The 57,671-nt window shown below is 46.8% G+C and carries 53 protein-coding genes (2 of these 53 running past the window's edge); 41 read left to right on the top strand and 12 right to left on the bottom strand.

What is annotated here, in order from left to right:
* Nucleotides 1-175 carry the end of a hypothetical protein gene (locus tag BW42_RS11525; protein WP_052019126.1) on the top strand. It extends 680 nt beyond the left edge of the window, so 175 of the gene's 855 nt are visible here — the last part of the coding sequence; the start codon falls outside the window, past its left edge; its stop codon occupies nt 173-175.
* Nucleotides 176-209: 34 nt separating this feature from the next.
* Here BW42_RS11525 and BW42_RS11520 read toward each other — a convergent pair whose 3' ends face one another.
* Both BW42_RS11520 and BW42_RS11515 read right to left on the bottom strand, forming a co-directional pair.
* Complete coding sequence (locus tag BW42_RS11520; protein ID WP_035411203.1) at nt 210-845, bottom strand: DUF3885 domain-containing protein; 636 nt, start codon at nt 843-845, stop codon at nt 210-212.
* A gap of 88 nt (nt 846-933) precedes the next feature.
* Nucleotides 934-1,356 (bottom strand): VOC family protein, encoded by a 423-nt coding sequence (locus BW42_RS11515; protein WP_035411200.1) that lies wholly within the window; start codon nt 1,354-1,356, stop codon nt 934-936.
* Between the two features lie 207 nt (nt 1,357-1,563).
* Here BW42_RS11515 and BW42_RS11510 point away from each other — a divergent pair, with 207 nt between their 5' ends.
* From BW42_RS11510 to BW42_RS11465, 10 genes are all read left to right on the top strand, one after another.
* Nucleotides 1,564-2,577 carry a LacI family DNA-binding transcriptional regulator gene (locus BW42_RS11510; protein WP_035411197.1) on the top strand — a complete coding sequence of 338 codons (1,014 nt, stop codon included), beginning with the start codon at nt 1,564-1,566 and terminating at the stop codon, nt 2,575-2,577.
* 189 nt (nt 2,578-2,766) lie between these two features.
* Nucleotides 2,767-4,074, top strand: a complete 1,308-nt coding sequence (locus BW42_RS11505) for an ABC transporter substrate-binding protein (RefSeq protein WP_035411194.1) — start codon at nt 2,767-2,769, stop codon at nt 4,072-4,074.
* A gap of 58 nt (nt 4,075-4,132) precedes the next feature.
* Nucleotides 4,133-5,029, top strand: coding sequence for a carbohydrate ABC transporter permease (locus BW42_RS11500; RefSeq protein ID WP_035411191.1), 897 nt, complete (start codon nt 4,133-4,135; stop codon nt 5,027-5,029).
* 3 nt (nt 5,030-5,032) lie between these two features.
* Nucleotides 5,033-5,956 carry a carbohydrate ABC transporter permease gene (locus tag BW42_RS11495; protein ID WP_081780419.1) on the top strand — a complete coding sequence of 308 codons (924 nt, stop codon included), beginning with the start codon at nt 5,033-5,035 and terminating at the stop codon, nt 5,954-5,956.
* 22 nt (nt 5,957-5,978) lie between these two features.
* Complete coding sequence (locus BW42_RS11490) at nt 5,979-7,325, top strand: GH1 family beta-glucosidase (RefSeq protein ID WP_035411188.1); 1,347 nt, start codon at nt 5,979-5,981, stop codon at nt 7,323-7,325.
* 167 nt (nt 7,326-7,492) lie between these two features.
* Entirely contained in the window at nt 7,493-7,966 is a 474-nt protein-coding gene (locus BW42_RS11485; protein ID WP_035411185.1) for a hypothetical protein, read from the top strand.
* A 114-nt stretch (nt 7,967-8,080) separates the two neighbouring features.
* Complete coding sequence (locus BW42_RS11480) at nt 8,081-8,599, top strand: RNA polymerase sigma factor (protein ID WP_035411182.1); 519 nt, start codon at nt 8,081-8,083, stop codon at nt 8,597-8,599.
* Nucleotides 8,583-9,437, top strand: coding sequence for an RsiV family protein (locus BW42_RS11475; RefSeq protein WP_035411179.1), 855 nt, complete (start codon nt 8,583-8,585; stop codon nt 9,435-9,437). The genes BW42_RS11480 and BW42_RS11475 overlap by 17 nt, the downstream gene beginning before the upstream one ends.
* Before the next feature lie 114 nt (nt 9,438-9,551).
* Nucleotides 9,552-9,848 carry an excalibur calcium-binding domain-containing protein gene (locus BW42_RS11470; protein ID WP_035411177.1) on the top strand — a complete coding sequence of 99 codons (297 nt, stop codon included), beginning with the start codon at nt 9,552-9,554 and terminating at the stop codon, nt 9,846-9,848.
* A 154-nt stretch (nt 9,849-10,002) separates the two neighbouring features.
* Nucleotides 10,003-10,182 carry a hypothetical protein gene (locus BW42_RS11465; protein WP_035411175.1) on the top strand — a complete coding sequence of 60 codons (180 nt, stop codon included), beginning with the start codon at nt 10,003-10,005 and terminating at the stop codon, nt 10,180-10,182.
* A 77-nt stretch (nt 10,183-10,259) separates the two neighbouring features.
* Here the strand turns inward: BW42_RS11465 and BW42_RS11460 are convergent, their stop codons facing one another.
* Nucleotides 10,260-10,583, bottom strand: a complete 324-nt coding sequence (locus BW42_RS11460) for a thioredoxin family protein (RefSeq protein WP_023466923.1) — start codon at nt 10,581-10,583, stop codon at nt 10,260-10,262.
* Nucleotides 10,584-10,881: 298 nt separating this feature from the next.
* Between BW42_RS11460 and BW42_RS11455 the strand changes: the two genes are divergently transcribed.
* Nucleotides 10,882-11,751 (top strand): cation diffusion facilitator family transporter, encoded by an 870-nt coding sequence (locus tag BW42_RS11455; protein WP_035411174.1) that lies wholly within the window; start codon nt 10,882-10,884, stop codon nt 11,749-11,751.
* Nucleotides 11,752-11,795: 44 nt separating this feature from the next.
* On the opposite strand, the gene BW42_RS11450 is transcribed toward BW42_RS11455, so the two are convergent.
* Nucleotides 11,796-12,137: an ASCH domain-containing protein gene (locus BW42_RS11450; RefSeq protein ID WP_035411172.1), complete on the bottom strand. Its 342-nt coding sequence runs from the start codon at nt 12,135-12,137 to the stop codon at nt 11,796-11,798.
* A gap of 155 nt (nt 12,138-12,292) precedes the next feature.
* Here BW42_RS11450 and BW42_RS11445 point away from each other — a divergent pair, with 155 nt between their 5' ends.
* The 6 genes from BW42_RS11445 to BW42_RS16040 all read left to right on the top strand — a co-directional run bounded on the left by BW42_RS11445 (nt 12,293) and on the right by BW42_RS16040 (nt 20,862).
* Nucleotides 12,293-12,778 (top strand): MarR family winged helix-turn-helix transcriptional regulator, encoded by a 486-nt coding sequence (locus BW42_RS11445; protein WP_035411169.1) that lies wholly within the window; start codon nt 12,293-12,295, stop codon nt 12,776-12,778.
* On the top strand, nt 12,771-14,495 hold the full coding sequence (locus BW42_RS11440; RefSeq protein ID WP_035411167.1) for an ABC transporter ATP-binding protein: 1,725 nt from the start codon (nt 12,771-12,773) through the stop codon (nt 14,493-14,495). Before BW42_RS11445 ends, BW42_RS11440 begins: the two co-directional genes overlap by 8 nt.
* On the top strand, nt 14,492-16,348 hold the full coding sequence (locus BW42_RS11435; RefSeq protein WP_035411164.1) for an ABC transporter ATP-binding protein: 1,857 nt from the start codon (nt 14,492-14,494) through the stop codon (nt 16,346-16,348). Before BW42_RS11440 ends, BW42_RS11435 begins: the two co-directional genes overlap by 4 nt.
* Before the next feature lie 217 nt (nt 16,349-16,565).
* Nucleotides 16,566-18,389: a mechanosensitive ion channel gene (locus BW42_RS11430; RefSeq protein WP_035411161.1), complete on the top strand. Its 1,824-nt coding sequence runs from the start codon at nt 16,566-16,568 to the stop codon at nt 18,387-18,389.
* Between the two features lie 217 nt (nt 18,390-18,606).
* Nucleotides 18,607-19,992, top strand: coding sequence for an amino acid permease (locus BW42_RS11425; RefSeq protein WP_035411158.1), 1,386 nt, complete (start codon nt 18,607-18,609; stop codon nt 19,990-19,992).
* Between the two features lie 90 nt (nt 19,993-20,082).
* Entirely contained in the window at nt 20,083-20,862 is a 780-nt protein-coding gene (locus tag BW42_RS16040) for a GNAT family N-acetyltransferase (RefSeq protein WP_052019125.1), read from the top strand.
* Between the two features lie 18 nt (nt 20,863-20,880).
* Here BW42_RS16040 and BW42_RS11415 read toward each other — a convergent pair whose 3' ends face one another.
* Both BW42_RS11415 and BW42_RS11410 read right to left on the bottom strand, forming a co-directional pair.
* On the bottom strand, nt 20,881-21,327 hold the full coding sequence (locus BW42_RS11415) for an NUDIX hydrolase (protein ID WP_035411156.1): 447 nt from the start codon (nt 21,325-21,327) through the stop codon (nt 20,881-20,883).
* Complete coding sequence (locus BW42_RS11410) at nt 21,324-22,418, bottom strand: nitric oxide synthase oxygenase (RefSeq protein ID WP_052019124.1); 1,095 nt, start codon at nt 22,416-22,418, stop codon at nt 21,324-21,326. Before BW42_RS11410 ends, BW42_RS11415 begins: the two co-directional genes overlap by 4 nt.
* Nucleotides 22,419-22,605: 187 nt before the next feature.
* Between BW42_RS11410 and BW42_RS11405 the strand changes: the two genes are divergently transcribed.
* The 5 genes from BW42_RS11405 to BW42_RS11385 all read left to right on the top strand — a co-directional run bounded on the left by BW42_RS11405 (nt 22,606) and on the right by BW42_RS11385 (nt 32,268).
* A complete protein-coding gene (locus tag BW42_RS11405; protein ID WP_035411153.1) occupies nt 22,606-23,463 on the top strand; it encodes a YihY/virulence factor BrkB family protein in 858 nt (285 codons plus the stop codon).
* A 207-nt stretch (nt 23,464-23,670) separates the two neighbouring features.
* Nucleotides 23,671-24,771, top strand: coding sequence for a peptide-methionine (R)-S-oxide reductase MsrB (gene msrB / locus BW42_RS11400; protein ID WP_035411150.1), 1,101 nt, complete (start codon nt 23,671-23,673; stop codon nt 24,769-24,771).
* Nucleotides 24,772-24,914: 143 nt separating this feature from the next.
* Nucleotides 24,915-27,815, top strand: a complete 2,901-nt coding sequence (locus tag BW42_RS11395) for a S8 family serine peptidase (protein WP_035411147.1) — start codon at nt 24,915-24,917, stop codon at nt 27,813-27,815.
* A 145-nt stretch (nt 27,816-27,960) separates the two neighbouring features.
* A complete protein-coding gene (locus tag BW42_RS11390; RefSeq protein WP_052019123.1) occupies nt 27,961-30,531 on the top strand; it encodes an ATP-binding protein in 2,571 nt (856 codons plus the stop codon).
* Nucleotides 30,532-30,729: 198 nt separating this feature from the next.
* Entirely contained in the window at nt 30,730-32,268 is a 1,539-nt protein-coding gene (locus BW42_RS11385) for a GGDEF domain-containing protein (RefSeq protein ID WP_035411144.1), read from the top strand.
* A gap of 76 nt (nt 32,269-32,344) precedes the next feature.
* Here the strand turns inward: BW42_RS11385 and BW42_RS11380 are convergent, their stop codons facing one another.
* A complete protein-coding gene (locus BW42_RS11380; protein ID WP_035411141.1) occupies nt 32,345-32,983 on the bottom strand; it encodes a FusB/FusC family EF-G-binding protein in 639 nt (212 codons plus the stop codon).
* A 123-nt stretch (nt 32,984-33,106) separates the two neighbouring features.
* Between BW42_RS11380 and BW42_RS11375 the strand changes: the two genes are divergently transcribed.
* The 3 genes from BW42_RS11375 to BW42_RS11365 all read left to right on the top strand — a co-directional run bounded on the left by BW42_RS11375 (nt 33,107) and on the right by BW42_RS11365 (nt 34,833).
* Nucleotides 33,107-33,841, top strand: coding sequence for a hypothetical protein (locus tag BW42_RS11375; RefSeq protein ID WP_035411138.1), 735 nt, complete (start codon nt 33,107-33,109; stop codon nt 33,839-33,841).
* Between the two features lie 64 nt (nt 33,842-33,905).
* Nucleotides 33,906-34,355, top strand: coding sequence for a general stress protein (locus BW42_RS11370; RefSeq protein WP_035411135.1), 450 nt, complete (start codon nt 33,906-33,908; stop codon nt 34,353-34,355).
* Nucleotides 34,356-34,383: 28 nt separating this feature from the next.
* Nucleotides 34,384-34,833 carry a universal stress protein gene (locus BW42_RS11365; RefSeq protein WP_035411132.1) on the top strand — a complete coding sequence of 150 codons (450 nt, stop codon included), beginning with the start codon at nt 34,384-34,386 and terminating at the stop codon, nt 34,831-34,833.
* 40 nt (nt 34,834-34,873) lie between these two features.
* On the opposite strand, the gene BW42_RS11360 is transcribed toward BW42_RS11365, so the two are convergent.
* Nucleotides 34,874-35,065, bottom strand: a complete 192-nt coding sequence (locus BW42_RS11360; RefSeq protein WP_035411129.1) for a hypothetical protein — start codon at nt 35,063-35,065, stop codon at nt 34,874-34,876.
* Nucleotides 35,066-35,199: 134 nt separating this feature from the next.
* On the opposite strand from BW42_RS11360, the gene BW42_RS11355 reads away from it, so the two are divergent.
* The 15 genes from BW42_RS11355 (at nt 35,200) to BW42_RS11285 (ending at nt 54,295) form a co-directional block, all read left to right on the top strand.
* Nucleotides 35,200-35,643, top strand: a complete 444-nt coding sequence (locus tag BW42_RS11355) for a MarR family winged helix-turn-helix transcriptional regulator (protein WP_035411126.1) — start codon at nt 35,200-35,202, stop codon at nt 35,641-35,643.
* Nucleotides 35,644-35,674: 31 nt separating this feature from the next.
* Entirely contained in the window at nt 35,675-38,341 is a 2,667-nt protein-coding gene (locus BW42_RS11350) for an MMPL family transporter (protein WP_035411123.1), read from the top strand.
* 84 nt (nt 38,342-38,425) lie between these two features.
* Entirely contained in the window at nt 38,426-39,274 is an 849-nt protein-coding gene (locus tag BW42_RS11345; protein ID WP_035411120.1) for an MBL fold metallo-hydrolase, read from the top strand.
* A gap of 313 nt (nt 39,275-39,587) precedes the next feature.
* Nucleotides 39,588-40,292 (top strand): hypothetical protein, encoded by a 705-nt coding sequence (locus tag BW42_RS11340; protein WP_035411117.1) that lies wholly within the window; start codon nt 39,588-39,590, stop codon nt 40,290-40,292.
* A 110-nt stretch (nt 40,293-40,402) separates the two neighbouring features.
* Entirely contained in the window at nt 40,403-41,563 is a 1,161-nt protein-coding gene (locus tag BW42_RS11335; protein ID WP_035411114.1) for an ROK family transcriptional regulator, read from the top strand.
* Nucleotides 41,564-41,785: 222 nt separating this feature from the next.
* Nucleotides 41,786-42,268, top strand: a complete 483-nt coding sequence (locus BW42_RS11330) for a hypothetical protein (RefSeq protein WP_035411111.1) — start codon at nt 41,786-41,788, stop codon at nt 42,266-42,268.
* 29 nt (nt 42,269-42,297) lie between these two features.
* Nucleotides 42,298-43,608, top strand: coding sequence for an ABC transporter substrate-binding protein (locus tag BW42_RS11325; protein ID WP_035411107.1), 1,311 nt, complete (start codon nt 42,298-42,300; stop codon nt 43,606-43,608).
* A 72-nt stretch (nt 43,609-43,680) separates the two neighbouring features.
* Nucleotides 43,681-44,643 carry a carbohydrate ABC transporter permease gene (locus tag BW42_RS11320; protein ID WP_035411105.1) on the top strand — a complete coding sequence of 321 codons (963 nt, stop codon included), beginning with the start codon at nt 43,681-43,683 and terminating at the stop codon, nt 44,641-44,643.
* A 13-nt stretch (nt 44,644-44,656) separates the two neighbouring features.
* Nucleotides 44,657-45,442: a carbohydrate ABC transporter permease gene (locus BW42_RS11315; RefSeq protein WP_035411101.1), complete on the top strand. Its 786-nt coding sequence runs from the start codon at nt 44,657-44,659 to the stop codon at nt 45,440-45,442.
* A 25-nt stretch (nt 45,443-45,467) separates the two neighbouring features.
* Nucleotides 45,468-47,462, top strand: coding sequence for a beta-galactosidase (locus BW42_RS11310; RefSeq protein ID WP_035411097.1), 1,995 nt, complete (start codon nt 45,468-45,470; stop codon nt 47,460-47,462).
* A gap of 14 nt (nt 47,463-47,476) precedes the next feature.
* Complete coding sequence (locus tag BW42_RS11305) at nt 47,477-49,600, top strand: alpha-galactosidase (protein WP_035411094.1); 2,124 nt, start codon at nt 47,477-47,479, stop codon at nt 49,598-49,600.
* Nucleotides 49,597-50,769, top strand: coding sequence for a galactokinase (locus tag BW42_RS11300; protein WP_035411090.1), 1,173 nt, complete (start codon nt 49,597-49,599; stop codon nt 50,767-50,769). Before BW42_RS11305 ends, BW42_RS11300 begins: the two co-directional genes overlap by 4 nt.
* Nucleotides 50,770-51,768, top strand: coding sequence for a UDP-glucose 4-epimerase GalE (gene galE / locus BW42_RS11295; RefSeq protein WP_035411088.1), 999 nt, complete (start codon nt 50,770-50,772; stop codon nt 51,766-51,768).
* A 29-nt stretch (nt 51,769-51,797) separates the two neighbouring features.
* Nucleotides 51,798-53,294 (top strand): UDP-glucose--hexose-1-phosphate uridylyltransferase, encoded by a 1,497-nt coding sequence (locus tag BW42_RS11290; protein ID WP_035411085.1) that lies wholly within the window; start codon nt 51,798-51,800, stop codon nt 53,292-53,294.
* Nucleotides 53,291-54,295, top strand: a complete 1,005-nt coding sequence (locus BW42_RS11285; protein ID WP_035411082.1) for an aldose epimerase family protein — start codon at nt 53,291-53,293, stop codon at nt 54,293-54,295. The genes BW42_RS11290 and BW42_RS11285 overlap by 4 nt, the downstream gene beginning before the upstream one ends.
* 80 nt (nt 54,296-54,375) lie before the next feature.
* Here the strand turns inward: BW42_RS11285 and BW42_RS11280 are convergent, their stop codons facing one another.
* The 4 genes from BW42_RS11280 to BW42_RS11265 form a co-directional block, all read right to left on the bottom strand.
* Entirely contained in the window at nt 54,376-54,876 is a 501-nt protein-coding gene (locus BW42_RS11280) for a methylated-DNA--[protein]-cysteine S-methyltransferase (RefSeq protein WP_052019122.1), read from the bottom strand.
* A 78-nt stretch (nt 54,877-54,954) separates the two neighbouring features.
* Entirely contained in the window at nt 54,955-56,352 is a 1,398-nt protein-coding gene (locus BW42_RS11275; RefSeq protein WP_035411077.1) for an NAD(P)/FAD-dependent oxidoreductase, read from the bottom strand.
* Nucleotide 56,353: 1 nt separating this feature from the next.
* Nucleotides 56,354-57,574, bottom strand: a complete 1,221-nt coding sequence (locus BW42_RS11270; protein WP_197026240.1) for a dihydrolipoamide acetyltransferase family protein — start codon at nt 57,572-57,574, stop codon at nt 56,354-56,356.
* 13 nt (nt 57,575-57,587) lie between these two features.
* Nucleotides 57,588-57,671: the 3' end of an alpha-ketoacid dehydrogenase subunit beta gene (locus tag BW42_RS11265; RefSeq protein WP_035411072.1), read on the bottom strand. The gene runs 915 nt beyond the window's last position; only the last 84 of its 999 coding nucleotides appear in the window; its start codon lies beyond the right edge, outside the window; it ends in the stop codon at nt 57,588-57,590.

Genomic DNA, 57,671 nt, shown 5'->3' with positions numbered 1-57,671 from the left:
TGGGACGATTTCAATTTTACAGGCGCGCCAAGCACTGGAGCGTCAGTTGTTAAAAACGCTTCCCTTTAGAATAGAGGTATTTGGAAATGAAGACTTTTCAACAGATGTGAGACAAAAATGGTTAAAGCAGTTGATTCAGTCAACTGTGCGTTCGACTTCTTTAAGCGAGAGCTAATTAAAAGGCGATTCTAAGTCAAAGAATCGCCTCTTTATAGTGAGAATGTCTGATCAATAGTGTTTTTATCATGGTTCAATATCCAATGCTTATAATCATCGTAGAGATCACGGATAGCGTCAGGTGTTTCGCCGATCAGGTCACAGCCTCGGTCATCATAGATGTGAAACAGACTCTTTCGTCTCGGATTAAAGAAAAAGGTACGATGGATAAAAGAAGGGCGAGAAGTGACATCATGACTGCAAATATCACGGATCAAAGCTGGATAATGAATCTCTTGCCGTGTACAGGTCAAAGACAATGTGTATGTAGCATAGGGATGCTCTTCCACATATTGCGGTGTACGATCGCACCGCAGGCGATAGCGGAAAGAAGGGGACTTCAAGTACTTCACAAATCCACTATGCACGACCGGTTTCCAACCGCTTGTTCTTTTGTAGGGACTGACCTGCACGATCCATGTGATAAGATCAGATGGAGCATGAATGGCTTCGAATAAGGTTAGGGCTTTTCGATAGGCGGACTCTAGATAATTCGGATCATCTAGACCAACGTTTTTGAGCAATGTTGAATCGCCTAGCTCAAAGCGGATTCCGTTCGCATTGTGATAAAATAAGTTCGGATATAAGACGAGCTGGGGAAAGATCGTATACAGCTCTTGGTGATTCAATAGGAACCCCTCCCTTCAATGTATGATGCGCTACACTTGTTTCTTGAATGAATAATGATCCGGCTTCTAAAAGCCGGATCATCATTCATTAGCCCATACTCGTTTCATGATTAACCTGCCATTGTACGCCAAACGCATCTTCGACAATACCGTAGGCTTCACTCCAAAACGTCTTTTGAATCGGCATGATGATCTTGCCGCCTTCAGCGAGCCGCGCGAACGTTTCGTGCAATAGCTCCACATCGGCTAAGTGAAGGGCTAGCGTAATGTTTTGTCCGAACGTCACAGGGTTTTGTGGCATCGCGTCTGAGAACATGAGACGTGTGCCATGGACGATGAGCTGCGCATGTAAAATCAGTGTCTGGTGCTCCGGTGGATACGGTTGACCATCCGGTCCAGGACCTGGTCCGAACTCCATGATTTCCGGCATTTCTTCCTGAAACACCTCCGTGTAGAACGTCAATGCTTCACGGGTATTTCCATTAAAGACAAGATACGGATTAATCGGCATGGGAAAGCTCCTTTCAAAAGGAAGAATGTGTTTCTTTTAGTATACCAAACATTTGTTCGTATAAAAAGAGTGGGTTGCTGATTTATTTAGTATAAATGATAACGGTTTCAATTTATCTGATTTTTATAAAAAATAGGTTGCAAGTTCCAGAAAGACTTCGTATACTAAATTTATCGAAAGCGCTTTCGGTGAAATGGAGTGAGTAGTATGGGAACAATTTATGATTTAGCGAAGATGACCGGATTTTCGATCACAACGGTCTCGAAAGCCTTAAATAATTATTCAGATGTCAGTGAAAAGACGAAAGCGAAGATCGTCCAGGCAGCAGCTGAGATGGGATACTTGCCGAATGCACATGCTCAATCGCTCTCGACGAAACGTTCGTGGACGATTGGTGTCATGTTTTCAGAAGCACATGGTGTCGGCATGATGCATCCGTTCTTTAATGCGATCATTGAAAGCTTCCGGAAAGCAACAGAGCAACAAGGTTATGATCTGATTTTTGCATCACGAAATTTACGTAATCGGGACATGAGTTACTTGGAGCACTTTCGGCACCGAGCGGTTGATGGCATTGTCGTCATCTGTTCGGACCAGTTGGATCTGCACGTTCAAGAATTGATTCAAAGTACGATTCCGATCGTTGTCGTTGATATGTACAGTCCGGATTGTAGCGTCGTCTATTCCGACAATATTACGGGTGGGCGACTAGCCGTCGAGCATCTATATGAATTAGGTCATCGCCGGATTGCGCATATCGCTGGCGACACGACGACGGATGCTGGTGCAGCAAGGATCGAAGGTTATAAACAAGCAATGACCCAGTTCGGCCTATCGATTCCAGACGGCTATATTGCAAACGGTGGGTTGTTTTCCGGAGAAGAAGGAAAACGGGCGATGCAAGAGTTGCTGGTGCTACCGGATCGACCGACTGCTGTCTTTGCGGCAGGGGACCAAATGGCAATCGGCGCTATTGAAGCGATTCATGAAGCTGGCTTACAGATTCCAACAGATATCTCACTCGTAGGCTACGATGATATCGAGATGGCGAAGTATATCACACCGAAGCTGACGACTGTCCGGCAAGATACGGAAACGATTGGTCAGCATGCGGCTTCAGTCTTGATCGAACAAATTGTCGATAAACAGCGGATGACGACACAAGACGTCATTCCCGTCGAGTTGATCGTTCGTCATTCGACAGGTCCTGTACCTGTGTGACGTGCGACGATTTCGGAATCGCTCTCGCTGGTTGTCAGGGAGAAAACGCGAGAGCGATTCCGAAATTATTTTTACGGCAGTTCCGAAAGGGCTTTCGATTATTCTCTTGTCATTTTCGAAAGCGCTTTCGAATTAAACGATTAAATTGAAACCGCTTACTTAAAAACTATTAAAAAAGGATGGGATGAAATGAAAAAGGCGTTCATTAGTGCAATGACGATTGGTGCCATGACGGCAACTGTCTTAGCGGGATGTACGGGAGGTGGTGAAGACACTACGAGTGGTGGCAAAGAGGTCTTAAAGATCTGGTCGTTTACGGATGAATTAAAAAAACCAATCAAAAAATTTGAAGAAAAGAATGGCGTCAAAGTCGAATTGACGATCGTGCCGATGGCCGACTATCCGACGAAGTTGAAACCAGCTCTTGAAAGTGGCGTCGGGGCACCAGATATCTTCACGGGTGAAATCGCCTTCTTGAAGCAATGGGTCGACGCTGGCTACTGGGCCAATTTATCCGAAAAGCCGTTTAATGCAGATGACGCCGCAAAAGACTATATTCCGTATGTATTTGACATGGGGAAAGATAAAGAAGGAAACGTGCGTGCGCTCTCTTGGCAAACGACGCCAGGAGGCATTTACTACAAACGAAGCATTGCGAAAAAAGTACTCGGAACAGATGACCCGAAAAAAATCGGCGGCATGATGAATTCAATGGATGGGGTATTTGAAGTCGCCGATAAAATGAAGCAAAAAGGCTATAAAATGTTCCCGGATGAAGGATCGATTCGCTGGTTCGTGCAAGGCAATGATCCACAACCATGGGTCAACGACAAGCAGGAGCTCGTCTTGACCGATGCGCGAAAAGAATATATGGACTACGCAAAAGAACTCCGTACGAAACAATATACGGCCCTTGCACCGGAATGGTCACCATCGTGGTACGCCGGCATGGATAAACCAGTCAAAGTCAAAGAGAATGGCAAGGAAATTCAGACAGAGGTCTTCTCGTATGTGTTACCGACTTGGGGACTGCATAGCGTCTTGAAGGAAAACGTGAAAAAATCCGCAGGAGACTGGGCTGTCACGAGCGGACCGAGTCCTTACTTCTGGGGCGGAACATGGTTAGGCGTCTACAAAGATTCGAAAAAACAAAAACTCGCCTATGATTTCGTCAAAATGATGACGCAGGACGAAGAATTCTTGACAGACTGGGCAAAGGAAACGGGTGACGTCTTAGCATTCAAGCCAGTCACGGATAAAATCAAGACTAACTTTAAAGAAGATTTCTTGGATGGTCAGAACAACTACGAATTTTTCTTAAAGCAAGCAGACCAAATCAAACCAGGCATTGTTACGAAGTATGATCAACAACTTGACACGCTCTATGGAGCTGCCGTAACAGAGTATGTTCGCGGAAAAAAATCGAAGGATGAAGCTCTAACGGAATTCTATAAAAAAGTCAAAAACGCATATCCTGATGTAAAAGTACCCGAATAACGAGCAGGTGGGGCGCATCCTGCCTCACCTTTTCTCATGGAAGAAAGGAGCTTAACCTGTGAAAAAAATCGATCGCACTGGGTATCTCTTCATCGCACCGTTTTGGATCGTCTTCCTGATCTTCAGTATTTATCCGGTCGCCCTGACATTCTATTATAGCTTTACGAACTACACGGGAGCTGAAGGGGAACAAGTCGTTGGTCTTGCGAACTATACTCGGCTACTGAGTGACAGTTACTTCATCGAAGCGTTCTTTAACACGATCAAGATTTGGGCTGTCAACTTTACCTTACAAATTGGCGGGGCATTGTTGCTTGCATTGCTGTTCTCCGACCTCCAATTGAAATTGAAGGGGCTTGCGTTCTTCCGAGCGACCTTTTATCTGCCGAACTTGATTACGATCAGCTCCGTGGCGTTACTGTTTGGAATCTTGCTCGACTGGCAACATGGCTCGCTCAACATGATGTTGATGAAGATCGGTATCATTTCAGAGCCAATCAACTGGTTGACGCAACCTGTCACGGCACAAGTATCTGTCTCGCTCATCCTGACATGGATGTGGCTCGGTCACTCGTTCATCGTCGTCATGGCAGGCGTGTCTGGCATCTCGAAAGATTATTTTGAAGCGGCCTTGATTGACGGAGCGACCCGATGGCAAATTTTTTCTCGAATCACTTTGCCGCTGCTCAAGCCAATCTTATTGTATATCATGATCACCTCACTGATCGGTGGTTTGCAATTGTTCGACCTGCCGATGCTGATCACAGATGGAATCGGGGCGCCGGACGGGGCACTGAATACGATGGTGCTGTATCTCTATAACCAGGCATTCAAATACAACAACTATGGCTATGCTGCAGCTGTCGCTTATGGGTTGTTTGCCATCACCCTTGTTTTTTCAATCATCGTCTTCAAAGGGATGTTCCGAAAAGAACGTTCACCGAAAGGAGCCTGACCGATGGAACGAAATGCAGAAGCACGCCGGCTCGTGCCACAAACGGAAGAACAACCAGAACGCTCGGAGCATCCGCTTCGATTGACGCCGCCTCCAAAACGGAAAAAACCATGGCTTGGAAAAACGATCATTTACCTCGCATTGATTGCCTTGACGATTGCCTGCATCATTCCATTCTTGATGATGATCGTCAACGCAACCCGGTCAAATGAAGAAGTCCTGTCCGGTTTTTCTTTGATCCCGGGCAACTCGCTTGCTGACAACTACGCGGCGTTGAGTTCGTACGTCAATATCTGGTCCGGCTTTAAAAACAGCTTGATCATTGCTGTACTCGTGACCGTCTTGTCGGGATACTTTTCCGCCCTGACCGCATTCGGTTTTGCATTCTATCAATTTAAAGGAAAAAATGTCTTGTTCGTGTTCATGCTGATCATGATGATGATTCCAGGACAGCTCGGGTTGATCGGTTTTTATGAGCTCAGCAAAAACTTAGGATTGCTCGATAGCTTCATTCCGCTCATCGTACCGGCTATTGCTAGTCCGTTCACCGTGTTCTTCATCCGGCAGTACGTCCAGACGGTCCTCCATCCGAGTTTGATTGAAGCAGCGCGTATCGATGGAGCAAGCGAATGGCGGATTTTCCATACGATCGCTTTGCCGATGATGATGCCCGCGATCGCGACGATGTCGATCTTCACCTTCATCGGTTCTTGGAATAACTACATCATGCCGCTCGTCTTACTCTTCTCGCCAGAAAAGTATACGCTCCCGGTCTTGATGGGATTCTTAAAAGGTTCACAAGTCGCAGAGAACTTAGGGTCACTGTATCTCGGCATCGCGATTTCCGTCGTGCCGATCATGATCGCTTTCTTGTTCCTCTCGAAGTATATCGTTAGCAGTATCTCGGCTGGTGCCGTCAAAGAATAATTCGTCAAAGGAGATGACATACATGAAATTTGCACCAAACTTTGTATTCGGAACAGCCACATCGTCGTATCAAATCGAGGGCGCTTACAACGAAGACGGACGGACGCCTTCCATCTGGGATGCGTTTTGCGCAGAAGATGGCAAGGTCTTCAACTGGCAAAACGGTAACGTCGCTTGTGATCATTACCATCGTTATGAAGAGGACATCGCCCATATTAAGAAGCTTGGCGTCGATACGTATCGCTTCTCGATTGCCTGGCCACGGATTTTTCCGCAAAAAGGAATTTATAATCCTGAAGGCATGGCGTTTTATAAGCAGCTTGCAACACGCTTGCGCGAAGAGGGCATTAAGCCGGCTGTCACACTGTATCATTGGGATTTGCCACTCTGGGCATACGAAGAAGGCGGCTGGGTCAACCGAGAATCGGTCGACTGGTTCCTTGATTTTGCACGGGCATGTTTTACGGAGCTTGACGAAGTCGTCGACTCTTGGATTACGCACAATGAGCCGTGGTGTGCTGGGTTCCTCAGCTATCACATCGGGGAACATGCACCCGGTCATACTGATCTGAACGAAGCCGTTCATGCGGTGCATCATTTGCTCTTATCTCACGGAAAAGCAGTCGAAATGCTGAAGGAAGAGATGAAATCGACGACACCGATCGGCATTACACTCAATCTGGCGCCTAAATATGCAAAGACAGATTCGGTCAATGATCGGTTAGCGATGAATAATGCAGACGGCTATGCGAATCGTTGGTTCCTTGATCCGGTCTTTAAGGGACATTATCCGGTCGACATGATGAATCTTTTCTCAAAATATGTCCATTCGTTTGCTTTCATCCAGGAAGGGGACATGGAAACGATTGCTGTACCGTGTGACTTCCTCGGGATTAATTTCTATAGCCGTAACCTTGTCGAATTCAGCGCAGCAAATGATTTTCTACAAAAAGCTGCGTATTCTGACTACGACAGAACCGCGATGGGATGGGACATTGCACCGAACGCATTTAAGGACTTAATTCGCCGATTGCGGGCGGAATATACAGATTTACCGATCTATATTACAGAAAACGGAGCCGCATTTGACGATGAGCTGATTGAAGGACGGGTCGCCGACCAAAACCGAATCGATTATGTTGCGCAACACTTGCAAGCAATCTCGGATTTGAATGAAGAAGGCATGAATATTGATGGCTACTACTTATGGTCGCTTCTTGACAACTTCGAGTGGAGCTTCGGTTACGAAAAACGCTTCGGAATCCTTTATGTCGATTTCGAGACACAGGAACGAATTTGGAAAGACAGTGCTCATTGGTATGCGAACGTGATCAAGCGACATAAAGCTACGCTTCCCCAAAGCGTATAAGGAAAAAGGCAAGGACGACTCATCGTCCTTGCCTTTTTCCCCGGATTAGATAAAAAAATCAATAGAGATCGGGTAAAAAAATGTGTAAAAGAAAAAGGATTAAAACCCATCATATGGAATGTAAAGTGTAGAAGTGACATCTATTCGTTTTCAGGGGAGGAAACGTCATGCGTCAGAGGGACTTACCGTATCGGTTCATCTTTATTTTAGGTTTACTTGTCATGATCGGAATTAACGGATGGTCCGCCATGCTCCATCCGGACGGAACGATTAACGGATGGCAAAGCATTGCCTCCGTCGCCTGGCTTATTGGTTTAGTCGGGTCTCTATTCTATATCAAAGAAGATAAATCGCTTCGACTTATGGTCTGGTATATCCGGATTGGTCTCGTTGCGACGTTATTCATTTACGGTGTTTCGTTACTTGAAGGCGCGTTTTCTGAGACGATTTGGTTTGATGGGCTTGCGAGTGTTCAGTTCATATTCTATTTCCTCTTCGTCGTCCCGTTGTTTGGATTAAATGCCTGGACGGATGTTCTGTTTGGTGAGTTTTCGTTATACATGAGTGTTCTGTACGGTATCGCCTTGATCACGCTTCACGTAAAAGTCTGGAATGATGCATCACGGCATTTAGATTATTGATTCAAAAAGGTGACCTTGTGTCACCTTTTTTTGTTGTGTCGTCAACTTTTTTCTCGACTCGCCCGTCTTAATGATGTATACACAGAACGATATCGAAAAAAGGAGCCGCGGCCTATGACCTCTCGCCAAATCAGAAAACGGGAAAAAGCATTCGTCCGTTTTTTAAAGCAATACAAACCGAATCTCTACTGGTTAGCCTACAGTTATATGAAAAATGAACAGGATAGTCTGGATGTCATTCAGGACAGCATCCAAAAAGCGTTACAATCACTCGACCGACTCGAGGATGATGAACGGATGAAAGCCTGGTTCTATCAGATTTTGACACGAACAGCGATCGATGCGATCCGGAAACGTCAGCATAGTATCAGTTACGACACGGATCGACTGATCGAACTCGTTGCAACGAAAGAAGATACATATCCGGATGCCGATTTGCGACAAGCACTCGAGGAGTTACCGGTCATGTACCGGGAAGTCGTTATCTTACACTACTTCGAGGATTTGATCTTAAAAGACGTCGCGACGATTTTAGAGCTGAATCTAAGTACGACCAAGTCTCGCCTCTATAAAGGGTTGACCTTACTGAAAATGAAATTGAATGGAGATGATCTAGATGTCAAACAAACTTGATGATCTGAAACAGGCTTACCAACAACCACCGGTCCCAAAAGAACTCGATGAAATGATTGCTCGAGTCGAGCGTCGAACTCGTCCTTCGCGGACGAAGCAATCCGTGTTGATTACAGCGGCCGCCATCACGTTATTCATTGGCGGATTAAATAGTAATGCGTCGTTTGCAGACGCGATGGCGAAGGTGCCGGTCTTCGGTCAACTGACTGAGATCGTGACGATCGACTGGAAAGAGACGAAGACACAACAGTCGGCTGATATTAAAGCACCCCAAGTGACGTTACCGGACAAAGCGCTCGAGCAACAGCTGAATGAAAAGTATATCGTGGAAGGACAAGCGTTATATGAAAAGTTCAAACAAGAGACGCACGGACAGGAAGGGGTATTTGCTGTCGATAGCCGTTATGACGTCAAGACGGATACGGACGACCTGTTGTCGATCGGGCGAACTGTCACCGAGACACGGGCAAGTGCAACGGAAAGCGTCCAGTACGATACGATTGATAAGAAGCAACAGCTTGTCCTGACGTTACCGTCCTTGTTCAAAGATGACGGATATATCACGACAATCAGTGATTACCTAAAAGAAGAAATGCGTCGCCAAATGAAAGCAGACGAAGGAAAGGTCTACTTTGTCGAAGGAACACTGGATATACCGGAGGACGAACAGTTCAAACAGATTTCAGCGAAGCAAAACTTCTATATTACGGCAGACCACAAATTAGTCCTGTCGTTTGATGAGTACAGCATCGCTCCAGGATATATGGGCATCGTTGAATTTAAGATCCCGACATCGATTTTAAAAGATGACCTCGTCAGCTCGTCCTATATTCGTTGATTGTCAGATTTTAAAAATCATTGACGTAAAAATGAAAAAAGGGAACAATTTCTAAAAATGACCTCTTATAATCAAAAGACGAATCGTTGTTTTTTGAAAAAAGGAGGAATCCCTATGAAAAAATGGAGTCGGCTTATACTCGCGGGTGTTGTTAGTCTCGCTTTGCTTCATGTTCCGGCAGCTAGTGAAGCGGCGACGAAAGCAAAAGCCTTTAAGAACTGTACGGAAATGCAGAAGACCTATAAAGGCGGCGTCGCGAAAAAGGCGGGGCTAAAAAATCGGACCGGGTATGACAAGCATGGAAAACCGATTTACAAAGCAACAAAATATAAGGCATACGTGAGTCTTGCGACGTATAACTTAAACACGAAGAGTGACCGGGATAAAGACGGTATCGCGTGTGAACGTTAAATAAGAAAAAGTAGTCTTTCTCGAGCGGGAGAAAGACCACTTTTTTGTAGAAATTAGATATTCCTTTCAATTATGTAATTCTTAGAAAATCATCATGTATGGTAGTGTTGTAGCGATGAAAGACGACAAATATGTGTTGAGTAGGAGGATTACTATGCGAAAACGAGACTATTTAATTTTCTTCATTCTATTTTTGATTCTGAATTTCATTAATTTCTTGGGCGCATTAGGTATACAGGATTCATTAGCAATCGTGGTCGTCGCTCTGATCGAAGCAGCGATAGCTGGAACGATTACGAATCTGTTCACTCGCATCTTTTTTAAGAAAAGCTGAGAAGGATTGAAGTAGCACTCCAAATCAGATCGGTACATAAAAAATAACCTGACGCTGCGGCGTCAGGTTATTTTTGCTTAGTTGAAGTTTTGCTTTAGGAATGCTGTAACTTCTTCTGGTGTTTTCGCATTTGCACTATGCAAATGTGCCAGTTTTTCATTGTTTTTGAAGACGAGTAAGCTTGGGATCCCCATGACATCGTGGTTCGATGCGATTTCAGGGAACTCATCCTTGTCGATCGTATGGATTGGTAAGTGGTCGAATTGTGACTCGACGTCCGGCATGAAGTAATCCATCCGTTTACAGTCGGGGCACCAGTCTGCTTCGAACTTGATGATGACCGGTGCATCACTTGAAATCAATTCCTTGAATGTTTCTTCACTCTTAATGAATTCTGCCATTGTGAGAACTCCTCCTCTTGGTGTTGTACCTTTAGTCTACCGATTCCCTTCAGAACTTGCACGAATTATGTTCGTCAAAGAGTCTGACAAGTCAAAAAAGTTGGTTGCTCTTTAAGATAATGCTACCGATTTTCTTTAAAATAGCTACATGACGTAATCGAATTCAATTTGGTATAGGGAAACATTATTGCGTATTTGTTAATTACCTAGTTCAAAACAAAATGATTTCTCTAGACCCACTCGATTTCCGACTGGTACGATGAGGTTTGCTAATCGCAGAGAAAGTGGGGCGACGAGAATGGAACAACAAAAATACGATAATCTAAAACGCGGCGAACGCGGTGCGATGATCAGTATTGCAGCCTATATCTTGTTATCATCTTTAAAATTAATCATTGGTTATACAGCAGATTCCGCCGCACTCCGGGCGGACGGTTTGAACAACGCGACGGACATCATCGCGTCGATTGCCGTCTTAATCGGCTTACGGATCTCACAACGTCCTGCAGATGACGATCACAAGTACGGACACTGGAAAAGTGAGACGATTGCCTCGCTCGTAGCTTCCTTCATCATGATGGCAGTCGGTCTCCAAGTCTTGATCGATACGATCTCGACGTTATTCGAAGGCAAGCAGGAATCGCCTGATGTTCTTGCAGCGTACGTCGGAATTAGTTCAGCTCTCGTGATGTACTTCGTCTATCGTTACAATAAGAAGTTATCCGAGGAGATTGAAAGCAAAGCCGTCATGGCGGCAGCGAAAGATAATCTATCCGATGCTTGGGTCAGTGTCGGGACGACAATCGGGATCGTCGGATCACAGTTCGGCATGCCCTGGCTTGATGTCGTGACAGCGATCATCGTCGGCTTCTTGATCTGTAAGACGGCGTGGGATATCTTCACGGAAGCGTCACACGAACTGACAGATGGCTTTGATGAGAAGAAACTGAAGATGTACGAAGATGTCATTTTCGATCTCGAAGGTGTCAAAGGCATCAAATCGATCAAAGGACGTAACTACGGCAACAATGAAGTCGTTGATGTCGTCATCCTCGTCAACTCCACCTTGAATATCCATCAAGCGCACGATATTGCGACACGTGTTGAGGATACGCTGACGGAAGAATACGGAGTTTATGATATCCATGTTCACGTCGAACCCGAATGAATTCAAAAACGTCTTTTCTACGCTGACTGTAGAAAAGACGTTTTTTATGGCAATAACTCGATATGAAGAGCTAGTGCTCCGTACTGTTGCTCGGCTTCTGGTGAATAGATCGTATACGTAGATGTTACGAGTTCATCGATCGACCAACCGACGCAGTCGATGGATTCCTGTGATACGTGTTCATACAGTGCTTGAAAATCTTGAAATGTCTCCCGTTTCGTCACCTGGACGAGTAGCGTCTCGTTCGTCTCCGTATGCGTGAACTGAATCTGATCACCGACTTGTACTTGTTGGCGTTTCAGATCATTGAGTCGAATTTCGACCGTTTTCAGCCGTTGTTCAATCGAACGAAACGGTACTTCATATAATCCCATCTCATGTCTCATCTATCTCCACTCCTTCTCTACAAAAGCATAGCAAAACTATGTGATTTTTCACATCGCCTTTTCGTTGACAACCAGGAATAATCAGCGTATTTTAATTCATATAAGTAATTGTTCCTTTTGGAACGATTTGAAATGGAACAAGGAGGCGAAACAGGATGGAGCAAACGGAAACGGTTCGTTCAACGGCGATGATGCAGTCGTTTTGGAATGTACAACGACATCTCGTTCGAGCAGCACACCAGACGGCGCAGGAAAACGGACTCAGTTTACCGCAATTTCATAGCTTGATGACGATTGCGCCACGTGGACCGATCTCGCAAAAAGCACTCGCGACACATACGCATTTACCAAAGAGCACACTGAGTCAGTCGATTGAGGGCCTCGTTCAGTCCGGTTGGGTCATTCGGGAGACGAATCCTGAAAATCGACGAGAAGTCGTCCTATCGCTTAGTGATCAAGGACAACAATTCGTGACGGAGATTCAAGAACAAGAGAAGGGGATGCAACGTCAACTCGAACAGGTTCTAGAGACGATTGATCAAGAGGTATTCGAACAGATGCTTGCGACGCATGCTCAGATTGCAGAAGGCATCGGACGTATCTTACAGCCAGAAATGAAAGGAGGATGCTCGGATGATTAAGTTACTCAAACGATTGACGGTGTATAAATGGGCAGTACTCGCGGTGCTCGTCTTGGTTTTCGCACAATCAATGTCTGATCTCTATTTGCCGACACTGATGGCAGACATCATTGATAGAGGGGTCGTCACCGGCGATACCGCCTACATTTGGAAAATTGGTGCCGTCATGCTCGGAATTACCGGCATCGGAGCGTTAGCTGCCGTTGCCGCTAGTTATTATTCGTCGAAGGCATCAATGGGACTCGGACGGGATATCCGTCGCCAAGTCTTCAACCATGTTGAACGATTTTCCCTGCAAGAGTTCGATCAAGTCGGAACGGCGTCATTGATTACACGGACGACGAACGATATCACACAAGTTCAACAAGTCGTTATCATGATGTTACGGATGGTCGTCAGTGCACCAATCATGTTTATCGGTGGATTGATCATGGCCGTTTCAAAAGACGCCAAACTATCGCTCGTCATCGTCGCTGCGATGCCTGTTCTTGTGCTTTCAATCCTATTGATTTTGTGGAAAGGGGTTCCGTTGTTTGGAAAGGTCCAAAAGCGACTCGACCGACTGAACCTTGTCCTACGTGAGAACTTGACCGGGATCCGTGTCATCCGCGCTTTTAACCGGGAACGCGATGAGCAAGTCCGGTTAACGAAAGCGAACGCCGATTTGACGGAAGTCTCGATTAAGGTCAATAAAATTATGGCGTTTTTGATGCCGGTGATGATGCTCGTGATGAACTTGACGGTCGTCGGTGTCATTTGGTTCGGGGGCATCCGGATCGATAATGGTGGTATGCAGATTGGGGACTTAATGGCGTTCATCCAGTACGTCATGCAAATCATGTTCGCGCTCGTCATGGCGTCAGTCATGTTCGTCATGATTCCGCGGGCAGCCGTCTCGGCGAAACGGATCAATGAAGTCCTCGAGATGACACCAACAATGACAGATGAGGGAACACAAACCGCTGACCGTGAAAAAGGAACGCTCGTCTTTGATCGTGTCACGTTCCGTTACCCAGGAGCTGAGACACCCGTTTTATCCGATATTAGTTTTACGGCACGACCAGGTGAAGTGACGGCTGTGATCGGCGGAACGGGTTCTGGTAAATCAACGCTCGTCAATTTGATTCCCCGTTTTTATGACGTAACGGAAGGGAGCATCCGGGTCAACGGTGTTGATAGCCAGGATGTACCGCAAGAGGAACTGCGGTCGAAAATCGGCTTCGTTCCCCAAAAGGCATTACTGTTCACGGGTACGATCGCCGAAAACATTCGTTTCGGAAAAGAGGACGCGACAGATGAAGAAGTCGCGCATGCAGCGCAAATCGCACAAGCGACCGATTTCATCGAACGGATGACGGACGGCTACGACGCGCGGATCGAACAAGGTGGGTCAAACGTCTCTGGTGGACAAAAACAACGGTTGTCGATTGCTCGAGCACTTGTTCGTCGACCAGATCTATACGTCTTTGATGACAGTTTTTCAGCGCTCGACTTTAAGACTGATGCCGCACTTCGAAAAGCGTTACGAGAAGAAACGCGCGAAGCGACGGTCTTGATCGTTGCTCAGCGTGTCAGCACGGTCATTGATGCCGATCAAATCATCGTCCTTGATGAAGGGAAAGTCGCTGGAATCGGCACGCACGACGAGTTGTTTGCGAGCAACGCCGTCTATCAGGAAATCGTGAAGTCACAACTATCAGAGGAGGAAATCGCATGAGTGAGAAGAAACGACCTGCCGGCGGTCCTCCGCCTGGTGGTCCCGGTGGCGGAAATATGATGATGCTTGGTGAAAAACCAAAGGATTTCAAAGCAACGTTCCGACGCCTGCTTCGGTATCTGCGTCCGCGTCGGACGGCACTGATCGGTGTCTTTTTAGCAGCGATCCTCAGTACAGTCTTCATGATTGCCGGTCCGAAAATCATGGGAACGGCGATCACGGAATTGTTTGAAGGTGCGTATGCGAAATTCCAAGGTGTACCAGGAGCAGAAATTGATTTCACGAAAATCGGACAGATCCTCTTGTGGCTCGCTGGACTTTATATCATCAGTAGTCTGTTCAATTACTTGCAACAGTATTTGATGTCGGGCATCGCTCAAAAAACAGTCTACGATTTACGTGAGGACGTCAATCATAAACTCGAACGCTTGCCATTAAAATACTATGATGGTCGTCCGAACGGGGAGACACTAAGCCGTGTGACGAACGACATCGATACGATCGGGAGTACGTTACAACAAAGTGTGACTTCATTCATCACGTCGATCGTGACAATCGTCGGGATTTTAATCATGATGCTGACGATTAGTCCATTGTTAACACTGATTTCACTTGTCTCGTTGCCGGTCTCGATTTTTGCGATTCGTCCGATTTTGAAACGATCCCAAAAATACTTTGCCGATCAACAACGGACACTCGGTCAGTTGAACGGACACGTCGAAGAGATGTATACCGGACACTCTGTCGTCAAGGCGTTCGGACATGAACGCAAAGCGGTCGAGCAGTTCGATGCCGTTAACGAGGAGTTGTATGAAGCAGGGCGCAAAGCGCAGTTCATCTCCGGGATCATCATGCCGATGATGATGTTCATCGGGAATATCAGTTACGTCCTGATCAGTATCGTCGGTGGGATTCTCGTCACGCAACGGGCCATCTCGATCGGGGATATTCAAGCGTTCATCACCTATACACGTCAGTTCACGCAACCAATCACACAAACGGCGAACATCGCGAACATCGTCCAATCGACTGTCGCAGCGGCGGAACGTGTCTTTGAATTACTCGACGAAGAAGAAGAGATCAAGGAAGTGACGACGCATCGTCTTGCGCAGGCTGAAGGAGCCGTTGCATTCGAACACGTTGATTTTGGTTACGGAAATGATCTCTTGATCGAGGATATGAACATTGATGTCGCACCGGGACAAACCGTCGCGATCGTTGGACCGACGGGTGCCGGTAAGACGACGATGATCAATCTATTGATGCGCTTTTATGAATTAAACGGCGGGACGATTCGAATTGACGGTATCGATACCCGTGAAATGTCACGCGAAGACTTACGGACGACGTTCGGTATGGTCTTACAAGATACGTGGCTCTTCAACGGTACGATCCGAGACAATCTTGCTTACGGTAAAAATGGAGCAACCGAAGAAGAGATTGTCGCGGCAGCGAAGACCGCACATGCTGATCATTTCATCCGGACATTGCCGGACGGGTATGATACCGTCTTGAATGAGGAAGCTTCGAACATCTCGCAAGGTCAGAAACAGTTGTTGACGATTGCTCGGGCAGTTCTTGCCGATCCTCCGATCATGATCCTTGATGAAGCGACTTCTAGTGTGGATACACGGACGGAGGTCTTCATCCAGCAAGCAATGCGACGGTTGATGGAAGGACGGACGAGTTTCGTCATTGCTCACCGTCTGTCGACGATCAAAGATGCTGATTTGATTCTCGTCATGAATCAAGGGCGTGTCATCGAACAAGGTACTCATAAGGAATTACTCGAGGCAGATGGATTTTATGCGGATCTGTACAACAGCCAATTCTCTGAAAAAGAAGTCGTATGATATAAGGCAGTGTCGTCATGTAGACGATGCTGCTTTTTTTTAGAAACGATTATTGTAAATGTGTATTTTCACATACCGTAGTTATCCAATTTCTTGTAGGAAAAACAAGAAACGCCACATTCTGGTACAGGTAAGGGTTTAACAAATCCTTTAGCTGGGGAAATTAAAGAAGTGTTAGAAATATATAATTTTATCTTAGGTGAAGGAGTGTGAAAAGATGAATAACATTTGGAACGGAACGTCGTTGAACTTGAACGGCATTCTCGGATCACTCGGCAACTTGCTTGGAGCGATCATCGTCTTTTTAATTGGATGGCTCATTGCTAAGCTGATTGCGAACGGGATTCAAAAAGCGTTAGAGAAATCTGGAGTCGTCAACAAGTTATCGCCTCAAAAAGAAGGAGCGCCACCAAAGAAGAAAAAGTGGACACCTGAAAAAATTATCGGGACTGTCGTCTTTTGGGTTCTCATGGTCTTCGTCCTAATCTTGGTCTTCAATATCCTTAATCTGAACATCATTGCGGGACCACTTGCGGATACGATGAGTACATTGCTCGCGGCAATCCCAAATATCCTGAAAGCAGCCCTCATCCTCCTCTTGGCATATGTCATCGCGGTCGTTCTCCGCATGATCATCGTCAAAGCAGGTACGAAGCTGATGGCGAACGACAAAGTACGTTCGAACAAGATGCTTCAAGGTCAGACAGATCTTTCAGCTTATCCAAAAATCGCAGGGGAGATCGTCTTCTACCTCGTCTTGCTTCTGTTCCTACCAGGTGTACTTGGTGCGTTGAACATTGAGAGTGTCTCACAACCGTTTAGCCAATTGTTATCGTCATTCCTTGGATTCATTCCACGCTTGATTGCTGCGGCAGCCATCTTCTTCGTTGGCTTCCTCGTAGCGAAAATCGTCCGCGATATCGTGACGAATTTCCTTCATGCTGTTGGAACGGATAAATTTGCATCTCGCTTCAATCTTGGGTCAAATGATCAAAAAGATTCGAAATCACTGTCGTCGATTCTTGGAACAGTCGTCTTCATCTTGATTCTGATTCCAATCACGATTTCAGCACTTGATCAATTAAATATTAAAGGAATTACAGGACCAGCGATCAACATGTTGAACGATGTCCTAGGTATGATTCCGAATATCATTGTCGGTGTCGTTCTGATTCTTGTCGGTCTTTATGTCGGACGTTTCATCAAGAAATTCGTTACGGATCTCCTGTCACGTCTTGGATTCAACAATCTAACACGTCACTTGAAAATCGGGACGTGGGATGCGAACCAAGCGTCTACATCACCAGCTTCCATCGTTGGTGCACTCGTTGAGATCGTCATCGTCGTTCTCTTCGTCGTCGAAGCCTTCAATTTGATTGGTCTTGATTTCATGGTCGACCTCGGTCGTGCCGTCCTTGCTTTCTTGCCAAGCGTCTTGACAGCGATCATCATTCTCGCGATCGGTATCATCGTCAGCAACCTTGTCAAACGTACGATGGACAGCCTGTTCGGTAACTCTGAACTGAAAGTCCTCTCAATCGTTGCGAAGTATGCGATTCTTGCACTTGCTGTCTTCATGGCACTTGATCAATTGGGTGTTGCGGATACAATCGTCAACTCAGCCTTCATCTTGATCCTTGGAGCACTTGCGCTTGCTTTCGGTCTTGCCTTTGGTCTCGGTGGACGTGATAATGCATCGCGTTACCTCGATCGTTTGCAAAAGAAAGCAGAGAACACGGAAGTCGACACATCGAATCTTCCAAGTAAGTCTGCATCGACTTCTTCTTCACCAAGCTTGAAAGATGCAGCAAAAGGTGCTGCGTCACAAGCAGCGGATGATGTCACACCAGATCGTGCACCACGTTCAGCGCGTTCATCTTCAACAGATGAAACGACACATGGTACACCAAAAGGTGCGTTGCCAGAAAATGATTTAGCACAACAAGATGATTATCCGATTGACCCAAATGATCATAAAGGGCCAAACCTCGATCATCCGAACAATCGTCCAAACCTCGATCACCCTAACGATCGTCCGTAATGAGAGTACGCCCTTTCCTCTAACTTTAGGGGAAAGGGTGTTTTCGCGTTGATGCATCAAAGCGTTGTCGTATTTTCACAAAAGTGGTTTGACCACTTTGTGAAAAAATACAGAAAAAAAGACTTATCGAACCTGACATCGTTTGTTATGATTAGAAAGTCAATTACCTCAATGATTTGAATATTCAGAAAAAAGAGAAAAGTTCGGAGGATGAAACATGAGTTTGCTTCGCAAGAAAGATGTCAGTGTAATGATGGATATGAAACAACATTCCAAACTGGCACGTCATTTATCAGGGTTTGACCTTATTTTACTTGGAATCGGTGCCATCATCGGAACCGGAATTTTCGTTCTAACAGGAACGGGTGCTCTTTATGCTGGACCAGCTTTACCGATCTCATTCATTATTTCTGCAGTCGTCTGTGCACTCGCAGCCCTTTGTTATGCTGAATTCTCGTCGATGATTCCTGTTTCAGGTAGTGTATATACGTATACATACGCAACGATCGGGGAACTTGTCGCCTGGATCATCGGGTGGTGTTTGATCTTAGAATATGGACTCGCTTCAAGTGCCGTTGCAACTGGCTGGTCAGGGTATTTCCAGTCGCTCTTAGCAGGTTTCGGCGTCCATTTACCGACGGCTTTAACAGCTGCGCCAGGAGCTGTACCGGGAAGCGAGACATTCTTTAACTTACCGGCATTCTTGATTTTAATGGTCATCACGCTCTTGCTTTCACTTGGCATTAAAGAAACAAAACGCGTCAACAATGTCATGGTACTCGTCAAAGTTGCCGTCGTTGTTCTTTTCATCGTCGTCGGGATTTGGTATGTCGAACCAGGCAACTATAAACCATTTGCTCCGTTTGGTATGAGTGGGATCTTACAAGCTTCGGCGATTGCCTTCTTTGCGTACCTTGGGTTCGATGCGGTCACATCAGCGGCAGAAGAAGTCAAAAACCCAGGACGTAACTTACCAATCGGAATCTTGGGATCGCTTGCGATCGTTACCGTTCTATACGTCGTCGTTTCGGCTATCATGGTCGGAATCGTTCCATTCAAACAGTTCGAGGGTGTCGATAGTCCCGTATCGCTTGCGTTAAAAGTCGCAGGTCAAGACTGGGTTGCTGGATTCGTCGACTTAGGTGCCATTGTTGGTATGACGACGGTCATCCTCGTCATGACATTTGGTCTTATTCGTCTCTTGTTCGCGATGAGCCGTGACGGACTTTTACCGAAAGTCTTCTCGGATGTTAATGAAAAATCACACACACCGGTCAAAGCGACATGGATTCTCGGAACAATCGCCGGTTTGATTGCTGGATTCGTGCCACTCGGTACACTTGCTGAATTGATCAACATCGGGACACTGGCAGCATTCGCGCTCATCTCAATCGCAGTCATCATTCTGCGCCGGACGCGTCCTGATTTGAAGCGTGCCTTTAAAGTTCCGTTCGTACCAGTCTTACCGATTCTATCAGTCCTCGCTTGTATCATGTTGATGGTCAACTTACAGAAATTCACATGGATTGCCTTCTTCGTTTGGACAGCAATCGGACTGCTTGTTTACTTTGGTTACGGACGTAGCCGTTCTAAAATTCAATAAGTAGGGCACCCTTGGCGACAAGGGTGTTTTTGTCTGCAGGAAATCGCAAGAAAGATAGCGAAACTGCTCAGTGGAAAAGGAGGTTTTTCGATGATTCATATTCAACGCGCGCCTGACTTAAAAACAGCATATCAAACGATGCAGGATGGATTTCAAGATTACCTGATTCCGCTGCACTTATCAGAAGCAGAGTTTCAGAAGCGAATTCTCGAGCGAGACGGAAACCAGTTGGAACATTCGTTTATTGCCTACCATGGAGAAAAACCGGTTGGTCTTTGGCTGAACGGTTGGAAGGAAATCGATGGTCAACGCATCATGCGATGTGGAGGGCTGGGCATTTCACCGCAGTATCGACGACTTGGCATTGCAAAAGCCTTGTACCAAGCGCAACTGAGCCACGCTAAGGAAATCGGAATGGATGAACTGATGCTTGAAGTCATTCAAGGGAACGATCCGGCGATTCGATTGTATCAATCGCTTCACTACAAGATTGTTGGAGAAATTGGATATTTTCATTTAACCGATGAACATCAAAAATCCGCTTTGCCAGCGATCGAAGAAACAGAGTTCTTAAAACAGTATCGTGGACAAGGAGAATACATCTGGCAACAAGATCCTCATGTCATGCAACGCTTGCAGGCGAATTATTATCAACTCGAGGAAAGTGTCGTCGCTGTAGCGGAGGCTGCTTTATTGTCGGTCGTCGGTCCAACAGAACATAAAGCAAGGCATGCGACAGAAGTCGTCCGCCATTTACCGGGAACGACCTATCATTATCAATCGACAGATGTACAAGTGTGGGAAGCATTACGTTCTGAAGGATGGAAACAACGGGATTTGAAGCAATACATCATGCGTCAGTCACTATAAGAAAAACGCCGCTATCCTTCAGCGGCGTTTTTTGTAGTCTTCAATCATTCGAGCGTGAGAACCGACCAAGTGATCGGGTAAGTCGTCTAGCGAAACGAACTGAAGTTTGATGCTTTCGTCACTTTGCTTTAACGTTCCGATCGGATGTTCACCGATATAGGCGAGAGTGACGCTTTGAAAGACGTCTCCGTTCGCTAAGGTCGTCACGTATTGCGGACCGGAGTAGACATCGAGTAACGTCAATCGTTCGACTTCCAGTCCAGTCTCTTCGAGGAGTTCCCGACGAGCGGTCTCTTCCGGTGATTCCGCCCATTCCATTAATCCACCAGGCAAACCGAAGCGAGCTTGTGCTTCGTTCCGTTGTTCCAGCAAAATGTGTTCATGTTGCACGACGAGGACAACGGAACCGACGAGAATGACCGGATCGTGACCGATTTTTCGACGTAACTGTTCGACATAATTCATTTCAATACTCCTTGGTGAAACGGACAACCCGTCACAGGCGCTGTCTGTGTTGGTTTTGGAAAGAAGTTCGGTCGTTTGATTTCTGGGTCGTAATCTTTATGGAACATATGCGTCGTTGCACCACTCATCGGTGGCACGAGCCAGGACCATTCCCCGGTGACATCGCGACCGCATGCCGCTTCATTTTTTTCGAAACGAGCGAACTGTTTCGCAGCGGTATGGTGATCGACGATCGTAACACCAGCGCGTTCAAAAGATTCGAGTACGGCGACGTTCAGTTCGACGAGCGCTCGGTCTTTCCAGAGTGAACGTTCACGCGATGTGTTCAGACCGAGTTGCGTCGCGACGAGCGGCAACAGATCGTAACGATCCGTATCGGCGAGGTTACGAGCGCCGATTTCTGTTCCCATATACCAACCGTTGAACGGGGCACACGGATAAACAATACCGCCAATCTCAAGCTGCATATCAGCAATCATCGGTACGGCATACCAGCGGACTTCGCGACCATCAAACAGGTCATAGTCAGGATGTGTGATGCTGACTTCGAGCACGAGCTCGTCTGGAATCGGATGCAGACTACGTTGTCCATCGAGTTCAATCAAGAGAGGAAGGATGTCAAACGGTGTTTTTGCCCCTGTCCAGCCAAGTGCTTCACATTGTCGTGTCAGTTGGACAGAAGCCGGATCGCCGATGATTCCTGTTGCAGTCTCATAACCAGCGTAGCGAATCAGTTGGTGATTATGCAGCCGCACACGTGTCGGATGAAAAATCGTGATCGTCGAGCGAATTCGTCCTTCATTCGTCGCGAACTGGATATGCTCAAATAACGCGTCGCGGACCGCTTCGACGGTCAACGCATCCCGTGCGTCAAAGACATGAAGTTGCTCCCAAAAGAGGCGTCCCACACATCGGTTACTGTTGCGCCAAGCGAGCTTAGCACCGAACGCGAGCTCGGAAGCCGTCTGTTCATATGTTCCTGTCATTTGAATCGAACGGATGACTTCTTGCTGACGTCCGGACATTTCGGGGTATTGCTCTATATAAGAAGTAAAGAAGCGTTCTGCTTCGGATTGAATGAATGGGTCCACGAATCGAAATCCTTTCTGAAAAACAAGCACGATACAATCTCTGTTCCTAGTGTACCCCGCGAAGAAACGAAGCGCCAAACTTGAATGATGTATAAGGTTGTTATAAGTTCAAAAGACTCCCAAAAGTTTAAAGAAGTTATGAAATGGGGGATAGTGTAGAGAATGAGTTGAAAGTGAGGAAATTTGTATGTCTTTAATCAAACCTGTATTTGCCCGTTTTTTTGGTGAAGCCTTTTTTGATAAATCGGCTCAGCTCGCCTATTATCTGATGTTGTCCTTATTCCCATTCTTATTATTTGTGGTTGGGATCGTCTCGTTCTTACCGTTTACGTCGGAAAACGTGCTGGATTTGATTCGACCATTTGCTCCAGCAGAAACGTACGACTTGATTCAGCGGAACGTCGTCGGAATCTTTGATCAAGGCGGCTTTAAGCTTGCCTCGATCAGTTTCATCGCCGCTTTTTGGCTTGCTTCGATGTCGGTCCAGTCACTTGTCCGCTCGCTAAATGATGCGCTCGAAGTGACACGGAAAGCACCGTTTTGGCGCGGACTGTTGCAAGACTTCGCTTTTACAATCGGGATGATGATCATCTTACCGATTTCATTGATTGTTCCGATTTCAGAGAAACTAACACGACGTTTCATCAATCATTTTTCAATCGTTGCTGATTTCGTAACGAACTACTCATGGATTTGGTTCTTATTCCGCTGGGGACTCGGGACATTGTTCTTACTTGTCTTTTTCATTTTATTATATCGGATCTTACCGAGTGTCCATTTGACGGTTCGTCAGGTACTTCCCGGGGCAATTTTCGCGACGATTGCTTGGCAAGTCGTTTCGGAATTCTTCTCTTACTACGCTGAATTTGGGAGTTACGACCGTCTTTACGGTCAGCTTGCCGGAATCATCGTCTTGATGACATGGTTCTATTTATCGGCTGTTGTTTTGATGTTAGGGGGACTGATGAATGCGGAACGCATGCGTCAGAAAAAAGAAGCAAAAATCATGAAGCCGCAAAAAATCAAAGAAGAAAGCGTGCGTTAATCATTTTGAACACACAAAAGCAGCTGACGATGTGTCAGCTGCTTTTTATTAAAAACATATATCTTAGTAGGATCATAGGAAGAGATAAATGAATGTGCTTCATTTAAGCACATGCTACGACAAGCCAGCATCAGCGCGTTACAGTTAAATAAAATAACATCCAATAAACGTCACGCGACGTAAGCTAAATAAAGGAGGCGAAGGGAGATGAAGAAACGAATGTGGACAGTTTTATCCGTCATTGGTCTCATCGTCGTCATGGTCGGGGGATACTTCGTGTTCCAGCAACAGCAGGCAAAATCAAGTGGTAGTAAGAAATTGAGTTATCAACCGGAAGAGACGGCAATCTTAGCTGGAGGATGCTTCTGGTGTATGGAGCCACCGTTTGAGGAGTTAAAAGGAGTTAAATCGGTCATTTCCGGTTACACGGGCGGTGATGTTAAAAATCCGACATACAATCAAGTATCGGCGGAGACGACAGGGCATCGGGAAGCGGTGTTAATCACGTTTGATCCAAACGTCATCTCATATAAACAATTACTCGATGTCTACTGGCGTCAGATTGACCCGACAGATGCAAACGGTCAGTTCGTTGACCAAGGGGAATCGTACACGACAGCGATTTTCTACACGAATGAAACACAAAAAGAAATTGCAACGCAATCGAAACAGGATTTAGAGAAACAACAGGTTTTTGATGATAAAATCGTCACACCATTGATTGCAGCAGGTCCTTTTTACGAAGCGGAGGCATACCATCAGGATTATTATTTAACGAATGAGAAAAAATATAAGTTTTATCGGGCAGCTTCTGGACGCGATGACTTTATCAATCGCTACTGGAACGATCAACCAAAACTTAACCTTCCAACGTATCCAAAATTATCAGACGCGGAAATTAAAAAGAAACTAACCGCAATCCAGTACGAGGTGACACAAGAAGATGGGACAGAGCCGGCATTTGATAATCCGTATCATGACTTAAAGGCAGACGGGATCTACGTCGATCTGATTTCTGGTGAACCACTGTTTTCATCAAACGATAAATATGACTCGAAGACAGGATGGCCAAGCTTTACGAAACCACTTGAGCCGGGGAATATCATTGAGAAAAGTGATTTCTCAATCGGCATGAAACGGATGGAAGTCCGGAGTCGACATGGGAATGCACACCTCGGACACGTCTTCTCGGATGGTCCGAAACCGACCGGACTTCGGTATTGTATGAACTCGGCTGCTTTACGTTTCATTCCGAAAGAGGAATTGAAACAAGAAGGATACAGCGAATATGTAGCAGATTTTAAATAATCATTAAAGGCATTCAATGCGTGTGAGCATTGAGTGCCTTTCCTTTCAAAATTGTAAGATACATCCATAAAATAAATATCCATTTTATCCATATCCTGTTTATAATTAAGGTAAAGTACGTCCATTTTGAAGGAGGAACATCTGTGAAGAAACTGATGATTTGGGTCATGCTGAGCTGTCTGATTTTGACGCTTGGAGTAGGACCTACGACAGCAAAGGCGGAGACTGGCCTTGCTAAAGCAACGCTTTTGAAAGCAGGTCAAGAGACGACGCTTGAAACAGGAACGGAAGAAAAAAATACATATTGGTACCGCGTCAATCATGAAGCGGGTGTAGAAAAAACTGCCTCTCACTTCGAGTTATCAATCGATACGGATCAACCTGTTCAAGTAACAGCTTATCCGAGCGAAGCGATGGCTGCAGAAGACGATACGTTTGATCGTTACCGGACAGAAGCAGAGCTAAATGAAAAAACACCGACAAAACTAGCTGTTCCATACGCATGGGATGGACCGTATTATGTCAAAGTAGAATATTACCCGAACATCGAAGAAGGGAAGACGACAAAAGCAGCGCACGCTAAACTAACGTATAACAACGTCAAATTGCCGGTTGAGTATGAACCGATCAATGATATCAGCTGTATGGCAGAAGAAGCGCTCAAACAAACAAAAGAAGAAAAACCGATGCTTGCGCTCATGCACTCGATTCAAAAACAAGTATTGAGCCAATCGGATGCTGGACGCGCTTTGACATCGCTTTACTACAAAGCATCGCCTTATGTCGTCAAAACACTTTTATTTAACAAAGATAAGCGTCAACAAGCATACGAAGATTTAAAAACATTGAAACCAGCGATGGAAGCACTCGTGCGTGGAACTTCATACACGTTGACGAAAGCTGATCAACAAGCTGTCGATCGTCTTTACAAATTATCACGTGAAGCGTCACCTACTGTGATCGCTGAAGAGATTGATGGATATGCAAATAAAATGGATATCTCGAAATTAAGTGGTAGTTCGTTAAGCGAAACATTCCAGTCAATGGGTATGAGTATCCAATCAAAAGAAACAACACGTTACATCGTCAAATTAAAACCAGGTAAGATGAACCGTTCGATGAAGATTGCGGGTGTTCAAGCAAATGATGTAGAACGTTTATCCCTTGGCAATGCAGGAGACTTCGTCATCGTGACGGAAGATCCAACTGTTAAAGGTCAATCAGCGGCAGCATTAAAACAATCACTCAATCGTTCGTCAGCCGTTGAGTACGTTGAGAAAGTTCAGACGTACCGTGCGACAAGTGATATCAACTTCGACTACCAGTGGGCCGTCAATAAAAAGACTGCTTTTGAGCAATTTGATAACGTTGGGATCGGCTTTGAAGCATTCCAACAACGTTTTGGAACGAAAAAATTAGCTCCTGTTAAGATTGCAGTCATCGATACAGGTGTTGATTATCGTTTGAAGGACTTACAAGGCAAAGTTGATATCGCAAATGAAAAGAACTACGTTTCCGTCAACGGTGACGGGAATGCAATTGATGACAACGGTCACGGGACACACGTGGCAGGCGTCATCGCAGCAACGATGAACAACGATTATGGTATCCAGGGAATCCATCAATCGGCACAAATCCTGCCGGTTAAAGTCTTGAATGCGAACGGTGAAGGGGAAACAGACGCCATCGCACTCGGGATTAAATATGCAGTTGATCATGATGCAAAAGTCATCAATATGAGTCTTGGTGGCGGTGAGAGCCGGACGATGGCTTATATGATGAAATATGCAGCAGATCATGGTGTTACGGTCGTAGCTGCTTCAGGAAATGACTACGACATGATGGTCGGTTACCCAGCGAACTCGGAATACGCGATTTCTGTCGGAGCGACGAACCCTCTCGGAATGGTCGCGGATTATTCAAACTATGGTGTTGGACTTGATGTCGTAGCGCCAGGATCAAAAGTGGCTAGTTTGATTCCAGACGGTAACACGGTGTACATGGATGGAACAAGTATGGCTTCGCCACATGTTGCCGCAGTAGCGGGTATCTTGAAATCACTAAATTCGAAACTGACACCAGCGCAAATCGAACAAATCTTGCGTAAGAGTGCAGAACCGCTTGCGTTTGAAAATCCGAATGACTGGTATGAATTTGAAGATGAGGACGAAGATGGTGAGAAAATCGAGCCTGAGTTCCCAGCTTATGTCAGTCCAGTCGCTGGCTACGGGAAAGTCAGTATTCCACGTGCGATCTCCCAGTTGAACTTGAACGGGAACGTCAATGATGTCTACGATAACCAACTAGTTGTTTCTGGAACAGTCAAGACAGGGACGAAAGTTGAAGTGTGGGCAGCTGTCGTAACAAAAGATAAGAATGGCAAAGAAACAACAACGAATAAAAAGTTAGCTGCAACAACAGCACAAGCAGGAAAATACAGCGTCAAGATTCCGCGTCAAAACCAAAAAACAGTTCTGACGGTTCGCTATGCGAATGGATTAGACGTCACATCGGAACGGACAGAAGTCCTTCCTGGAAAAGCACCAAAAGCACCAAAAGTGAAACCGGTTCTTGCCGGTGCGACAAAAATGACAGGTACAGCTCTTGCGGGCGGTACGATTACAGTCAAAGATGCGAAACGAAAGAAAATTGCAACAGCGAAAGTCGATGCAAAAGGTAAGTTCAGCGCGAAATTGCCAAAGCAAGTTGGTGGTTCAAGCTTGATCGTTACGGTGACGGATATTGCAAAACGAACAAGTAAACCGACGATCGTAAAAGTCTTACCAGCGCCAACTGCACCAAAAGTGAAATCAGTCTATGCCGGTCAAACGAAAGTAACCGGAACAGCTGAAAAGAAACTGAGCGTCTACGTAAAAGATGCGAAGAAAAAAGTCATCGGAAAAGGAACGGTTTCTTCTAAAGGAAACTATTCCGTCAAAATTCCAAAGCAAAAAGCAAAAGCGAAACTGTCGGTTTACGTTAAGAATACACGCGGACAAGTGAGTCCTGTAACGTCTGTGACAGTGAAAAAAGCGAAAAAATAAGAGTATGAAAAGACCTTTTTTCGGGTACATTCCGAGAAAAGGTCTTTTTTTGTACATCTTAGCTGTTGCTTCGAAAGCGTTTCTATTATATTAAAAGAAACAAATGAAAAAGCATCATTCAATGAATGATGAGGAGGATACATTCATGATGAATTGGATTCGGCGACGAATCGGTCGGCAGTTGCTGACGGTTTTTTATGCGGTACTGATCGTAGTATCGATTACTTCGTTCTTTGTCTATGACTACATGGAAGGGCGAATTGAAACGTCTAAACAAAATTTAGAAACGATCAGTGAACAAAATCGCCGAGCCAACGATTTATGGGACAATTGGCAAACGGTTCAGTTCGGTTTACGAGGGTTTGTCATCTTTGGAGACCAGGATCGGTTTGACGAGGTTCAAGCACTTCGAACAGATATTAAAAGTGAGACCGATTGGTTCATGCGAAACGCAAAAACGGATGAAGAAGAAGAATTCGCGGCACAAATGACGAATTTATATGAACTGTACTATGACGCCTTATTTCCGCTGACCCAGTCTTACGTCAATGAAAAAAAGGCGAATCGAATCAACGAGGATTTTTTACAAGGGGACAGTCTATTTTCCTTACCAATCGCGAAACGTCTCGTAGAACAAGGACGATTAAAGCCAACCGCAGACGGTTCAATCGATATTACACCAGATATTGAAAAAGCATCTGCAGCGCTTGACGAATACCGGACGAATTTAAGTCAACAGCAAGAAACCGCTGTCGGGGAATTGCGGAGTGAAGTTGCAAAATCACAATGGATTTGGATCTCAAGTATCGTTGTGCTCGTCGCATTCATTCTCTTATTCGTTCACCCGTTCCTTCGCCGGATGACGCGGCAGTTGTTACGATTAGTAGACGATAATCAAAAACTTGCTCGCAAGGAACCAATTGAAATCGATAAGACGACAGAAAAACGTCCAGACGAAATCGGATTATTACGTGCTTCCTTTAATCGGATGGTCGTGACGACGAATGCTCATACGGATGCGATGCAAGGTAAAAATGAAGAATTGCAAGCGCAAAGTGAGGAATTGCTCGCGCAACAAGAAGAACTGCAGGCGCAACAAGAGGAACTCGAAGAAGCGTATCAAACGACGAAAAAGAATGAGGAAAAGTTGCGATTACGTAGTGAACTAACAGAGGCACTTGCCGTTCGCGAAACTGTCGAATCGTATCCAGCAATCGTTCAAAAGATGATCGATATCACTTCTTCAGAGTACGGTGCTCTATTGCTTTATGAAGAAGGGCAGTTTATGGGTGCAACCACAAACGGCATGACGATGGACTATATAAAAGACCTCCTGAAAGATGAGATGTCCGTCATCAATCGATCTGTTCGCAAGATGGAATTCGTTCAATCGGAGAAGCGCGTTACACGTGAAAAAGAGCATCCGTATTCCTTTAGTACGTATGAGGTGACGATTCCGGTTCAAGATCCAGAAACGCATGAATTGATTGCTGCCATCTATCTCGTTCGCTACAAATCTGCATATAAAGGACAACAGCTGACGGATATTCGCGAGTTTGCGCAACAAATGACGCTTTCACTTCTACGGACGCGTTCTTATGAAGGAATGCGTCAGGAAAAAGAAAAGACCGAGCAAGTGTTGGACTCAATTCGAGAAGCGATCATTTATCTCGAGGATGGAAATGGAGAGTTATACGTCAACCGTCCATTGTTTGACTTGATTCCAGAACTTCAAACGGAATTCACAGTAGATCGGACGTTACCTTCGAGTGAGTACGTCATTGATGTGATGCGTCAGTTGGTGGATGATGTTGAAGCCTTTAATACGTATCTGGATTTAATTCGTTCCGGTAAGATTTCACCGGACAAAGTCCGATTTGATGTTCGAAACAATACGGCGCATCTAGAAGTCTACGCAGAACGCATTGATGTCGTCGGGGGATGGAAGGGAATCATTCTCGTCTTACGGGATATTACCCGGGAAACAGAAGCCGATCGTCTAAAAACAGAACTTGTCTCGACTGTGTCACATGAATTGCGAACGCCGCTCTCATCGATTTACGGTTTTACAGAGTTGATGCTAAATCGAAAGATCGATGACTCAAAACAGCAGAAGTATCTAGCGACGATCCATAATGAGACAGAACGATTATCGAACCTCGTCACGGACTTCTTAGACGTTCAACGGATGCAGTCGGGTGGACAATTGTACCAAATGGCACATCTTGATTTGCTCAGCCTAACTGAACAAGTGATGTCCCTGTATGACGCTTCAAGTGAACGACACGATCTTCATTTGCAATTGCTCAGTCCGGACCGTCCGTTCATCTTAGGAGATGAGGACCGAATCAAACAGCTGATGAGCAACTTGATCAATAATGCAATCAAGTATTCTCCGGATGGTGGACGTGTAGATGTCTGGATTGATACGAAAGACGATCAAGCCATCATTGAAGTGAAGGATGAAGGAATTGGGATTCCACGCCACGCATTTACTCATTTATTTGATAAATTCTATCGTGTCGATAATTCCGATACACGTCGAATCGGTGGAACGGGACTCGGCTTATCAATTTGTAAGGAAATCGTCAAAGAACATGAAGGCGTCATCCACGTCGAATCTGAAGTTGGAAAAGGCAGTCGCTTCATCATCGTCTTACCGCTCAGTTTAAGTGAATCGATCGATTCGACAGAAGAGAATCGACGTTCTAGTTAAAGAAAACATGATGTATTTCTGTTAAACCGTGTTCAAACCGCTTAGGTGTGAACACGGTTTTTGCTTACGTTTAAAAAGAGTAATCTTGTCAAAAATATTTTTAATAAAATAAAAAAAGAGTGAATAAACAGCAATCGTGAACCGATATACCTATAGGACAAACGAACTATGGTTAAAAAAGGAAAGGGGGGATTCGTTATGTATCAGAAATGGTTGGGAGTCGTCATCGGTTGGTTACTCTTTCATATCGGCTGGGTGACGTGCGTTGGAACGGATACATTTATCGGACAAGTCGTCAACAGTCTGTTCACGATCGGTGGTGTGATGATTTCCCTCTATTTGAGTTGGCAGGCACAACGACGTCAGACAAGACGCCCTTTTACCTATCGTTTATTTCTTCTTTTATTGTTCGCTAACGCCATGCTTGGATTAGGCGAATGTGGACAGCTTCTATATTTTCTACAAGGACGAACGCGAACGGAACCGTTTGACTGGATCGACTTGATCTTCAGTCTTCAAATCTTGATTTATTTGATCGCTTTTGGCTATTTTCTTCGCAATCGACGACGCGAGGTCAACTTGCGTGTTTTTTTATTCGATGAGTTCATCATTCTAGTCGTTGCAGGGTCGCTCTCATGGCACTATTTAGTGACACCGTATTTAGAAGCGAATACGCTGCTGACGATTGAAACGATTTTATGGCTCCGTTATCCGATCGGCGATTTATTATTACTCGGTGGAATGATTGTCTTGTTTTTTGGTTTGATGAAGCGTGGCAATGGTGGCTCGTTGTTATTAATTTTACTCGCTTTTCATTTTCAGTTACTTGCCGACCTTCTATACGTCGTGCTAGAACGATTTGATTACCCCATCCCTTCGAGTTGGCTCGATCCGTTATGGTTAGCGACTGTCATGATCGTCGGATTAGCAGCTTATCGTTTTGATGCTGAGGAATCATTCGTCAGCTTTGATGTCGCTCGGAAATGGATCGATGTCTTGCGTTTGATTACGCCATACGTATTCTTGTTAATTCTATTCGTGACGATGGCACGGCAAACAATCAGTTGGAATGGTTTGACGATTGGTCTGATGATTGCGATTCCGTTATTAATTTCCCGTCAAATTCGGATCGTCGTTGATAATCAACGACTGCGTGAAAACCTTGAGGCGAAGGTAGAGGAACGAACGGAAGCACTAGCATCTGCCATGGAAGAGATGCGGCACATGGCGTATCACGATGCTTTAACAGGGTTACCGAATCGGTATCTGTTTGCACGATTGTTTCAAGATGCCTTGTACCGAGCGGAAGCGAGTGAAGGACAAGTCGGATTATTCTTTATCGATATCGATCACTTCAAAGAGATTAATGATACGTACGGACATCGTGTCGGAGATCAGCTCATCATCGACGTCACGGCACGCTTACAAAAGAAACTACCGCCTAATACGGTCATTTCGAGACAGGGTGGGGATGAATTCATCGTCTTATTATTTGACGTTGAACAAGAATCAGAAGTCGTGCAGTGTGGAGAACACCTGGTTTCCTTGTTTCAACAGCCGTTTCATCATGGCATCATTCCACTTCCTGTGACGGCAAGTATTGGGGGCGCGATTTATCCTACACATGCAGCCTCTCGATCGGACTTGATCGAGCAGGCAGATCTTGCAATGTACGAAGCAAAACGTCGGGGGAAAAATCAATTTTGTATGCATGATTCGACGGTGACGAAGGTATAAATGAAATCATATACTAAAACACGCTCGTATACTGATCCAAACGGACCAGTCATACGAACGTGTTTTTTGATGTATATCATTTCTTTTGCGAACGGGCTAAGAACGTTTCAATAACGTCCGGCTTGGTCACTGCTTGATTACAAGCATCACTATCGATACACATATAATGACCAATCGTTTGATGCTGTTCAGTCGAACGGCGTGTCGTGACAGTTACGAGTGTAATATCACTATACGTATGACAAATCGCACAAATCCCTTTTTGAATCGATGGTAGATAGGTACCTTCTACGCCAATCCATTCACCATTCAAGGGATAGACGAAATATTTTTTCCGATTTCCGGTATCGTTCCAGCTTAAAAACGTCGTGTGTGTCCACTCAAAGGAGTGAAGTGGCGGAACGTGTAGCTTTTTCGTTTTTTTAAAGAGCTGTCGGATTCGTGATTCAGAGATGGTCGGAAATGGTTGGACGAACGGCTCCACACGTGTCAAATACATGAGAAGATCCTGTTCGGATTCAGCGTCACGAATGTTCGTCAACAAGATTTCCTGTTCCGGTGTAAGTACTGGCAATAGATCAAATATCTTTTCAGCGGCACTGTACCGAACAGCATCACGAACATCGGGGTCATGAACGGCTGCGAATTGATGTTGCAGCAGCTCGACTTGATTCCGAATGAAATTGTATTGATGGGGTAGTAAAAATGCGTCCATTCTCGTTCCTCCTTTTCCTTTCATCGTACCGGAATTTGGCAACAGAACAAAGCGACATTTTAGTTTTTTGGACTCCTACAGCGGGAATTAAATAACAGACTGAACGAGGAGGTGAAAAGGGACGTGCAGTATTTAACATTTTTACGCTTGATGAATGTAGGAGCATTCCTCTTTGCAATGCTAGCACGCGTCGTTTGGCAACAGCCGATGACCATTCTTAAGTTACCTCTTGTTCCTGCACCATTCTTTGACGCCATTGCCGGTGTCGTGTTTACGACATTATTGATTTGGTGTATTCGACCGGTACGTGCCTTCCCTGCGGATCGAGAACTGATTGAAGATATCGGAGGGTGGCTTGCATTATCACTCGTGACGCTTGGAATCAGTAGTATGAGTGGCCCCCCTTGGGAACTCGTCTCGACGACGATTTCTTTCATCAGCCTTTGCTTAGTCTATATGAAAATTCAACACCATCCCCGGCGTTCGCCGTGGATGCGCTCTCCAGTTTCAGTGTTGCTTGCCTGGATCAGTACGATGCTATTGATTTTACCATTTCGGATCTTATCGGATTTTCAGTTCACTTCTCTATTCAGTCTTTCCGAACGCCAATGGAGCACGAGTGCGCTCGCACTAGCTGTTATCGGTGGACTCCTGTTCATCGCAATCCATTCAGATTGGGTATTTGGTCTCGCACTCATCTGGTATTTAGCTGGACTATTGTTTAACGAACGTCTCATTCTCTTGCAACAGATTGTAGCGGGAATTGGCATAATGTGTGTTTTACTCCTATGTTATTACGTCTTTCAGAAACGTCAACGTCTTTTTCGACAGCATTCACCTAAGTCTTCTTCGTCCTAGTTATGTTTTAGGTGAATTTGGGGTATATCCCATATAGCTGTTATAAAAGGGGGAGGCGTGCATCATGGGGAAAAAACAATGGATTGGTGTCTATCAGAATGAAACGGATTTAATTCGTAAGATCGAGGATTTACATTTTGCAGGTTATCTAGAAGAGGATCTATATATCGTGTTGCAAGACAAGACTGATATGGCGATGTTACGTGGGCAATCGGCGGCGCAACTCGTCTCTGGAAAACGGACGCTGTTTGAGCGGTTTACAGGCAAACCAGCTTCGGCTGAGGAAATTCAAACTGCTTTTACGGAACTCGGATTGCCGGAGGCAGATATTCGGCAACACGTCTTACGTGTCCAGCAAGGCGATTATGTCCTGTTGGCAGACGAAGCAGGGGCTTCTCGTCCTGCGCCGGAACCAAAAAGTATTCTGGAAACAGAGCCAGAGGGAATCGAAGCGGAACGAAAACTTGATCACGAAAACCGTGCCCTTGAAAATGAAAATGATCGGATGTTGTAAGAGAGTCGTGCGGAAAGGATGAATCTTGATGGAGAGCCAATATCATACGATTTTGGTAGCAGTCGACGGATCAGAGACAGCAGATTTAGCATTTGAGAAGGCAGTGAAATTTGCCAAACTTGATCATGCTAAACTCGTCATCGCCCATGTCATCGATATTCAGACGTTTGCTAACGTACGTGCCAATAAACGTTTCATTGATCAAAACGTTACCGAATATGCACAAGAATTGCTCGATCGTTACGAAAAGCGGGCACGAGAAGCAGGTGTCGAGACAGTTGAGCTGATCATCGAAAACGGCTCTCCGAAAACACTGATTCCAAAGGTCATCGCACCACGCTTTGGTGCGGGTCTGATCGTCTGCGGAGCAGTCGGGATGAATGCGATGGAACGAATCATGATTGGGAGTGTTTCTGAAAACATTTCCCGTTATGCAAAATGCGATATCTATATCGTCCGTCCGAAAACCTTGAAGTGACATAAAACAGCACACATCGGCTGATGTGTGCTGTTTTATGTCACGTTAGAAAGTAATAGAAAATGCCTAATAAAATCAGAATGATCGGGAGAAAAATGAAATACATCCAAGACATATTTTTTGCCGAAGTCTTGTGATCGTACTGCTCTTCTGCTGGTTGCTTAGCAATCCGCAACGTAAAGATGAGTCCGACGAGACAAATGACTAATGCGATCCAAAATAAAGTCAACATAAGCATGCTCCTCTCTTCTTTTATCATACAGAAAATGGTCATGTTCTGCAGTGGTGAGTTGTGACAGTTTAAAGTTGACAACGTACTAGTTGAGGGGCTAAACTAACTTCATAAGTTTAGGGGGTAAACTAAAAATGAAAGATAATTTACGTGAAGCAGTCCTCCTGTTCGAAGAAGTCATGATCCATGGAACTGAACGTGTGCTGAAGTCAGTCGAAGCGCCTGTTTGGCAAATGTATTCACCGGAACAACTCCATGTGTTGAAGCTCGTTGGAAAATACGGACCAATCTCATCGGGGCGTCTCGCGGCAGTACAGGGCGTACATAAAAGCGCCATTTCCAATCGGCTGAAAAAGTTGACGGAAAAAGGACTTGTCATCGTCGAACGCCGAGAAGATGATCACCGAACGAAGTACATCTCGTTGACCGAAGCAGGACGATTGGTTGCGACAGAGGCGGAGCAAGAAATCTATACGTATCTCGAAAGTTTGATTGAAGGAAAGGTCGAGGAAGAAGAAATCATCCAGTTCATCGAAACCTTTAAGAAAATCAAAGAGATTCTGCAGTTGAACGTCTAAAGACAGAATAGAAGGAAGAGGAGAATCAGACATGCGACAAATCGTCAAATGGCGCTGGGCAATTCTTGCATTATTGCTCATCGTCACAGTAGGTTTACTATTTACGGCACCAAACTTGGCAAAACAAGCAGAAGACGCAGGGGCGATTCAGCTTGCGAATAACGCTGACTCACAGCGGGCAGCAGATATTTTAGAAAAAGCGGGAGCAAGTGAAGAAACGATCTCTCTTGTTATTCCGCTCAAAGACAAAGTCAGCGATGCTGATCGAAAGTCGATTGGGAAAATCGTTAAAGATTTAGAAGCACTCGATCGTCCGGTCACGGATGTGCTGAATCCGTTTGAAAACAAAGAGACGGAAGGACAGCTCGTCTCAAAAGATCAAAAGACGGTCCTTGTGCCAATCACGGTCGACGGTTCGCAAGAAGAAATCGTCAAACTGGCAAAACAAATTCGGACAGATCTCTTGCCAAAGGATCAAACGATTTATCTAACGGGTGAAGCGCTAATCAACGATGACGTCAATACAAGCTCACAAGAAGGGTTGAAGCGGACGGAACTGATTACCGTCGGGTTGATTTTCGGACTACTTCTGCTCGTCTTCCGTTCCATCGTCACACCGTTCGTACCACTTGTGGCAGTGGGCTTTACGTACCTGATCAGCCAATCACTCGTCGCCTTTTTCGTCGACTGGTTCGGATTCCCGGTATCGAACTATACGCAAATCTTCCTCGTTGCCATCCTATTTGGGATTGGGACGGATTACTGTATCTTGCTACTGAGCCGGTATAAGGAAGAATTGACGGCAGGACACGATGTCGAGGCAGCGATCGTCAACACGTATAAGACAGCAGGGCGTACGTTACTAATCAGTGGTCTTGCTGTTCTTGTCGGTTTCTCAGCGATTGGGTTTGCGGACTTCCCAATCTTCAAATCATCGGTCGCTGTTGCGGTTGGGATTGCCGTCCTCTTACTCGTCTTATTTACACTTGTCCCGTTCTTCATGGCGACACTCAAAGAAAAATTATTCTGGCCGTCAAAGAAGGCAGCGAGTCACCAAGATAGCAAACTGTGGTCACATTATGGTGGGTTATCGATCCGTCGTCCTTTACTTGCGATGATCATCGTTGCGATCGTCACGGTCCCGACACTCTTTACGTACGATGATGACCTCTCGTTTAATACCGTCGATGAGATTGGTGCGAAGTATGATACGGTCAAAGGACTGAATGCGATCTCGGATGGATTTGGAGCAGGTGAGTCGCTCCCGGTCAATGTCATTCTTAAGAGCGACAAAGATTTGATTACAGAAAAGACAGTTCCTTATGCGGAACAGTTGAGTCGTGAGCTCGTGAAAATCGACGGGGTCAAATCGGTTCGTTCGATTTCTCGTCCGACAGGCGAAATCATTAATGACTTCTACGTCGATCGTCAATTAAAACAAGTTGCTTCCGGCATGAAGAAAGCAACCGCCGGTCTTACGGACGTTCAGTCTGGTCTGACGACAGTTGAAGACAATCTCAACGGTATTACAGGACAACTACCGGCAGGAGACTCGGCTTCAGCAGGAGCAAGTCAGTTGCAACAAGCAGCAGACGGACTTGGACAGATCAACCAACAGTTGACGCTCGTCGGTCAAGGTCTGCAATCGACTCAAAATATCCCGCAAACCATTGGGACATTAAATGCCTTGTCTGGTCAATTGAGCCAAGTTCAATCTGGCATCAGTCAAGCAGCAAGTGGAATAGCCTCACAAGGAGCACAAGCCGGTCAACTTGGAAGTGGGCTGACACAACTTGCGGATGGTGTTGGTCAAGCAAACACAGGGCTTGCGAAAATTAGTGATGGTCTAGATGACATCTCGAATTTGTTAACCGAGATGGGACAAGCGACATCGATCCGTGGGACAGGTGTGTTCGTGCCAAAAGATACGTTATCGGACAAGGCCTTTAAACCAGCAATTGACCGTTACGCGATTGATCAGCAAACCGGATTGAAGTTTGAAGTCATCCTCGAAGATGATCCGTATTCACCAGAAGCGATTCAAACCGTCGCTGCAATCAAAAAGACGACAGCGAATACGATTAAAGGGACACCGTTTGAAGACAGCACTGTCGCATATGGCGGGATTTCAAGCGTCAACAGTGACTTGAATGATACGTCGAAAGCCGATTTCAAACGAACAGTGACTGTCATGTTGATCAGTCTCTTTGTGATTTTAGCGATCATGTTCCGTTCGTTGATCATGCCATTGTTCATGATTGGTTCGTTATTGCTGACGTATTATACGTCGATGTCGATCGCTGAGCTGATCTTCGTCAACGGTCTCGGATATGACGGCATCAGTTGGGCTGTTCCGTTCTTCGGATTCGTCATGTTGATTGCCCTTGGTATCGATTATTCGATCTTCCTACTCGATCGTTTCCGCGAAGAGACGATCAAGGGACTCGATACGAAGGAAGCGATGTTCCTGTCGATGAAAAAGATGGGATCTGTCATCATCACGGCAGCGATCATTCTTGCAGGAACCTTCGGAGCGATGATGCCGTCTGGTGTCTTGAGTCTCGTTCAAATCGCGACGATCGTCATCACAGGTCTACTTTTGTATGGATTAATCGTCTTACCACTCTTGATTCCAGCGATTACAGTTTCGTTTGGTAAAGGGGTCTGGTGGCCGTTTCGATCAAATGCCAAAAAATAAGAACTAATCAAACCGGATTCGTCTTCTAGATGAATCCGGTTTTTTCATGACGTATACTAAGAGCAGAGTATAAGGAGGTAGAACATGCAATACTTCAAACAACTGACTTCACGGATTTGGTATCAGACACCGGTCAGCGAGACGGATCGCCCGATTCTCGCCGTCGTGCGTGGGGAGAAGCATCAATTGATGATTGACGCGGGAAACTCATCAGCCCATGCCGCTTTGTTTTTAGAAGAAATGAAAAAACACAATCTTGGATCACCTGACTTATTGGCCCTGACCCACTGGCACTGGGATCATATTTTTGGGATGAAACATCTCCGTCTGCCATCGATGGCAACACAGCAAACAATCACCCGCATGAAAGAGATGCAACCATACGCTTGGACGGATGCAGCGTTACAAGAACGAATGGATCAAGGAATCGAGATTCCGTTTTGTGCGGATGCGATCAAGCTCGAGTTTGGTACGACACGCGACATCGAAGTCGTCTTACCGACGATTGGCTTTACTGGACAATTGGAAATTGACTTAGGTGGTGTGCAGTGCCAACTGATTGAAATCGAAAATGATCATTCTCCTGGTAGCCTACTCGTCTACATTCCGGAAGAACGCGTCGTGTTCTTAGGAGACGCGATGTATGCGGATATCTTTTCATCGAAGTGGAATTATACGGTCGAACGGACGACGCGCTTATTAGCGGCAATCGATCGTTTAGAAGCCGATTATTATGTCTGGTCGCATGGAGAAGCGATGCCGAAGTCTGAATTTGAAGAAGAGGTCAACATGTTGCGTCGAGCCATTCGTGTAACGGAAGCGACCGGAGGACGACTGAAGGATATGCGGACTTTATATGCAGAAGAGACAGGACGATCGTTGACGGAAGACGAAACCGAAACATTGATCTATTTTGCAAATGGAGTGAAATGACAGATCGTAACAAGGGATAAAACGGAGGACGTCGAAATAAAAAAGTACTACGAGCTTGTTAAAGGGAGCGGTACTATATGACAAAGCCAAAATTCGAACGGGATGAAACCATCGATCGCGTTTTTTTTGGAAAAGCGGGCATCTTTTCATTTTTGGTTATCGTGGGAGGCATTCTATATCTACTATATGATCTGTACGTACAATGATCGGAACGCATGCGTTCCGATTTTTTGAATTCAGGGGAGTGCACGAAAACCAGATATTGGGTAATAACTTGCGTGAGACTGTTAGTGAAAGTGAGAGGAGATGTCGGATGAAACGAATTCAAATTGCGGATTTTGATCGACGCATGCCATCGATTGAATTGGTCGAAAAGGATGATCACTATGAAGCGATGCTTGTACCGAGTTATGACCATACGTATCCTTCGACACAAATCCGGACGATCCGCTTAGCGGATATCTCCGTCAATCTGTTTGTCACCCCGGAAGAAACACTACTTGTTTCTGCGCTTTTTCATAAACCGGTTCAAGTGACGGATATCGTTTCCTGGATGCAGTTGTATACGATTAGTTTTGCCCAGTCGGATGAGACTGGTTATTTCGTCGAACAAGCGGATGAAATTTTAGAAGTCGTCTTGTATCAGAAACATCCGATCGTCATCGCGACACGTGGTCAAGATCGATTGTATTACGATACGACGGGAGCAATCGAGGTCCGGCGGGCGACGAATGAATCGGTCGGCGAGCGTCCCTTGCTTTATTTGAACGGGGAAGCCTGGTATGGTGTCCCGCGCTTGTCGTTCAATCGAATGAAGGATGAGCTGCACGTCAATGGAACGTTTTTATATGCGGACTATATGGACGCACACCATGGAAAAATCGGTTTCTTTCGCGAGAATGATCCCTCTCTACCAATCGTTTTGCTCGTCGGTCAGGCAATCGTTGAGATCGAACTGACCGAGAATCCGGATGGTTCACGCGTCCTGATTTTAGAACAACCATATGACGAAGCATGAAAGTGCACAAAAACCGTTCAGCAGATGAACGGTTTTTAAGTGAGACCGTGAAATCCCTTACAAAATATGCGAAGATAGTAAAGAGACAGACCAAAGGGGTTGATGGGGACATGGCGAAAGAAACACCGCGTAATTCTAAATGGATGCGTTCCTATAATCGGGCACTCGTCTTGCGACTGATTCGGATGCATCAACCGATTTCGCGGGTTGAGTTAGCACAACGGACGAACTTAACGAAGCCGACGGTATCGAACATCGTCAGTGAATTGATTGCAGAACAACTCGTGACGGAGCGAGAGCTTGGGATATCAAATGGGGGACGAAAACCGATCATGCTCGAACTCGTCGCAACAGAGCAATACGTCATCGGCATCGATGCGACAAGTCACCAATTCATCGGAGTCGTCGCGGATTTAAGTGGTAATACGATTCATGAGTCCGAAGCCGTGGGACGTTTTGAGACGAATGAAGAATTGATTGAAGCGATTGGTCGATTATGCGAGACCTTGATTGCACAGACACAAGGACGGGGAACGATTCACGGTATCGGGATCTCCGTCCACGGGATGGTCAATCCGGAGACAGGTGTCATCTTGTTTGCACCACGTTTCCACCTGCATGACGTTGAGTTGAAGGTACATCTTGAAGCACGCTTTGACTATCCTGTCTTCATCGAAAACGATGTTCGAGCACTCGCTTCGTTTGAGCTATTATTCGGTGAAGGTGTTGGGGTCGAACAATTCTTTTATCTCTATGCCGGGGAAGGCATCGGGGGTGCTTATGTGCTCGATGGACAGCTTGTCGACGGACAACATCATATTACGGGAGAGGTCGGACATATGCGTCTTGATCTCGATGGACCGATTTGTTCGTGTGGGAACAGAGGATGCCTAGAAGCATTAGCAGGCGAAAAAGCGTTGTTACGAGATTATGCTGTCGTGGATCCGCAAGTCATGACGATTGCTGATTTGCGCAAACGGTTAAACGAACGCGATGAACAAGCAGTTCGTACATATGAACGGGCGGGGGAATATATCGGAATCGGTGTCTTGAATACGATTCATCTCCTGAATCCACGCCGGATTTTACTTGGGGGACCGATGTTTGAGCTCGCACCCACGATCGTTGATCAAATCAAGGAACGGGTCGAGCACACGGCGTTGACCGCTGCTTCACGTGAAACCGATGTCAAGATGGTCCCGTGGGGTGAAAAACAAGGAGCACTCAGTGCGGCTGCCCTTGCGACAAATAGTTTATTTCAAACGATTTAATGAACCGATTCCGTGTCTTGCAAACTAGCAAGACACGGAATCGGTTTTGTTATTCAACAAATAATTTATTGAAACCGTTTACAAGTTAAAAACCAATGTGCTATAGTCGATATAAAGTTAGATAATAAATTTAATTTACTAAGTTCATGGTCAACTAAGTGGAGGTGGATGCAGGTTAGCAGGGGCTAATCAAGCTGAAGCAGGAAAGGGAGGCATCGCGCAATGGAACCACACGATCCATGGGTTTCGTACCGTGAAGCTTTCGGGCGTTACGGAGCAATCCGCGGTTTTTATTTTCATCGGTCAACGCAACAGATGACAGAACAGGGTCCAGGCGATGTCCCGACAGACGAGCAGGATATTGTGCTCGTCCGACCACGACGTGACGGTGTGTTTCAATTCCGGATGTCATCGGTACAAGGGGTCCTGACGATCCGTTCATCCGAGCTACACATTCGAAAAAATGAGAGCGGATACATTGAATTACGCGCACTCATGCAACACATGCGCTCTGCCGGTTGTTTGACGCTGGGTGGAGAGTTATATCTCTTCGTCCGACCGGACGTCGATACGCTGGCATACCGTCTTCGATTGATCGCCCGTGTATTGATTCAGCTACAGGGAATGCCGATTCAGACGAAGGTGATCGAAGAATGGTGCCGACAAGCACTAATCGAAGGGGAACACGCTAGACGATACGCTTGACTACTTACACATAAAAGGGGAGCTCTTACATGAAATTCAAAAAAACGAAACTTGTTGCTGCAGCATCAGTCCTAACATTATCCGCATTCCTCGCCGCTTGTGGTGGCGAAGACGAGCAACAAACGAAAACAAAAGACGGTAAGACGATCGTCACATGGTGGGGCTGGGCACCGCAACCAGAAGCGGGGAAAACTGTCGTTGATGCTTTCAATAAATCACAAGATAAATACGTCGTTCAATTCAAACGATACAGTGAAGACTACGAAAAACAATTACAGGTCGCGATGCTGTCAGGTAAAGGCCCAGACATCATCGGTCTGAAAGAACCGATGATTCAGCAGTACAAGGATCGCGTCGTACCGGTCGATTCGTACATGGATAAAGCAGCAGGTAAAGGATGGAAAGATAAGTTCGTTGAGCTCGGAATCGAACAGACGACACTTGACGGCAAACAATATGCAGTTCCAATTGGTTTCACAGGTCAAGCGTACTTGATGTACAACAAGACGATGCTTGATAAATACGGTGTGACACCACCGAAGAACTACAAAGAAACAGTCAGCGCAGTCAAGAAGATTAAAGACTCAGGCGATAAAGTCATCCCACTCATGCTCGGAGCAAAAGATGCATGGATTGACATCGATGTCTACAACGTCCTCAGCCACCAGGTCGCACCAGGTTACATTCAAAAAGTTCTTTCGGGTCAAGCAAAATGGACAGACGACGAAATGGTTAAAACAGCACAAGTCTGGCAAGATCTCTTCAAAGATAAAGTTTTCCAAGAAGGAGCGCTTGGTCTAGCGACATACAATGACGGGATGAACCAATTCTTTGATAAAAAAGCAGCGATGTGGGTCATCGGTTCATGGGAAGCACACTCGATGACAACAGCTGAGAAAAAAGACAAATGGAAAATCAAAGATGAACTCGGATTCGTTCCACTCCCGAACTTAGTAGGTGGAACAGAGCAACCGGTCATCGCATCGATCGATATGGCACTTGGTGTCAATAAAGAGTCGAAACAACAAGAAGGTGCAGCAGAGTTCATCGCCTTCATGAGTCAAGGAAAAGGACAAGAAGTCTACATGGGTGAGTTTGAAATGGCACCTGGTATCAAGGATGTCAAAGTCGATTCAGACGCTGCCTTCACATCTGAAGGCGAAAAAGAATCGTACAAGATGTTAAACGACACATTAGCAAAAGCGGTTGCTAGCCGTGGTATCCGAGATACGAAATTAAACGATATCCTCGGTAAGGAACTTCAAAACATCGCGACAGGACAAGATCCGAAAGAATCATTACAACGCGTTCAAGACGCAGCGGATCAATCAGCGAAATAAGACTCGACAGTGAAGTGGTACGCCTGCGTGCCACTTCCTGATTTTTGGACTTGAGGAAAGTGGGGAATCGATATGCAGACAGAGCGACAGGAATTGCCGATTAAACCAAAAGCAGAACCGCTCCAGCCGGTGGCGACACGCCCGCCCGCACCGAAGAAGAAAAAGAACATGAAGCGAAACATGGTCGGATGGGCCTTCGTTGCTCCGATCGTCTTGTTCGTCGTCAGCTTCATCTATTATGGGATTTTCTATAATGCCTATAACTCGTTCTTCTCGTGGGACGGGATTTCGTTTGACAAAGTATTCGTCGGACTCGACAACTATGCTGAGATGTTCCAAGATCCGGACTTCTATCTCTCGCTGAAGAACACATTCATCTTCACGATTTTGACCGTTTCGATTCAAGCTGGTATCGGTCTCGTCTTGGCGTACTTCCTGCATACACCGGGACCATTGCGGACGGCGATGAAGTCGGTCTTCTTCTTCCCGGTCGTCTTGAGTCCTGTCGTACTCGGTGCGGCATTCTCACAAATTTATGATTTCCAGTTTGGTTACATCAATGAGTTCCTCCGTGCGATTGGTCTCGGTAGCCTCGAGCAGAACTGGCTTGGTGATCCGGACATCGCGCTTTATTCCGTCATTGCGATCAACATCTTCCAGTGGACTGGTTCTTCGATGGTCATGTACTACATGGCAATGTTGACGATTGAGAAGGAAATCTTCGAAGCAGCAAAAATCGATGGAGCTGGATTCTTCCGGACACTGTGGAGCATCGTCTTCCCGAACTTGAAAGGAACGACGTTCACTCTGTCGATTCTCGGAGTTATCGGTGGTCTGAAGACGTTTGACTTAGTCTGGATCACGACAGCTGGTGGACCAGGATCGTCGACGGAGTTCATTTCGACATACCTATTCCGAAAATCGATGTTACAACAGGAAGTTGGTTTCTCGAGTGCTGTTGCCATCATCCTACTGACGATCGCCTTGCTGATCACGTACTTCCAATTGCGTGTACAAAAGAAAATGGATAACTAAGGAGGAACGACCCATGGATGTAGAATCTAAAAAAAGCCGCTGGATGATTAACCTCGTATTGGCGCTTGCGTCAATCGTCTGGTTATTCCCAATTTTCGTCATGTTCAAAGAGAGTCTTCGCGTCAATGGATTCGATAACTATATTGCGACATTGCAAAACCCGAACTTCCCGACATTCGTCTTCAACAGTTTCTTTGTCGCTTTCTTCATGATCATCATCTCGATCACGATTTTGGCGTTCGCAGCGTTCGCTTTCTCGAAGCTTGAGTTTGCTGGAAAACGTCTTTTGTTCAACATGGTCCTTGCTGGACTCATGTTACCGGTCGCTTCGATGATCGTACCCTTGTTCTTCACGCTTCGTTCATTTGACGGGCTGAACAACCACTGGGGACTGATCGGAGCGGAAGTTGCCTTCTTCTTACCATTCGGTCTGATGCTTATCAAAGGATACTTTGATGAATTGCCAAACGAATTGATGGAAGCAGCGTATATCGATGGTGCGACGATTCTTGAAGTCTTCTTCAAAGTCATGCTACCGCTCGCAAAACCAGCGCTCGCAACAGCTTTAATCTATGCGTTCCTTAACTCATGGAACGAGTACTTGATGGTTCTTACGTTCATGACCGACCCTGCTTATCAGACAGTCACGATGGCACCAAGTTTCTTCAAGGATGCGCTTGGCGGGGACCCAGGGAAAATCTACGCTTCACTTGTTTTGATCAGTTTACCGACGATGATCTTCTATATCTTCTTCCAACGTTTCTTCCAAAAAGGGATGACGGCGGGTGCAGTAAAATAATTGTTTTTGCGTAAGGGGGAGCACAATGTATTTAGGAGTCGATTATTATCCAGAACAAACACCACGAGCACTATGGGAGGAAGACTTCCGACTGATGAAGGAACTTGGTGTCAACGTCGTTCGTCTCGCAGAATTCGCTTGGTCGATGATGGAGCCGGAAGAAGGCGTCTATGACTTTAGTTTTTGGGATGACGTCATCGAACGTTTGAGTGCGGAAGGATTCGATATCGTACTCGGGACACCAACCGCGACACCACCTGCGTGGTTGTGTACGAAGTATCCAGAAATCTTACCGGTCGATGAGAACGGTGTGACGATCAGCTTTGGTGCTCGTCGCCATTATACGGTCCACAGCGAAACGTACCAACGACTATCCGTCAAGATCACGGAAGAGATGGCGAAACGATACGGTCAACATCCTCGTGTTATCGGGTGGCAAACGGATAATGAATATGGGCATGAGAAATCGGATCGTTCTTACGGTGATGTCGACCGCGCTGCTTTTCAGCGCTGGTTAGAGAACCGTTACGGAACGCTTGATGCTTTGAACGAAGCATGGGGAACCGTCTTCTGGAGTCAGACGTACACGGCGTGGGATCAAATCCCGGTACCGCGTAAAGTCTATCAGGAACATAACCCATCCCTGCTCGTCGACTTCGATCGTTTTTGTGCCGACGGCTATACGTACTACAACAAATTACAAGTCGATGTCTTACGTCGCTACATCCCAGAGAACGTCTTCATCACGCACAACCTCGTCTACAGTGACATGGCGGTCAATCAACAGCAAATGGCGCAAGATCTCGATTACGTCGCGTTCGATAACTACCCGGTCTGGGGTGGACTACCGGAGCCGAACCGGTTCGAGAAGATGGCAAGCGATCATGATCTTTGCCGCTCTTCGAAGCAAGGAAAAGGCTTCTGGGTCATGGAACAGTTGAGTGGCGCACAAGGCTGGAGTAAAATCGGTTACTTGCCACGACCAGGGCATATTCGTCTCTGGACGTATCAAGCAGTCGCGCGGGGAGCAGAAGCGATCGTCTACTTCCGATTCCGGGCTGCTCATTTTGGAACAGAGGAATTCTGTCACGGCATCATCGATCATGATGGAAAACCGAAACGGAAATTCGAAGAAGTGAAACAGATCATGACGGAACTGAATACGTATGGCGATGAAATCAATGCGAGCCGTTACGACGCGAAGGTTGGTGTCTATTTCGATCAAGAAAACGTCTGGGCGTGGACGCATCAGCCGCACAGTGATGCGTTTGATTTTCGGACGGAGTTCGTCCGCTTCTATGGCGGAGCAGTTCGTCAACAAGTCGCAACCGACATCGTCTTCCCAGGTGATGATCTATCTCGTTATAAACTGATCATCGTTCCACTCTATTTCTTGACGAATCCTACGTTCGATGACGCCTTGATTGCGTACATGGAACAAGGAGGTCACGTCATCTTCACGTACCGGACAGGTGTCAAAGATGCACGGAATCATGTCGTACCGACGACGTTACCGGGTAAATTCGCACCGTATGCGGGTATTGAAATCGACGAATATGAGTCACTCCAATCGGTTCAGCAACATAAGGTGGCAGGTATCGGCGAGATGGCAGGACAATCCTCAACAGCGCGCCTCTGGTGTGATCTCATCACACCAACGACAGCAGAGACACTTGCTGTCTATGAAGATACGTTCTATGAGGGTGTAGCGGCTGTGACGCGCAATGCCTATAAAGGAATGATTACCTACATCGGCTCATCGATTGATGATGCGATGATTGATACAATTTACCGTCAAGCGTTCACAGAGGCTGGCATCGAGATGATCGATGCTCCGGATCAAGTTGAAATCATTCGTCGTCACGGCGAACAACGCGATTTCCTCTTCTTGATGAACCATGACACGAAAGAAGCACGGGACGTCACGCTCGACGGAACATACCAAGCATTGACAAAGGAAAAGACATATCGTGGAACGGTCCGACTCGCACCACTCGAGACACTGATTCTGACGACGTAAGGAGGAAGAGAACCATGGCAATCTTTGAAGTAGCAGGACGTCGTTTCGTCGTCGAGGGGAAACGGGTCGCTCACGTCGTGACAGTCGGTGCGAACGGGAAGCTGATTCACACCTATTTCGGTGCCAAGTTACCGTACCGGGATGATTATGAAGCGTTACCGAGTCCGGTCGTCGCACACAGTTCGTTTGAATCACCAGACGGCGTTGCGACGTATGATTTCGTACCATTCGGCGAGATGTTGTACACGGAGCCAACTTTGAAATCGGAACGAGAGGACGGACAACGGATTCACCAGTTCCAGTTTGAACGCTCCGAGCAGACAGAAACGAAACTGACATTGTGGCTTTTTGATCCGTTGCAGGAGATGCGTGTCGGAGTGCAATATGAACTGTTTGCCGATTACGACATCATTGGTCGTTCGATTGTCGTCGAAAATACAGGACGATTACCTGTTCGTTTAACAGCGGCCCAGTCCTTCGCAATGGGACGTTGGCATCAACCGAATTTAAAACTGCATCACTTCGCTGGGATGTGGACAGGTGAGTTCAAGAAACAAATCACACCGGTGACACCAGGACGCCAGACGATTGAAAGTCGGCGCGGGGTGACGAGTCATCAAGCGAATCCTTGGTTCGCACTCGAGCAGGATGCGACAGAAGACAGCGGTGAAGTCGTTTACGGACATTTTGCCTATTCGGGTAACTGGGCGATTCACGTCGAACAAGATGCGTTTGGTTTCGTTCAGCTATCGGGTGGCATGAATCCGTTTGATTTCAGTTGGAAACTATCACATCAACAACAGTTGACGACACCGACGTTCTACATCGGGTATGCGGACGGTTTCGCAGATATGAGCGCCCATGCGCATGCGTTCCAACGTGATGTCATCATGCCGCGTGCGACTGATCGTCCAGTTCTCTATAATTCATGGGAAGCGACCTATTTCGATGTGACGGAATCTGGTCAACGTGAACTCGTCGATCTTGCAGCAGGAATCGGCTGTGAACTGTTTGTCGTCGATGACGGTTGGTTCGGTGAACGCCATTCCGATCAAGCGGGACTCGGGGACTGGCACGTCAATCGGGAAAAGTTTCCGAATGGTCTAGAGCCTTTGATCTCATATGTAAAACAACAAGGGTTACAGTTCGGGCTATGGGTCGAACCGGAGATGGTCAACCCGGATTCTGATCTATACCGGGCGCATCCGGATTGGATTTATCATGCACGGGATGCGGTTCGGACGACGTCACGGAATCAATACGTCTTAAATCTAGGATTACCAGAAGTTGAGCAATTCATTCTCGAGATGATGGATGACTTGCTGACGCGTCACGCGATCGACTACATCAAATGGGACATGAACCGTGCCTTCTCGGAACCGGGTGTTCCAAAAGACCAGACGGATCGCCAACAGGAATTATGGAAACGTCACGTCGATGCATTGTACCGGATCTTTGATGAATTGCGTCGCTTGCATCCGGCGGTCGACTTCGAAGCCTGTGCCGGTGGTGGCGGACGAATTGATCTCGGGATCCTCGCACGGACGGAGCAAGTCTGGACAAGTGATAACACGGATCCACTCGATCGCTTACAAATTCAGCATGACTTCTCTTACGCTTATAACGCGAAGATGATGAGCTGCTGGGTAACGGACGGACCGAACTGGTTAAATGGACGCAACGTGCCACTTGCGACACGCTTCGTCTCCTCGATGCAAGGAACGCTCGGGATCGGTGGTAACTTAAGCGAGTGGTCGACGGATGAGTTAGCGGAAGCAAAAGGCTGGATCGAGACCTATCAAGCGATTCGTCCGACAATCCAACGCGGCATCCAGTACCGTCTTTCATCCTTCACACAACAGACACCAAGCGTCATGCAGTATACATCGGAAGAAGAAACAGTCTTGCTCGCGATCGCGCCACTTCGGCAATACGGAATACATCAGTATCACTTCAAGCTAAAAGGACTCGACCCAACAATGCGCTACCAAGTCGAGGACCGGACGTTAAGCGGTGCCTACTTGATGCAACAAGGCTTGACGTTCTCATACACGACGGATTATGAAGCCCGCTGTCTGCGGATTCAGCCGGTCCATCGTGCGCTCTCACTACTCGAATCAAAGGAGACGATCGTATGACAGACCAGACGTTAGAAGCACAATTTGAACAGCGGTTTGGCTCACCGTCGACGCATCGCTTTTTTGCCCCAGGTCGGATCAATTTAATCGGTGAGCATACGGATTACAATGGCGGTCACGTCTTTCCGTGCGCGTTAACGTTCGGTACACACGCGATCGCGCGAAAACGAGACGATCAACGTTTCCGCTTCTACTCGCTGAATTTTGAGCAGGACGGCATCATCGAAGTCGCACTCGAAGAACTGGCGTATGACGCGACGCACGGTTGGGCGAACTATGCGAAGGGTATGGTTTCAGTCCTACAGGAAGCAGGATACCAGATCAATACAGGATGCGACATCTTGATTCAAGGTGACATCCCGAACGGAGCCGGTCTTTCATCATCCGCTTCACTTGAACTCGTCATCGGAGTCTTGCTCGATCGATTGTATGGATTAGACATTCCACGTCTTGATCTCGTTCGGTTTGGTCAACAGGTCGAAAACCGTTATATCGGCGTCAATAGTGGTATCATGGATCAATTTGCGATCGGTATGGGGAAAGCGGGAGCGGGATTGTTGCTCGATTGTGAAACGCTCGACTATACGTATGCTCCACTCGATTTGACGGGATATACGATCATCATCATGAATACGAACAAACGCCGTGAACTGGCAGATTCGAAATATAATGAACGCCGGGCGGAATGTGAGGCAGCACTCGCTTATCTCAATCAGTTCACATTACGGGAAACGCTTGGACAATGGACGACGTCAGAATTCACGAAAGTCGCATGGGAAGACGAACGTTTGATGCGTCGCGCCCGACACGCGATTTCAGAAAATGAACGAACGCTTCAGGCACTAGCGGCACTCGAAGCGGGAGAACTGAAGACATTCGGTCAGTTGATGAATGCGTCACACGTCTCGTTACGCGAAGATTATGAAGTGACAGGGATTGAACTCGATACACTCGTCGAAGCCGCTTGGGAGCAACCGGGCGTGCTCAGCGCGCGGATGACAGGTGCTGGTTTTGGTGGCTGTGCGATTGCAATCGTCGAAGACGAAGCAGTCGACGCGTTCAAACAAGCTGTCGGCGAACAATATGAAGCAAGGATCGGTTACCCAGCGACGTTCTATACGGCGACGGTCGGTGACGGAGCACGTGAAATCGAACGGGAGGTCATCTAAATGGCAACTTTAGTCGTAGGTGGAGCTGGTTATATCGGCTCCCATGCTGTCTATCAATTGATTGATGCCGGAAAGGATGTCGTCGTCATCGACCATCTGCAGTCCGGTCACCGTGAAGCGGTTCATTCGCGGGCACGTCTATATGAAGGAGACATACGCGATCGTGCTTTTCTCGATCGCGTCTTTACGGAAGAGACGATTGAGCAGGTCATCCATTTCGCTGCTTTTTCACTCGTTGGCGAGTCGATGACAGAACCATTACGCTACTTTGATAACAACGTTTACGGGACACAAGTGTTGCTCGAAGCGATGATTGCCCATGACATTAAACAGATCGTCTTTTCTTCGACGGCAGCCACATACGGTGAACAGGAGCAGATGCCGATTCTCGAAACAGCAGAAACGCGTCCGACGAATGCCTATGGTGAGACGAAGTTGATGATGGAGAAGATGATGCGATGGTCTGAACAAGCATATGGCTTACGTTATGTCGCATTACGTTACTTCAACGTTGCCGGTGCGCGCGTAACAGGAGAAATCGGGGAAGATCATACGCCGGAAACTCATCTAATCCCGCTCGTCCTCGAAGTTGCCAACCGACAACGGTCAGAAATTTCGATCTATGGCGATGATTATCCAACGCCTGACGGTACCTGTATTCGTGATTACATCCATGTCGAGGACTTGATCGACGCCCATATGCGAGCACTTGATTATTTGGCTGATGGAAACGAGAGTACGGTCTTTAACCTCGGTTCAAGCCAAGGGTTTTCAGTTCGGGAAATCATTGAAGCAGCCCGTCGCGTGACGGGACATCCGATTCCAGAACGGATCATTGAACGTCGTGCAGGGGATCCGAGTATCTTAATCGCCGGATCTGCCAAAGCAAAAGAAGTTCTCGGCTGGACACCACAACGTACCGACATCGAAACGATCATCCGTGATGCTTGGAATTGGCATGCACATCACCCAGAAGGATACCGGACGAGCGTTCGTTAAAGAGAGACAGAATGAGGAGAGTGACGGCGATGAATGAACTCATCCAACAGTTAGTAGCGCAAGTGATCCAGAAACGCTTGATTGAACCGGAAGATGCGATCTACGCCCGGAACCGGATTCTAGCGCGAATCGGTCAAGCCGATTTTGAAGAACAGGCAGACGTACCATCTCGCCCAATTCCCGATATTTTGGACGACATGATTGAAGTGTTGATCGTAAGTGGGCAGTTGCCGGCGCGTCTTGAAGACAAAGAGCAGTTCGCAGCAGATGTGATGGACATTTTCGTTGCCCGTCCATCTGACGTGACGGCGGCATTCCGCCGTCTGTACGCTGAATCACCGGTAGCGGCAACAGATTACTTCTATCAACTGAGCCAAGCGAGTAACTACATCCAAACGAAGCGGATCGCTAAAAATAAACGCTATCAAGCGGATACGGCTTACGGGACGATCGATGTCACGATCAACTTATCGAAGCCGGAAAAAGATCCGCGTGAAATCGCAGCAGCTCGAACGGAGGCACCAACGGCGTCGAACTATCCAACCTGTCTGTTGTGCGTCGAAAATGTCGGCTACGCGGGTCGTGCGAATCATCCGGCCCGTGCGAATCACCGGGTTGTTCCGCTGACACTGATGGAAGAATCGTGGGCACTGCAATACTCACCATACGTCTACTACAATGAACATAGCATCATCCTGTCGCAGGAACATCGTGACATGGTCATCAATCGGGATGCCTTTGCACGTCTGATTGCCTTCGTTGAGCAGTTTCCACATTACTTCGCTGGTTCGAACGCTGACCTGCCGATTGTTGGTGGATCGATCCTGACGCATGATCATTATCAGGGCGGACGCTATACGTTTGCGATGGACCGAGCAAAAACTTTAACATCCTTTACGTTCCCGGATCAGCCGACAGTCACTGGGGAGACATTACACTGGCCACTGAGTGTGTTGCGTCTGAAGAGTAAAGATGCGTCGGCATTACTCAATGCTGCGACGACCGTCTATGAGACATGGTTGACGTACACGGATGAGAGCCAAGAGATCCGTTCACATACAGGCGAGACGCGACACAATACCGTGACGCCAATCGCTCGTCAACGCGACGGACAATTCGAGCTCGATCTCGTCTTGCGGAATAACCGGACGTCAGCAGAACATCCGGACGGTATTTTTCATACACATGCCGATATTCATCACATCAAACGGGAAAATATTGGTTTGATCGAGGTGATGGGACTGGCGGTCTTACCGGCACGTTTGCTACAAGAGCTGCAACAGGTCGAACAGTTCATCACAGGTGAAGTCGACGAAGTAGCTGTCGCTCATGCTGACTGGGCGCAAGAACTAAAACAAGCGTATGACGGTCAAGATGTCACGACATACGTCGAGCAAGCAGTTGCTACAAAATTCGTACGTGGTCTTGAGGACTGTGGTGTCTTTAAACAGACGGAGGAAGGTCAGGCGGCGTTCGGGCGATTCGTTCAACTCGTGACGCGCCAACCAGTGGAGGAACAACGATGACACGACTACTTGAGAAAGAGTTGATTCGACATACATTACGTCAGGAAGGCATCGAAGTGACACTCTGGAACTATGGCGGCATTATCCAGGACATCCGGACGATTGATCGGGATGGTCATTTGGAAAGCGTCGTCTTAGGTCTAGAGACGGTGAAAGACTATCAACAACACTCGCCGTACTTCGGGGCAATCGTCGGACGCGTCGCTGGTCGAATCGGACAGGCACGTTTCGAAGTAGCGGGAAAAGTCTATCCGCTCGTCGCAAACGACGGGGCGAATCATCTGCATGGTGGAATTCACGGATTTGATCAAGCGTGGTTTGATGTCATCGAAGCGACGGATACATTATTCCATTTGCGCTTAAAAAGTCCAAACGGAGAAGAAGGTTATCCGGGAACAGTCACACTCGATGTGTTTTATCGACTAAAAGATACGACATTGACACTTGAGATGTCGGCGGTGACGGATCAGACGACACCACTCAATCTGACGAATCATACGTACTTCAATCTATCTGGAAATGCGAAGCGAGATGTGTTAGATCATGTCTTGACGTTACCAAGCGACTGTTACTTACCGGTCCAGCCAGACGGCTTGCCGACAGGCGAACAACGGGATGTATCCGGAACCCCATTCGATTTCCGGAACGGTCAGTCGATTCGTAAGGGAATTACGCTTGAGCATCCTGAGACGATCGCTGTCGGAAATGGCTACGATCATCCCTTCGTGTTGCGGGATAACACACTTCGACTCGCAGATCCGGTATCCGGTCGTTTCGTCGACGTCACGACGAATCAGCCGACAGTTGTACTCTATAACGGAACGCAACTGCTGACCGATTATACGGTTCATGGTGTTCCTGCTCGACCGTCGCTCGGTTTATGTCTTGAAGCACAAGTGCATCCAAATGCAATCCATGAATCTGATTTTCCTTCAATCCTGTTATCACCAGGTGAGACCTACCACTGGAAAACAGCTTATCGTTTTAGTGTAGTATCTTGAAATAAGCCCCGCTTCCCGTGTCCAATTGGACAGGGAAGCGGGGCTTATTTGTGGTAGAACAGGGAAGGAAAAGTCTCAATTCACAGACGTTGCTCGAGCGCGAGTAGCGTCCGCTTCATATTCAGTCCACCATGATAGCCAAGCAAATCGCCTTTTTTGCCGATAATCCGGTGACACGGGATCGCAAGCAGTAATCGATTTTTGCCGATTGCCGTGCCAATCGCGCGAGTCGCGTTCGGTCGGAAAAGACGTTCCGCGATATCGGAGTAGGTGGCGGTTTGACCGTACGGTACCGCCCGTAGAGCATGCCAGACTTCAAGTTGAAACGGAGTACCGACTGGTGCGATCGGAAAGGAGAGTGTCGCCGACTGCTGATTCAAGTAGGCCAGCAGTTGCTCCGTATATGGAGCAAGCGCGGTATCAGAAGCAATTCGTTCCGCCCGAGGCAAGTGTTTCCGCGACCAGTCATCGAATAAATCCTCCGGTTCATCCCAAGCACCGACATAACAGAGACCATCCGCTGTAGCGGCGACCGGAAACGTATGGGTGTTCCATTGCATGCGAGTGAAGTACAGTTCCATGACCATATTTTCCTTTCTACACGAAATGAAGTGACGCATCCCAAAGAGGTGCTTTTTGCGCAGAGGCACCTCTTTTGATTACGCGCGCGAACCGACCTGTTGCCGCGGTGGAAGGTGGATCGATTGACCGAATAAGGATTCCATCGATTCCGTCAAGGCTTCGACCCTACTCGGATGTGCCATGACAGGGAAGAGGAGATCTTCTCGTTTCGCTGTCAGTTCCAGTGCTTGGGTGAATTGACCGACGAGACGATGAGCATCGTCTCCTATCATATGAATACCAAGGATCAGTGATGTCTGTTCGTCAGCGATGACCTTGACGAACCCACTGCCACCTTCAATCGTCGTCGTTCCGTTTGCATTTAGTGGGAACTGTCCACTCTGAACAGTATGTCCGGCTTCACGGGCTTCCTGTTCCGTCATCCCGACCGAAGCAATCGGAGGAAACGTTCGCAGAACGGTAGGATAATACGGTGTCGTCGGATCGACGTCTTGACCGGACAAGTGAGCTGCTGTCCGCTTCGCTTCGTGAATCGCACGAGTGGCGAACTGTGGACCCGGTGTGACATCACCGATCGCGTAAATATGCGGTTGATTCGTTTGTCCGTATGCGTCGACGGTGATCGTCCCGTCTTCTGCAAGCGTCACACCGATCCGTTCGAGACCGAGCGTCAAACTGTTCGGAATCCGGGAAAGGGATTGGAACAGATAGGTGCCCTGATAGGTGACTTCTTCACCGTTTTTCATGACCGTGACGGTCGCGTCCATTGAAGCATCGATCCGTGTCACGACATCCGGCACGAGACGGATTTTTTGTTTTTTGAATGTCCGCTTCAGTTCCTTTTCAAGGCTTGGCTCGAGTGATAAGCGATCCGCAAACAACGTCACCTCTGTACCGAGCGCATGGAAACAGGCTGCGGCTTCAAGTGCTAACGTGTCGGAGCCAATGATCAATAAACTGTCTGGTAACTGCTCGAGTTGATAAAGCTGTTCGGCATTCAGTCGGCACGATTCCTCGTGCTGGATGCTGTGACTACCGGTCGCGATGATGACATCTTGGAATCGATACGTATCGAACTGATGTCCCGACTCAACACCGATCCGGTCCTCTGACAGGAAGGAAGCTGCACCAGAAATATGCTCGATTTGATTCGCCTGACAGAGGGCGACGACACCTTGACGTAATTGCTGCACGACACGATTGCGGTAAGCATTCAGTTTACTGAAGTCATGGACAGTAGGGGTGGTGAATCCAAGGTCTTCAAGATGAGGCAAGCGTAACATTTCTTCTGCCGCATGCGCATAAACCTTGGACGGGATACAGCCTCGGTTCAAACAAAGTCCACCGAGTTCAGCTTGTTCAATCAGTGTCACCTTACGACCGCCTTGCGCAGCACGGATCGCTGCCGTGTAACCTGCGGGACCCCCACCGATAATCAGGAGATCCCGTTCTTGTGTAAGTTCGCCAACAACCATGTTAGATCAACTCCAAAAGTAGGGTAGTCGGATGTTCAATCAGTGAAACGAATCGATTTGTAAAGGCAACGGCCGTTGCCCCGTCTGCGACGCGATGATCGAACGACATCGACAAATTCATCATCGAGCGGACGACGATTTGATCGTCTTCATCGACACAGGCTCGTTTTTTCGTCTTGTGGAAGGCAATCAATGCCGTTTCCGGATAGTTGATGATTGGTGTAGCCCCCGTACTGCCCAGTGGACCAACATTGCTCATCGTAAAGGTACTTGGCTTTAAGTCCGCTGCACGTAAGGCACCGTTTTGAGCACGTTGTTGCAACGAAATCAGTTGATCATGCAGTTCCGTCAGTGAGAGCCGATCGGCATGACGGATGACTGGCACCATTAACCCGTCTGGTGTCTCGGTTGCCATGCCAAAGTGAAAATCCTGCTCTAATCGAATACATTCATTCGCTTCATCGAGTTTGGCATGGAAGACGGGATAGTCTTTTAAGGCAACGATCAAGGCTTTGATGAAGAAAGCATTGATGTTGATATTTCGTCCAGCGGTTTTCCATTCTGCGCGTAGTGCGAGCAAGCGCGTCATGTCAACTTCTTCAAAGTGGGTGACGTGCGGAATCGTGTACAGCGACTGGGTCATCTTTTTCGCGATTTGCTTACGAATGCCGCGGAACGGAATCGTTTCCGGTGGCGTTTGTTGTTGCGTGACCTCCTCTTCGACGACGGATAGAACCGTCTCCTGTGGAGCAACTGCAGCATTGACGAAGCGAAGGACATCGTCCTCTGAAACTCGACCTGATGGATCCGAAGCCGTCACAGCTTCGATATCAATCCCGTGGTCACGAGCAATTTTTCGTGTATACGGTGTCGCTAGGACACGTTTTGATGGAGATGCTTGAGCAGGTGGGGCCGCGACAGCGACAGGCGCTGGTTCAGATACGCGCGACACTTCAGGTGTTACCGCGACCGGCACTTCAGAAGCGTTACTTGCTTCGATGTGCAACAACGTCGTACCGACTTGCACCGTCTGACCGACCGGAATGATGATTTCCTTGACGATTCCGGAGACAGGAGCCGGTAGTTCAGCGACCATCTTATCGGTCGCAACCTCAACGACCGGCTGATCGGTCGTGACGTGGTCTCCGACTTGAACGAGATAATGCGCGATTTCACCTTCCGTCATACCTTCCCCGACATCATGTAACTTGACTTCGATCATGGGACTCAGCTCCTTAAAACTCGACCGTACGCTGAATCGTCGCAAGGACTCGTTCCGGCGTCGGAATGTAATGGTCTTCGAGGGCAAACAGTGGAAC

The sequence above is a fragment of the Exiguobacterium sp. RIT341 genome (assembly GCF_000632205.1).
GTDB lineage: Bacteria > Bacillota > Bacilli > Exiguobacteriales > Exiguobacteriaceae > Exiguobacterium_A.
The sequence above is the reverse complement of the archived record's forward strand: the minus strand, read 5'-3'. Positions and strand labels throughout refer to the sequence as shown.

Coding starts and splice junctions, on each gene's coding strand:
- BW42_RS11430 (WP_035411161.1), top strand. CDS start 16,566: ATGAATAACATTTGGAACGGAACGTCGTTGAACTTGAACGGCATTCTC.
- BW42_RS11290 (WP_035411085.1), top strand. CDS start 51,798: ATGAATGAACTCATCCAACAGTTAGTAGCGCAAGTGATCCAGAAACGC.
- BW42_RS11320 (WP_035411105.1), top strand. CDS start 43,681: ATGCAGACAGAGCGACAGGAATTGCCGATTAAACCAAAAGCAGAACCG.
- BW42_RS11385 (WP_035411144.1), top strand. CDS start 30,730: ATGTATCAGAAATGGTTGGGAGTCGTCATCGGTTGGTTACTCTTTCAT.
- BW42_RS11470 (WP_035411177.1), top strand. CDS start 9,552: ATGAAAAAATGGAGTCGGCTTATACTCGCGGGTGTTGTTAGTCTCGCT.
- BW42_RS11335 (WP_035411114.1), top strand. CDS start 40,403: ATGGCGAAAGAAACACCGCGTAATTCTAAATGGATGCGTTCCTATAAT.
- BW42_RS11325 (WP_035411107.1), top strand. CDS start 42,298: ATGAAATTCAAAAAAACGAAACTTGTTGCTGCAGCATCAGTCCTAACA.
- BW42_RS11305 (WP_035411094.1), top strand. CDS start 47,477: ATGGCAATCTTTGAAGTAGCAGGACGTCGTTTCGTCGTCGAGGGGAAA.
- BW42_RS11495 (WP_081780419.1), top strand. CDS start 5,033: ATGGAACGAAATGCAGAAGCACGCCGGCTCGTGCCACAAACGGAAGAA.
- BW42_RS11510 (WP_035411197.1), top strand. CDS start 1,564: ATGGGAACAATTTATGATTTAGCGAAGATGACCGGATTTTCGATCACA.
- BW42_RS11370 (WP_035411135.1), top strand. CDS start 33,906: ATGGGGAAAAAACAATGGATTGGTGTCTATCAGAATGAAACGGATTTA.
- BW42_RS11415 (WP_035411156.1), bottom strand. CDS start 21,327: ATGAATTATGTCGAACAGTTACGTCGAAAAATCGGTCACGATCCGGTC.
- msrB (WP_035411150.1), top strand. CDS start 23,671: ATGAAGAAACGAATGTGGACAGTTTTATCCGTCATTGGTCTCATCGTC.
- BW42_RS11350 (WP_035411123.1), top strand. CDS start 35,675: ATGCGACAAATCGTCAAATGGCGCTGGGCAATTCTTGCATTATTGCTC.
- BW42_RS11340 (WP_035411117.1), top strand. CDS start 39,588: ATGAAACGAATTCAAATTGCGGATTTTGATCGACGCATGCCATCGATT.
- BW42_RS11515 (WP_035411200.1), bottom strand. CDS start 1,356: ATGCCGATTAATCCGTATCTTGTCTTTAATGGAAATACCCGTGAAGCA.
- BW42_RS11505 (WP_035411194.1), top strand. CDS start 2,767: ATGAAAAAGGCGTTCATTAGTGCAATGACGATTGGTGCCATGACGGCA.
- BW42_RS16040 (WP_052019125.1), top strand. CDS start 20,083: ATGATTCATATTCAACGCGCGCCTGACTTAAAAACAGCATATCAAACG.
- BW42_RS11315 (WP_035411101.1), top strand. CDS start 44,657: ATGGATGTAGAATCTAAAAAAAGCCGCTGGATGATTAACCTCGTATTG.
- BW42_RS11465 (WP_035411175.1), top strand. CDS start 10,003: ATGCGAAAACGAGACTATTTAATTTTCTTCATTCTATTTTTGATTCTG.
- BW42_RS11380 (WP_035411141.1), bottom strand. CDS start 32,983: ATGGACGCATTTTTACTACCCCATCAATACAATTTCATTCGGAATCAA.
- BW42_RS11390 (WP_052019123.1), top strand. CDS start 27,961: ATGATGAATTGGATTCGGCGACGAATCGGTCGGCAGTTGCTGACGGTT.
- BW42_RS11455 (WP_035411174.1), top strand. CDS start 10,882: ATGGAACAACAAAAATACGATAATCTAAAACGCGGCGAACGCGGTGCG.
- BW42_RS11450 (WP_035411172.1), bottom strand. CDS start 12,137: ATGAGACATGAGATGGGATTATATGAAGTACCGTTTCGTTCGATTGAA.
- BW42_RS11445 (WP_035411169.1), top strand. CDS start 12,293: ATGGAGCAAACGGAAACGGTTCGTTCAACGGCGATGATGCAGTCGTTT.
- BW42_RS11460 (WP_023466923.1), bottom strand. CDS start 10,583: ATGGCAGAATTCATTAAGAGTGAAGAAACATTCAAGGAATTGATTTCA.
- BW42_RS11330 (WP_035411111.1), top strand. CDS start 41,786: ATGGAACCACACGATCCATGGGTTTCGTACCGTGAAGCTTTCGGGCGT.
- BW42_RS11480 (WP_035411182.1), top strand. CDS start 8,081: ATGACCTCTCGCCAAATCAGAAAACGGGAAAAAGCATTCGTCCGTTTT.
- BW42_RS11345 (WP_035411120.1), top strand. CDS start 38,426: ATGCAATACTTCAAACAACTGACTTCACGGATTTGGTATCAGACACCG.
- BW42_RS11360 (WP_035411129.1), bottom strand. CDS start 35,065: ATGTTGACTTTATTTTGGATCGCATTAGTCATTTGTCTCGTCGGACTC.
- BW42_RS11490 (WP_035411188.1), top strand. CDS start 5,979: ATGAAATTTGCACCAAACTTTGTATTCGGAACAGCCACATCGTCGTAT.
- BW42_RS11485 (WP_035411185.1), top strand. CDS start 7,493: ATGCGTCAGAGGGACTTACCGTATCGGTTCATCTTTATTTTAGGTTTA.
- BW42_RS11275 (WP_035411077.1), bottom strand. CDS start 56,352: ATGGTTGTTGGCGAACTTACACAAGAACGGGATCTCCTGATTATCGGT.
- BW42_RS11475 (WP_035411179.1), top strand. CDS start 8,583: ATGTCAAACAAACTTGATGATCTGAAACAGGCTTACCAACAACCACCG.
- galE (WP_035411088.1), top strand. CDS start 50,770: ATGGCAACTTTAGTCGTAGGTGGAGCTGGTTATATCGGCTCCCATGCT.
- BW42_RS11280 (WP_052019122.1), bottom strand. CDS start 54,876: ATGGAACTGTACTTCACTCGCATGCAATGGAACACCCATACGTTTCCG.
- BW42_RS11270 (WP_197026240.1), bottom strand. CDS start 57,574: ATGATCGAAGTCAAGTTACATGATGTCGGGGAAGGTATGACGGAAGGT.
- BW42_RS11355 (WP_035411126.1), top strand. CDS start 35,200: ATGAAAGATAATTTACGTGAAGCAGTCCTCCTGTTCGAAGAAGTCATG.
- BW42_RS11310 (WP_035411097.1), top strand. CDS start 45,468: ATGTATTTAGGAGTCGATTATTATCCAGAACAAACACCACGAGCACTA.
- BW42_RS11435 (WP_035411164.1), top strand. CDS start 14,492: ATGAGTGAGAAGAAACGACCTGCCGGCGGTCCTCCGCCTGGTGGTCCC.
- BW42_RS11300 (WP_035411090.1), top strand. CDS start 49,597: ATGACAGACCAGACGTTAGAAGCACAATTTGAACAGCGGTTTGGCTCA.
- BW42_RS11365 (WP_035411132.1), top strand. CDS start 34,384: ATGGAGAGCCAATATCATACGATTTTGGTAGCAGTCGACGGATCAGAG.
- BW42_RS11440 (WP_035411167.1), top strand. CDS start 12,771: ATGATTAAGTTACTCAAACGATTGACGGTGTATAAATGGGCAGTACTC.
- BW42_RS11285 (WP_035411082.1), top strand. CDS start 53,291: ATGACACGACTACTTGAGAAAGAGTTGATTCGACATACATTACGTCAG.
- BW42_RS11425 (WP_035411158.1), top strand. CDS start 18,607: ATGAGTTTGCTTCGCAAGAAAGATGTCAGTGTAATGATGGATATGAAA.
- BW42_RS11405 (WP_035411153.1), top strand. CDS start 22,606: ATGTCTTTAATCAAACCTGTATTTGCCCGTTTTTTTGGTGAAGCCTTT.